Here is a 57,671-nt window from a genome sequence, read left to right as displayed (position 1 = left end):
CCGGCGCCCTGCACACCAGGCTCGCCGAAGCCGACCCCGAGGCCGCCCGCGCGATCCTGCCCAGCAACGGTCGCCGTATCGTCCGGGCGCTCGAGGTGATCGAGATCACCGGCAAGCCGTTCACCGCCAACCTGCCGGGTCCCGACTCCGTCTACGACACGGTGCAGATCGGCGTCGACGTGGCCCGGCCCGAGCTGGACGAGCGGATCGCCACGCGCGTGGACCGGATGTGGGAGGCCGGCCTCGTCGACGAGGTGCGCGGCCTGGAGGCCCAGGGCCTGCGCGAGGGGCGCACGGCGGCCCGCGCCCTCGGCTACCAGCAGGTCCTCGCCGCGCTGGCGGGGGAGTGCACCGAGGACGACGCGCGCGCGGAGACCGTGCGCGCGACGAAGCGCTTCGCCCGTCGCCAGGACTCGTGGTTCCGCCGCGACCCGCGCGTCCACTGGCTCAGCGGGGCCGCCGATCACCGTGGGGAACTCCCGCGAGAGGCGCTGTCGTTGGTCGAACGAGCGGTTACAGCCTGATCACGTGATGGCATCGGGACGCCCTGCCCGTCATTCCGGCGGTCAGGAGCGTGCCATCATCGAGCATCGATCGACCAAGTGGAGTCCGAGTGGGGAGGGCGCGTGGCGATGGAGGCCGGCCCTCGCGACAGAGAACAGCGCGAAGCGGCGCTCGGTGAGCCGACGGGCGACACCCCGGCGGACCGTCCGACGGACGGCGACCTTCCGGTCGGCACCCCCGGACTGACCCCGGACGGCCCCGACGACGTGGCGGGCACCGCCGTCGAGGTGGACGCCGACGAGGTCGAGGTCGAGCTCCGTCCCCAGCGCCGCCTGCGGATCTGGCAGCTCGCCCCGATCGTGGCTCTCGCCGCCGTCGGCTCGCTGATGTTCGCCTTCCCGCTCGCCTTCGGTTCGGGGGACGGCGGCGCCGTCCTCGCCATGCTCGGGCTGCTCATCAGTTCCTGCGCGGCGGGCTGGGGCATGATGGCCGCCCGCAAGGTCGGCTACACCTGGCCGGGGCTCCCGCAGCGGGGCTCGGGCGAGCGCCCGAACTGGCGGTACCTCGCCCTGTACGTCTCGACGGCCGCGGCCCTGGTCGCCCTCGCGGTCTGGCGCGTCGCCCGCCTCCGCTGACCGGAATCCCGGGCGAGCCCGGCACGGGTACCGAGGGACGACCCGGACACGCCGCCGATCTCCCCGCCCTCGTGCGACCGCCCTGTGGACGACCCGGCCGCCGGTCGGCACCACCCCGTACAGTTGGGCTCGTGACCAGCACGCTGACCTCGCCGCTCCCCTACCTCAAGGGCCACGGCACCGAGAACGACTTCGTGATCGTCCCCGACGCGGAGAACGCCGTCGACCTGTCGCCCGCGGCCGTCGCACGGCTCTGCGACCGGCGTGCCGGCATCGGCGGCGACGGGCTGCTGCACGTCGTGCGCAGCGCCGCCCACCCCGAGGCGCGGCACATGGCCGACGAGGCCGAATGGTTCATGGACTACCGGAACGCCGACGGCTCGGTCGCCGAGATGTGCGGGAACGGGGTGCGGGTCTTCGCCCGCTACCTGGAGCACGCCGGGCACGTCTCCGCGGGTGAGGTGGCCGTCGCCACCCGCGGCGGGGTCAAGCGCGTCCACCTCGACAAGGACGGCTCCGTCACCGTCGCCATGGGCCGCGCGGTCCTCCCCGACGCCGGAGTGACCGTCACCGTCGGCGACCGCAGCTGGCCCGCGCGGAACGTGAACATGGGCAATCCCCACGCCGTCGCCTTCGTCGAGGACCTCGCCCACGCGGGCAACCTGTTCACGGAGCCGCCGTACGAGCCCGCGACGGTCTACCCGGACGGCGTGAACATCGAGTTCGTCGCCGACCGCGGCCCCCGTCACGTGGCCATGCGCGTCCACGAGCGCGGCGCGGCCGAGACCCGCTCCTGCGGCACGGGCGCCTGCGCCGTGGCCGTCGCCACCGCCCGCCGGGACGGCGCCGACCCCGCCGTGAGCGGCACCCCGGTCACGTACACCGTGGACGTGCTCGGCGGGGCCCTGGTGATCACCGAGCACCCCGACGGACGGATCGACATGACGGGCCCCGCCGTGATCGTCGCCTCGGGCACCGTCGACCCCGCGTGGCTCGGCGGAATCGAAGGAAGCGAAGAAATCGAAACAGTCAACGACTGATTTGTCGCTCGAATGGGTGATCCCGTTCACGCTGAGCGAGAGGGCGACTGCGCCACGTGGTGGGGTCGGTAGCATCAAGCACCGGCCCCCCGGGCACGCCTGGCCCGCCCACCGCCGGTCGACGTTGCCGGAGGTGCCCCATGAGCGCAGAGGCCACCAACCCTGTGAGCGCGGCGGAAGCCGCCGTCACCGACACGACCGTCCGCAGACGCGGACGCGCCAGGATCGACCTGCGCCGGCTGGGCCGCGCCGCACTCCTCGGCGCCACCGCCGGACCGGCGCCCCGTGACCGCCTGCCCGACGCCATCAGCCATGTCGCCGAGGCGCACCGCGCCCACCACCCCGAGGCCGACCTCACGGTGCTGCGCCGGGCGTACGTGCTCGCCGAGTCCTCGCACCGCGGCCAGTTCCGCAAGAGCGGCGAGCCGTACATCACCCACCCGCTCGCGGTGACCCTCATCCTCGCCGAACTCGGCGCGGAGACCACGACCTTGACCGCCTCCCTCCTCCACGACACCGTCGAGGACACCGAGGTGACGCTCGATCAGGTGCGCCGGGAGTTCGGCGACGAGGTCGCCTACCTCGTCGACGGCGTCACCAAGGTCGAGAAGATCGACTACGGCGCCGCCGCCGAACCCGAGACCTTCCGCAAGATGCTCGTCGCCACCGGCGACGACGTCCGGGTGATGTCGATCAAGCTCGCCGACCGGCTCCACAACATGCGCACCCTCGGGGTGATGCGGCCCGAGAAACAGGCCAGGATCGCCAAGGTCACCCGCGACGTCCTCATCCCCCTCGCCGAGCGGCTCGGGGTCCAGGCCCTCAAGACCGAGCTGGAGGACCTCGTCTTCGCGATCCTCCACCCCGGGGAGTACGAGACCACCCGTGCGCTCATCGCCGGGAACCCGCACGCCGCCGACGCGCTCGGCGCCGTCGCGGAGCAGGTGTCGGCGGTCCTGCGCGAGGCGGACATCGGGGCCGAAGTCCTGGTCCGGCCACGGCACTTCGTCTCCGTCCACCGGGTCCGCCTCAAGCGCGGCGAACTGCGCGGCTGCGACTTCGGACGGCTTCTCGTCCTGGTCGCCGAGGACGCGGACTGTTACGCGGTCCTCGGCGAGCTCCACACCTGCTTCACCCCGGTGATCTCCGAGTTCAAGGACTTCATCGCGGCCCCCAAGTTCAACCTGTACCAGTCCCTGCACACCGCGATCGCCGCCCCCGACGGCGCCGTCGCCGAGGTCCTCATCCGGACCCACCGGATGCACAAGGTCGCGGAGGCGGGAGTCGTCGCCCTCGGCAATCCGCACGTCGGCCAGGAACCCGCGGGGCAGCCGGCGGGCACCGGTGCGACTGCGTCACCTCTCCCGGGCGACGGGCCCGGCGCGGCCGCACCGTGCGGAACGACCACGGGCGGGCGGCCGGACCCCGCTCCCGGGCCCGGTACGGCTCCTCAGTCCGACACCGCCGACGGGCCAGGGAGCACCGGCGTGTCCCGCACCCCCGAACGGTCCGGCACGACGGACCGCCCCGGACCAGACGGCCCCGGCGGCCGGCCCGGTCCCACCGCTCAGCTGCGCCCCACCACTCGCCGGCGCCCCGCCGCTCAGCCGCTCTCCACGGCACCACAGCGCTCCACCACTCAGCCGGAGCACTCCACCGCTGAACCGGACGCCCCCCCGTCCCCCGCCGAGGACGGTGAGCGTGCGGACCCCACACGCCCCGGCTGGCTCTCCCGGCTCCTCGACTGGCAGCAGTCCGCCCCCGACCCGGACACGTTCTGGACCTCGCTCCGCGCCGACCTCGCCGAGGACGACGAGATCACCGTCTTCCGCGCCGACGGCAGCGCCCCCGGCACGATCAGCCTGCCGGCGGGAGCCAGCTGCGTCGACGCCGCCTACGCACAGCACGGCGAGGCCGCCCACGCCTGCCTCGGCGCGCGCGTCAACGGACGCCTCGCACCGCTGAGCACCGTCCTGCGCGACGGCGACACCGTGCAGCTGCTGCTCGCCCAGGACGCTGTCTCGGGACCGTCCCCCGACTGGCTCGACCACGCCCGCACCCCCGCCGCCCGGATCGCGATCACCGGCTGGCTCCGGGCACACCCCGAGAGCGCCGCGGCCCCCGCCGCCACCACCGGCGCCCGGCCCCAGGTCCACGTCGCGGCCGACCACCGCTCGGGCGCGGAGCTCCACGCCGACCTGAAGGGGGAGCCCCGCGCGTCCGTCCGGCCGGCCGGCTGCTGCACCCCCGTACCGCCGGACGAGATCACCGGCTTCCGGGTACGCGGCGGGTCCGTCACCGTCCACCGGACGGGCTGCGCGGCCGTCGACACCATGCGCAGGCTGGGCCGTGATCCCGTCGCCGTCCGCTGGGGCGACACGGCGCAGGGGAGGGTCACCCTGGTCGCGGAGTCCTTCGGGCGGCCCGGCCTCCTCGCCGACCTCACCGAGGCCATCGCCGTCGCCGGTGCCGCCGTCGTCTCCGCGACAGTCGAGCCCCCCAGCGAACAGCGGGTCCGCCACACGTACACCCTCCACCTGCCCGACGTGGCCCGGCTCGCGGCCCTGATGAGGGCGATGCGGGACGTTCCCGGTGTCTATGACGTGTCACGCGCCCGCCACCGGACGTCACCCCAGCCGCGCAGGCCCTGAGACACCGACGTGCGCCGGCGCGCCTCGCCCACAGCCCCCGGCGCATGGGCGCAGTGCGCGCCCCCCATCCATGACCCCCTTCGGGTGGCGGGCGAGCGCGCCGCCCGGGGGAGCGGGCGACGCCCTGGTAGCCGTAGGGCCAGTCCTCCGGAAAGGCCTGGCCCATGCCGCTCGTCCGAACCCCCCTGCCCCGCGCGCGGTGGCTCCGCTCCGCCGTCCTGGTCGCCGCGTCGGCGGGGCTCGTCGCCGCCGCGCTGCCCGCCCCGGCGCCGCTCGGCATCGGGGACCCGCTCTTCCCGCACCTCGGCAATCCCGGCTACGACGTCCTCGCGTACGACCTCGACCTCACCTATCGCGGGGTCAACACCGAGCCGCTGGCCGCCGTGACCCGGATCGACGCGCTCGCCACCGACGACCTGGAACAGCTCAACCTCGACTTCACCCACGGCACGGTCTCCGCCGTCACCGTCGACGACCTGCCCGCCACGTACACCGGCAGCGGCGAGGACCTGGTCATCACCCCCGCCGTGCCCATCGACGCCGGCGAGCCGATCGAGATCACGGTCACCCACACCAGCGACCCCAGCGGCCCGGCCGCCACCGGCGGCTGGGTCCGTACCGGCGACGGCCTCGCCATGGCCAACCAGGCCGACGCCGCCCACCGCGTCTTCCCGTCCAACGACCACCCGGCGGACAAGGCGTACTTCACCTTCAGGATCACGGCACCCAGCGAGCTCACCGCCGTCGCCAACGGCCTGCCCGCCGGCCGCGTCACCCGGGGCGCCACCACCACCTGGACGTACCGCACCCACCACCCCATGGCCACCGAGCTCGCCCAGGTCTCCATCGGCCGCTCCACCGTCGTGCACCGGGCCGGGCCCCACGGCCTGCCCGTGCGCGACGTGGTGCGCACCGTGGACCGGGAGCTCATGGAGCCCTGGCTGCGCCGGACCCCCGGGCACCTGGAGTGGATGGAGCGCCAGGTCGGCCCGTACCCCTTCGAGACGTACGGGGTCCTCATCGCGGACGCCGCCACGGGGTTTGAACTGGAGACCCAGACCCTCTCCCTCTTCGAGCGCGGCCTCTTCACGGAACCGGGCTACCCGGAGTGGTACGTCGACTCGATCATGGTGCACGAGCTGGCCCACCAGTGGTTCGGCGACAGCGTCTCGCCCCGGACCTGGTCCGACCTCTGGCTCAACGAAGGGCACGCCAGCTGGTACGAGGCGCTGTACGCCGAGGAGACCGCCGGCAAGTCCCTGGAGCGGCGCATGAAGGCCGCCTACGCCGCCTCGGACGGCTGGCGGGCCGACGGCGGCCCCCCGGCGGCCCCCGAGCCCCCCTCGCCCACCCACAAGATCAGCCTCTTCCGGCCCGTGGTCTACGACGGCAGCGCCCTCGTCCTCTACGCGCTCCGCCAGGAGATCGGCGCCGAGGCCTTCCAGCGCCTGGAGCGCCGCTGGGTCGCCGACCACCGGGACAGCACCGCCACCACCGCCGACTTCACCGCCCTGGCCTCCGAGATCGCCGGACGCGACCTCACCGCCTTCCTCCACGCCTGGCTGTACGAGGCGAAGACCCCGCCGATGCCGGGGCACCCGGACTGGCGCAGCCGCCCCGCAGGGGCCGAAGGAACCGCCCCGAAACCCGGGTGACGGGCCCGGCGGGGCCGTGTCACCATCATCAGGTCGGCGACGCGGCCGAGGGCCCGGGAATCTTCCGGTGGTCGGACGCGTTGTGCCGACATCAGACTCATCGCTTCACCGAGGCAATCGACGTGAAGCAATCGACGTAAGGATCAAATGACCTCCTCTTCTTCCCCTTCCCAGGACGAGCAGAGCTTCGCGGAGACGAGCCGTACCGAGAGCCTTCGGGCCGATGCCCTGATGGAAGAGGACGTCGCCTGGAGCCACGAGATCGACGGAGAGCGGGACGGCGACCAGTTCGACCGCTCCGAGCGTGCGGCGCTGCGCCGTGTCGTCGGCCTCTCCACCGAGCTCCAGGACGTCACCGAGGTCGAGTACCGACAGCTGCGCCTGGAGCGCGTCGTGCTGGTCGGTGTGTGGACCTCGGGGACCGTCCAGGACGCGGAGAACTCCCTCGCGGAGCTCGCGGCCCTCGCCGAGACGGCGGGCGCCCTCGTACTCGACGGCGTGATCCAGCGCCGTGACAAGCCGGACCCGGCGACCTTCATCGGCTCCGGCAAGGCGCGCGAACTGCGCGACATCGTGGTCGAGACCGGCGCCGACACCGTCGTCTGCGACGGCGAGCTCAGCCCCGGCCAGCTCATCGCCCTCGAGGACGTCGTCAAGGTCAAGGTGGTCGACAGGACCGCCCTGATCCTCGACATCTTCGCCCAGCACGCCAAGTCCCGAGAGGGCAAGGCGCAGGTCGCGCTCGCGCAGATGCAGTACATGCTGCCGCGCCTGCGTGGCTGGGGTCAGTCGCTCTCCCGGCAGATGGGTGGCGGCGGCGGTGGCGGCATGGCCACCCGTGGTCCCGGTGAGACCAAGATCGAGACCGACCGGCGCCGTATCCGCGAGAAGATGGCGAAGATGCGCCGGGAGATCGCGGAGATGAAGACCGGCCGCGACATCAAGCGGCAGGAGCGCCGCCGCAACAAGGTGCCGTCGGTCGCCATCGCCGGTTACACCAACGCGGGCAAGTCCTCCCTGCTCAACCGGCTCACCGGCGCGGGCGTCCTCGTGGAGAACGCGCTGTTCGCCACGCTCGACCCGACCGTCCGCCGGGCCGAGACGCCCACCGGCCGGGTCTACACCCTGGCCGACACCGTCGGCTTCGTCCGGCACCTGCCGCACCACCTGGTCGAGGCGTTCCGATCCACCATGGAGGAGGTCGGCGAGTCCGACCTCATCCTGCACGTGGTGGACGGCTCGCACCCCGCCCCGGAGGAGCAGCTGGCCGCCGTGCGTGAGGTCTTCCGGGACGTCGGCGCGGTGAACGTGCCGGAGATCGTCATCATCAACAAGGCGGACGCGGCGGACCCGCTGGTGCTCCAGCGTCTGCGGCGGATGGAGAAGCACTCCATCGTGGTCTCGGCCCGTTCGGGCCAGGGCATCGAGGAGCTGCTCGCGCTCATCGACTCCGAGCTGCCCCGCCCGCAGGTCGAGCTCGAGGCCCTCGTGCCGTACACGCAGGGCGGCCTGGTCTCCCGGGTGCACGCCGAGGGTGAGGTCGAGTCCGAGGAGCACACCCCGGAGGGCACCCTGCTCAAGGCCCGGGTGCACGAGGAACTCGCGGCGATGCTCGCGCCGTACGTTCCGGCCGCGCACTGACCCACGGCTGAACGACCGAGGGCGCTGTCCCCTCCCGTCACGGGAGGAGGGCAGCGCCCTCAGTCATGAGGTCATGAGGTCATGAGCCGGCTGTGCGTCAGCGGGCGAACTTCTTGCTGACCATCTCGTGGGCCGCCTTGGCGCCCCGGCCCAACTGCGGGCCGGCGAGCCAGCCGTTACCGCCGGCCGGGCCGATCGAGGTGTTCGACACGAGCGCCGTCTTGCCGTTCGGCATGACGCGGAACCAGCCACCGCCCGAGGAGCCGGCGGTCATCGTGCAGCCGATCCGGTACATCACCGGCGTGGCCGGCGCCGTGGTGAGCCGCGTCGCCCGGTCCAGGCACTTGTGCATGATCATGCCGTTGTACGGCGGAGCCGACGGGTAGCCCCAGGCGCCCACCGTCCCCGCTCGCGCGGGTGCAGGCGCGGAGAAGTCGACCGGCAGCGCGGCGCCGACGGTCTCCTCAAGGGACTTGGCTCCCCGCTGCGGCTTCACGTGCAGCACGGCGTAGTCGTACGGCCAGGCCGCCTGACTGGACCCGCCGGACTTGATCCACTCGCCCGAGGTCACGGCCCAGTCGGCCCAGTACTGGCCGTAGGGGTACACCTCGTGCGGCTTGGCGTTGTTGAGCGCCGAGGGGGACTTGCCCAGGTCGTTGAAGGCGGGGACGAAGGTGATGTTGCGGTACCAGCCGCCGCGCTTGCCCGCGTGGACGCAGTGTCCCGCCGTCCAGACCAGGTTGGACTTCCCGGGCCGGCGCGGGTCCTTCACGATGGTGCCGGAGCAGACCATGTGGCCCTTGGGCGAGTCGAAGAAGATCTTCCCGACCGGGGCCGCGTTGCGGTGGTACGGCGTCTTCTCACGCTGTGCCCTGACCGGTCGGGGAGTCGGGTCGGTGCCGCCGCCCCCGGCCTGCGCGGTGATCGTCGGGTCCGGGCTCTTCGCCGACTGCATGCGCGCCGGGTCCCAGAGGTCCTCGATCACCGGGTTGACGAAGTCCTCGGCCTCACGGAGCCAGGTGTCCGTGTTCCAGTTCTTCCATTCGCCGTCCTTCCACTTGTCCAGGTCGACGCCGTGCTTCTCGAGCTTGTCGGCGAGGTCCTTGGCGAGGTCGGCGCCCTCGCCGTCGGTGGCAGGCGCGGAGCTGCTGGCGCCGGCGGCCGGCTTGTCCGCCGCCGGCGTCTCGGTGGGGCCGCAGGCCGTGGCGGTCAGCGCGAGCGCGGTGACCAGGCCCAGGGCGGCGGGCAGGAGTCGTACGGAACGCATGTGGTGAATTCCCCCTGAGATGATTCCGCGTCCGGGCGCGGGCCCCGTCTTCCGGCGAGATCTCGCCTTGACGTTGCCATGGACGCGTCACTTGCGGTGCACAGTATGCCGGTTGGAACGACATGGGTGAGACCCAGGTGAGTCGTGAGACGCGGGGCGACCCCGGCTCGAGCGCGGGTTCCCGGATCAGTCACGGGTTCCCGCCCGGGCATGGGGGAGGCGGGGCCCCACGGCCCCGCCTCCAGCCGTGCCTACTGCCCGGCGTACTTCTTGCTGACCTCGTCGAAGATGGCCTTGGCCTCGGGACCGAGACGGGGGCCGGCGAGCCAACCCGCCGACGACGGGCCGATCGAGGTGTTCGACACCAGCGCCGGCTTGCCGTCGCCGCCCTGGGCGACCCAGCCGCCACCGGACGAACCACCGGTCATCGTGCAGCCGATGCGGTACATCGTCGGCTGCTCCGCCTTCAGGGACAGCCGGCCCGGCTTGTCCGCGCACTGGAACATCTTCTGGCCGTCGAACGGCGGCGCCGCCGGGTAACCGGTCGCCTCCAGACTCGCGATCTTCGGCACCGCAGGCGCGTTGAAGTCCACGGGGAGCGCCGAACCCACGGTCTCCTCAAGGGACTTGCCGGAGCCACCCTTCTCCGGAGTCACCTGGATGACCGCGAAGTCGTAGGGAGCGCCCGCACCACCGGTGGACGCGCCCTGGGCGATCCACTGGTCGGAGGTCTTGACCCAGTCCGCCCACCACACGCCGTACGGGGCGATCTGCTCGCGCGTCGCCTTCTCGAGGTCGGCGGTCGACAGCGCGGCGTCGTTGTACGAGGGCACGAAGGCGATGTTGCGGTACCAGCCGCCCTGCTTGCCCTTGTGCACACAGTGGCCGGCCGTCCACACCATGTTCGACTTGCCCGGGTGCGCCGGGTCCTTCACGACCGTGGCCGAGCAGACCATCGAGCCCTCAGGGCCGTCGAAGAAGACCTTCCCGGACTCCGGGGCGCTGTCGTGGTACTTCGGAGCCACGGACTTCGCCCGCACGGGGTCCGGCGTCGGGTCGGTCACGCCCTTGTCGCCCGAGATGTCCTCCTCCTCGACCGGCTTGTCGGGGCGCTCGGCCTCCCGCATCCGGTCCGGGTCCCAGAGGTCCTCGATGATCGGGTTGACGAAGTCCTTGGCCTCACGCAGCCACTTGTCGCGGTCCCAGTTCTTCCACTCGCCGTCTCGCCACTTGTCGACGTCGATTCCGTGCTCCTTCAGGCGATCCTTCAGGTCCTCCGGAATCTTGATCTTGTCGGCCGGGTTCAGGCTCGCGGGTGCGCTGGGCTTGTCTCCCGCGTTCTCCTCGCTCGGCCCGCAGGCCGTAACGGTGAGCGTCAGCGCCGCGACGGCGGAAGCCGCCATCAGCAGCGGACGAATCGATCGCATCTCGTGATCCCCCTGGGACTACGTCAACTTGTGCATGGACGAACAGCGGCCGTGCCCGCACGGGCAGCGACCGACGGCCCCCACTATGCCGGTGCCGGAGGGGACGGTACGCGGCCGGTCGCCGGTTCCGGACATGGTTCGGTCGTTGCCGTGCCGTGATCCGGGACACGCCAAGTTCTTGCCTCCGGCCCGTGATCCCGGGCAGTTCACGTCGTTGGTACGGACGGGGGACACAACGGTGGCGTTCAGGGCGGCCCTTGCGGCGGCTCCGCGACGCCCCGATGTGCAACGCAACTGTTACAGCGGGAGGACACCGAGTCGTGGCCGTGACCGAATCAGCTCCGGCCGTCCCACCGGCCGCGCGGACGCAGACCCGGACGCCCGACGGCCCCGTCGGCGCGGCCGGCACCGGGACGCACCCCCCGACGGTCCGGGGCACCCCACCCCAGGGACCGCCGGCCCAGGGCGTCGGCGGGTACGAGGGGATCCTGCGCCGGCAGTCCCTGCGTGAGTCCGCCGCCCGCACCTACGCCCGCTCCCTGCCCATCGTCCCCGTGCGCGCCAGGGGGCTGACCATCGAGGGCGCCGACGGCCGCCGCTATCTCGACTGCCTGTCCGGTGCCGGGACGCTCGCCCTCGGGCACAACCACCCCGTCGTTCTGGAAGCCATCAAGAAGGTCCTCGACTCGGGCGCACCGCTCCACGTCCTCGACCTGGCCACCCCCGTGAAGGACGCCTTCACCTCCGAGCTGTTCGCCACTCTTCCGGGCGAACTCGCCGACAACGCGCGCGTCCAGTTCTGCGGACCGGCCGGCACGGACGCCGTTGAGGCGGCCCTCAAACTCGTCCGCACCGCCACCGGCCGCAGCGGCCTCCTCGCCTTCACCGGCGCCTACCACGGCATGACGGCCGACGCCCTCGCCGCCTCGGGCGGAGCGACCGACGTCCGCGTCACCCGGCTGCCCTACCCCCAGCAGTACCGCTGCCCCTTCGGCGTCGGCGGCGCCCAGGGCGCCCGACTGGCCGCCCACTGGACCGAGACTCTTCTCGACGACCCCAAGAGTGGCGTCACCGCCCCCGCCGCGATGATCGTCGAGGCCGTCCAGGGCGAAGGCGGGGTCATTCCCGCGCCCGACGACTGGATGCGCTGGATGCGTCGGATGACCGCCGACCGCTCCATCCCCCTCGTCGTCGACGAGGTCCAGACCGGTGTCGGGCGGACCGGCGCCTTCTGGGCGGTGGAGCACAGCGGCGTCGTGCCCGACGTGATGGTCCTCTCCAAAGCCATCGGCGGCTCCCTCCCTCTCGCCGTCATCGTCTACAGGTCCGAGCTCGACGCCTGGGAACCCGGCGCCCACGCGGGCACATTCCGCGGCAACCAGCTCGCCATGGCCGCGGGCACGGCCACCCTCGCGTACGTCCGGGAGAACAAGCTCTCGGAACGGGCCGGCATCCTCGGCGAACGCATTCTCGGAGAGCTCCGCGGCCTCGCCGCCGCCCACCCCTGCGTCGGCGACGTCCGCGGCCGGGGCCTCATGATCGGCGTCGAACTCGTCGACCCCGAAGCGGCGGCACCCGACGACGCCGTCCCGCCCGCGGCTCCCGCCCTGGCCCTGGCCGTCCAGCAGGAGTGCCTCGCCCGCGGACTCATCGTCGAACTCGGCGGGCGGCACTCCGCGGTGGTCCGGCTTCTGCCCCCGCTCACCCTCACCGACGAGCAGGCCACCGCCGTCCTGGACCGCTTCGCCGACGCCCTGGCCGCGGCGGAACGGGCCCACACCCCCCAGCCGTCCGTCGCCCCCCGGGCCACGGCCCCCCGGAACGCCCCCGGGCCGTCCCACTGACCCGGACCGCCCCGGCCCCACCCCAAGGAAGCCCCGTGAACGCCACGCCCCCCTCCCCGGCGCCCGAGACCGCCCCCCACGCCACCAAGGAACTCGCCCCCCAGACCCTCCTCCCCGAGGTCCGCGACTTCCCGCTGTCGACCCCCTCTTCACTCCGCACCCAGCTCCCCGGCACCGCCGAGACCATCCCCGGCGAACACGCCGCCCACGACCCCGGTACTGCGGCATACGGTTCCGCCGCGCCCGGAACCTTCTCGAGCGACATCTCCTCCTTCGGCACCTCCCCCTTCGATCCCTCCTCCGGTTCCGCGGCCGCCGGCGCCACCACGTCAGACGGCGCCGACCCCACCGTCCCGCGTCAGCACGCCGGTCCGTACGACCCTCGGCCGCACGGCCCGGCCGCCGTCGCCGACCCCCTGGACGACCCGGACCCGCAGCGCGCCGCCGACGCGGCCACCATCGAGAACCTCCTCCGCTGCTGGGTGCGGGAGAAGAACCTGCCCGCCCCCGGTTCCACCACCCTGCGCATCTCCCTCGACGCCAGCGGCACCGCCCTCCTCGTCCCCGTCCGCTACTGGTCGGCCACCGGCTGGCACCGCTTCGGCGCCCCCGCCCTGGAAGGGCTCCCGGCCACCGCGCCGACCGTCGACGCCGTCACCGTCGCCGCCCTGCTCAGCCGGGAGACCGGCCGTCCCGAGGGCACCGACCTCGTCGGCAGGGTCGCCGACTCCGCCCGCCGCACCGCCGACTTCCTCACCGAGCGCCGCCACCGGCCCCAGCCGCACCCGGACGCCGACCTCTTCCTCGCCGCCGAACAGTCCCTGCTGCTCGGCCACCCCCTCCATCCCACTCCCAAGAGCCGCGAAGGCCTCTCCGAGGCCGAGGCCCGGCTCTACTCACCCGAACTGCACGGCTCCTTCCCCCTCCACTGGCTCGCCGTCGACTCCTCCCTCCTGGCCTCCGACTCCGCCTGGACCGAACAGGGCCGCCCTGTCACCGCGGAGCAACTCGCCTCCGGCCTCGCCGAGGGGCTCGCGCTCCCCACCGGCACCGCACCCCTCCCCGTGCACCCGTGGCAGGCCCGTGAACTCCTGCACCGCCCCGACATCCGCGCCCTCCTCGACGCCGGGCTCCTCCACGACCTCGGCCTCCACGGCAGCCCCTGGCATCCCACCTCCTCCGTCCGCACGGTGCACCGCCCCGGCGCCCGGGCCATGCTCAAGCTCTCCCTCGGCCTGCGCATCACCAACTCCCGCCGGGAGAACCTCCGCAAGGAACTCCACCGTGGCGTCGAGGTCCACCGGCTGCTCCGCACCGGCCTCGTCGACGAGTGGCAGGCCGCCCACCCGGGCTTCGACATCGTCCGCGACCCCGCCTGGCTCGCCGTCGACACCGCGGACGGAACCCCCGTCCCCGGACTCGACGTCATGATCCGCCACAACCCCTTCGGACCCGGCGACGACGCCGTCTGCATCGCCTCCCTCACCACCCCGCGCCCCTGGCGCGGGTCCACCACCATGCGCTCCCGCCTCGCCGACGTCATCGGCCGGCTCGCCGCCCGCACCGGCCGCCCCACCACAGCGGTGTCCGCCGAGTGGTTCCTCCGCTACCTCGACCACGTCGTCCGCCCCGTCCTCTGGCTCGACGGCCATGCCGGCGTCGCCCTGGAAGCCCACCAGCAGAACACCCTGGTGCTCCTCGACCCCGACGGCTGGCCGGTCGGCGGCCGCTACCGCGACAATCAGGGCTACTACTTCCGCGAGTCCCACCGGAGCGAGCTGGAGAGCCGTCTCCCCGGCATCGGCGCCGAGAGCGACACCTTCGTCTCTGACCAGGTCACCGACGAGCGCTTCGCCTACTACCTCGGCATCAACAACGTCCTCGGTCTGATCGGCGCCTTCGGCGCCCAGCACCTCGCCGACGAACGGGTCCTCCTCGCCGCCTTCCGCAGCTTCCTCACCTCCGCCACCAGCCTCGGTTCACCCCTGCCGCACCGGCTCCTGGAGGCCGCGACGCTGCGCAGCAAGGCCAACCTCCTCACGCGCCTCCACGGCATGGACGAACTCGTCGGCCCCGTCGACACCCAGTCCGTCTACGTCACCGTCACCAACCCCCTCCGTCCCTGAGCCGCCCACCGAGGACCCACGCCCCGACCGCACCGCCGAGAGGAGAGCGACACCGTGTCACCCACCCGCCCACCGGCCGACCCGCCCGGCGATGACACCCTCGATCTGAGGCTCGACGACCTCGTCGCCCTCCTCGAAGGCGCTCACGACGCCGAAGTCCTCGACGGCGACCTGCTGGACGCCATCGCTTCCTGGGATCCAGCCTTCACCCCGGTCGGCACCTTCCGGCTCGTCCCCGTACGACTCGAAAGGGACCTGCCGCTCCTCGCCCGATGGATGAACGACCCCGCCGTCGCCGCCTTCTGGGAACTGGCCGGACCCGAGACCGTGACCGCCGAGCACCTCCGCGCCCAACTCGAAGGCGACGGCCGCAGCGTCCCCTGCCTCGGCCTGCTCGACGCCACACCCATGAGCTACTTCGAGATCTACCGAGCCGACCTCGACCCGCTCGCCCGGCACTACCCCGCCCGTCCCCATGACACCGGTATCCATCTGCTGATCGGAGGCATCACCGACCGTGGCCGCGGCGTGGGCACCACACTTCTACGCGCCGTCGCCGATCTCGTCCTCCACCACCGTCCCCGATGCACGCGCGTCGTCGCCGAACCCGACATCCGTAACACCCCCTCCGTCTCGGCCTTCCTCAGCGGTGGCTTCCGCTATGCGGCGGAAGTCGACCTCCCCGACAAGCGAGCGGCGCTCATGATGCGTGACCGCGCCCTCCGTCACGTTCTGTGAACAACCCTCTGTCTTCTATACACCGCTCGCCCCACAGCGGTTCCCACCCCGAGGAGTCCTCGTGTCGATGTCCCCTGCACCTCACGACTCCGCTCAGCCCGCGCCGTCCACCCCGTCTCCCACGACCGGACCGCCGCCCGCCCCCGAGCTGCTCGCTCCCCCCGAGCTGAACACGGCCGCCTGGACGCGGGCCTCGTCGCGCCTGCTCGCCAAGGCCCTCGCCGAGTTCGCGTACGAGGAGATCCTCGAACCCGTCCCCGCCGCCGGCGAACCCGACCACCACGCCCTGCGGCTCGACGACGGGACCACCCTGACCTTCCGTGCCCGCCGCGGCGCCTACGACAGCTGGTACGTGACGCCCGGCTCGATCACCCACCAGGGCCGGCCCATGACCGACCCCCTCGACTTCCTGGTCCGCGCCCGCCACCTGCTCCAGCTCGACGGCGCCACGCTCGGCCATCTCATCCGTGAGCTCTCCGCCACCCTCGCCGCCGACGCCCGCATCGACCACACGGCCCTCAACGCAGCCCGGCTCGCCGAACTCTCCTACGCGGAACTCGAAGGCCACCAGACCGGCCACCCCTGGCTGGTCCTCAACAAGGGACGCATCGGCTTCTCCGCCACCGACGCCGCCCGCTGGGCCCCCGAGGCCCGGCGCGCCACCAGGCTGCCGTGGATCGCCGTGAGCAACCGCATCGCCGCCTACCGGGGCGTGACCGGCCTCGACACCCCCGACCGCCTCTACTCCCAGGAGCTCGACCCCGAGGTCCACGCCGCCTTCCGCGCCCAGCTCGCCGCGCGCGGTCACGAGCCCGACGGCTACCTCCTGCTGCCCGTCCACCCCTGGCAGTGGGACGAGATCCTGCTGCCCCTCTACGCCCCGGCCATCGCCGCCGGGACCGTCGTCCCGCTCGCCGCCGACGGCGACCTCCGGCTTCCGCAGCAGTCGGTCCGCACCTTCCTCAACACCAGCCGGCCCGACCGGCACACCGTCAAACTTCCCCTGTCGGTGCTCAACACCCTCGTCTGGCGCGGGCTTCCCACCGAACGGACCCTCGCCGCACCCGCGGTGACCGCCTGGGTCCACGGCCTGCGCGACGCCGATCCGTTCCTGCGGGACGAGTGCGGGGTGGTCCTCCTCGGCGAGGTCGCCTCGGTCACCGTCGAGCATCCCCTGTACGACCGGCTGCCCGAAGTCCCGTACCAGTACAAGGAACTCCTCGGCGCGATCTGGCGCGAACCGCTCAGGCTCCCCCCGGGCGAGCGGGCCCGCACGCTCGCCTCCCTGCTCCATACGGACCCCCACGGGCGGGCGTTCGTCGCGGAACTGGTCGAACGCTCCGGACTCGCCCCCGCCGTCTGGCTCCAGCACCTCTTCGCGTCCCTGCTGCCTCCGCTGCTGCACTTCCTCTACCGGTACGGCACGGTCTTCTCCCCGCACGGCGAGAACGCCATCGTCGTCTACGACGGCGAGGACGTTCCCGTCCGTCTGGCGATCAAGGACTTCGTCGACGACGTGAACATCAGCGCCCAGCCGGTCCCCGAGCACGACACCCTGCCGGACGACGTCCGTGCCGTCCTCCTGACCGAGCAACCCGACTTCCTCGTCCAGTTCATCCATTCGGGGCTCTTCGTGGGCGTCTTCCGCTATCTCGCACCGCTCTGCGAGGAGCAACTCGGGGTGCCCGAGAAGGAATTCTGGGCCCTCGTCCGCGCCGAGGTCCTCCGCCACCAGGCGCGCTTCCCCGAGCTGAAGGAACGGTTCGAGCTCTTCGACCTCCTCACCCCCCGGATCGACAGGCTCTGTCTCAACCGCAACCGTCTGCACCTGGACGGCTACCGAGACCGCCCCGAGCGGCCGCACGCGGCCGTGCACGGGACCGTCCCCAACCCGCTCGCGTGAGGTGTGCGCGTGACCCGGCTGTCGGTGGCGCACCTTAGGGTGGAAGGGCTATGACGAAGCCATCCCTCCCCGACCTCCTCCACGCCGCCGTTTCCGCCGTCGGCGGCACGGAGCGGCCCGGCCAGGTCACCATGGCCGAGGCCGTGGCCGAGGCCATCGACGACAACTCCCACCTCCTCGTCCAGGCCGGCACCGGCACGGGCAAGTCGCTCGGCTACCTGGTGCCGGCGCTCGCCCAGGGCGAGCGGGTGGTGGTGGCCACGGCCACCCTGGCGCTGCAGCGCCAGCTCGTCGAGCGTGATCTTCCGCGGACGGTCGAGGCGCTGCATCCGCAGCTGCGCCGCCGCCCGCAGTTCGCCATGCTCAAGGGCAGGTCGAACTACCTGTGTCTGCACCGGCTCCACGAGGGTGTCCCGCAGGAGGAGGAGGACGGCCTCTTCGACCCCTTCGAGGCGGCCGCTCCCACCAGCAAGCTGGGCCAGGACCTCATGCGGCTCCGGGACTGGTCGGACGAGACGGAGACGGGCGACCGGGACGACCTGACGCCAGGTGTCTCCGACAAGGCCTGGGCCCAGGTCTCGGTCTCCTCACGCGAGTGCCTGGGCGCGAGCAAGTGCGCGTACGGGGCGGAGTGCTTCGCCGAGGCGGCGCGGGAGCGTGCCAAGCTCGCCGACGTCGTCGTCACCAACCACGCGCTCCTTGCCATCGACGCGATCGAGGGCGCCCCGGTGCTCCCGCAGCACGAGGTACTGATCGTCGACGAGGCCCACGAACTGGTCTCCCGAGTCACTGGGGTCGCCACAGGCGAGCTCACTCCCGGCCAGGTCAACCGCGCTGTGCGTCGGTCCGCGAAGCTGGTCGACGAGAAGGTCGCCGACCAGTTGCAGACCGCCGCCGAGGGCTTCGAGCGGGTCATGGAGCTGGCTCTGCCGGGGCGTCTGGAGGAGATCCCGGAGGATCTGGCGTACGCGCTGATGGCACTGCGGGACGCGGCCCGCGCGGTGATCACCGCCCTGGGTTCCACCAGGGACCGGTCCGTGCAGGACGAGGACGCCGTGCGCAAGCAGGCCATGGCCTCGGTGGAGACCGTCCATGGTGTCGCGGAGCGGATCACCCAGGGGTCGGAGTACGACGTCGTCTGGTACGAGCGTCACGATCGTTTCGGGGCCTCGCTGCGGGTCGCGCCGCTGACCGTCTCGGGGCTGCTGCGGGAGAAGCTGTTCACCGAGCGGTCCGTGGTCCTGGCCTCGGCCACGCTCAAGCTGGGCGGCGACTTCAACGGCGTCGGCGCGTCGCTCGGACTGGCTCCGGAGGGCACCACGGGTGACGATCTGCCCGTCTGGAAGGGCATCGACGTCGGTTCTCCGTTCGACTATCCCAAGCAGGGCATCCTCTACGTCGCCAAGCATCTCTCCAAGCCTGCCCGTGATGCGGACCGCGGCGACATGCTGGACGAGCTGACCGAGCTGATGCAGTCGGCCGGCGGGCGGACCCTCGGTCTGTTCTCGTCCATGCGTGCGGCGCAGCTGGCCGCCGAGGAGCTGCGGACGCGGGTCCCGGAGCTTCCGATCCTGCTCCAGGGCGAGGACACGCTGGGCGAGCTGATCAAGAACTTCGCCGCCGACCCGAAGACCTGTCTCTTCGGGACGCTCTCGCTCTGGCAGGGCGTGGACGTCCCGGGGGCCAGCTGTCAGCTGGTCGTCATGGACAAGATCCCGTTCCCCCGCCCGGACGACCCGCTGATGAGCGCTCGCCAGAAGGCGGTCGAGGAGGCCGGCGGCAACGGCTTCATGGCGGTCGCGGCGACCCACGCGGCGCTGCTGATGGCCCAGGGAGCCGGCCGACTGGTGCGGGCGACGGGCGACCGGGGTGTCGTGGCGGTTCTTGACCCCCGACTGGCCACGGCCCGGTACGGCAGCTATCTGAAGGCCTCGCTGCCCGACTTCTGGTACACGACCGACCGCAATCAGGTACGGAAGTCGCTCGCGGCCATCGACGCCGCGTCGAAGGCAGCGGGTGCCTGAGGTCTACGGACAGGGGGCGGGCAGCCGGGGCCCGTCCGGACACGGCAGGGCCCCGGAACCGGCGCAGTGGATTCCGGGGCCCGGTCAGAGCCGGCAAGGTGGGTCACACCCGCCGCAGTACCGCCACGACCTTGCCGAGGATGGTGGCCTCGTCACCGGGGATCGGCTGGTACGCAGCGTTGTGCGGGAGGAGCCAGACGTGGCCGTCCTCGCGCTTGAAGCGCTTGACCGTGGCCTCGCCGTCCAGCATGGCGGCGACGATGTCTCCGTTCTCCGCGACCGGCTGGCGGCGGACGGTGACCCAGTCGCCGTCACAGATGGCGGCCTCGATCATCGAGTCGCCGACGACCTTGAGGACGAACAGCTCGCCGTCACCGACCAGCTGCCGGGGGAGAGGGAAGACGTCCTCGACGGACTCCTCGGCCAGGATCGGGCCACCGGCGGCGATCCGGCCGACCAGAGGAACGTAGGAAGCGGCCGGCTTGCCCGTGGTGTCCGTCGGCTGTGTGCTCGGCTGGTCGGAGCCGCGCACCTCGTACGCCCGCGGCCGGTGGGGGTCGCGGCGGAGGAAGCCCTTGCGCTCGAGCGCCATGAGCTGGTGCGCCACGGAAGAGGTGCTGGAGAGGCCGACCGCCTGCCCGATCTCACGCATCGACGGCGGGTAGCCGCGCCGCTGGACCGAGTCGCGGATGACTTCGATGACCCTGCGCTGCCGGTCGGTGAGACCGGAGCTGTCGGCGCGGATGCCTGGAGGTCGTCCCGGGAGGGCGCGGGCGGGTCGCCCGGGGTCCTCGCCGTTCATGCTCACTTCATTCATGGCGTGCACCGGCTCGAGTCGGCCCTGGGAGCGGTCCTGGGCGGTGATGGTGGCACTGTCTGCGGTGGTGGTCACGTCGTCGGCCCCTCTCGAATGGTCTCCCTGGCTGGCACAACGGTAGTGGCTTTCGAAAGGTTGCGCCAAACACACGTTCGAGTGAAAATTCGCAGATCGCCTTACGCCTGTACGCATACGGGTGTATGAGCACTCTCACGCCGACGTCCAGAATCGGTCGTTACGGTAGCCTTCCCCGCTGGGTCGCGGGCGCTCGGTGCACCCTCTCAGTGTCGCACCCGGTGGGGCGGAATCCGGGGAGCGGGGGCGTCGCGACACGCGGAGGCTCCCTAAGTGCCCCCAACCCAAGATCTAGTGGTTGGATGGCACCGGCCACCCAGGGGTAGTGGTCCCCGGTCTGCCGGGGCTGCCCACATCGCCTATGCTGGTGGTCGCTTCGCAGGGCCTTGAAGGCCGGGCGAGGCTCACCAGTCGTGCCTTGAGGGAGGGTCGGAACCAATGCACTGCCCCTTCTGCAGGCACCCCGACAGCCGTGTCGTCGACAGTCGCACCACCGACGACGGGACGTCGATCCGGCGTCGTCGCCAGTGCCCCGACTGCTCCCGTCGTTTCACGACGGTGGAGACGTGCTCGCTCATGGTGGTGAAGCGCTCCGGTGTCACCGAGCCTTTCAGTCGTACCAAGGTCATCTCCGGCGTCCGCAAGGCGTGCCAGGGGCGACCGGTCACCGAGGACGCCCTCGCCAAGCTCGGCCAGCGGGTCGAGGAGGCGGTGCGCGCCACCGGCAGCGCCGAGCTGACCACCCATGACGTGGGTCTGGCCATTCTCGGCCCGTTGCAGGAGCTCGACCTCGTCGCGTACCTGCGCTTCGCTTCCGTTTACAAGGCTTTCGACAGCCTCGAAGACTTCGAGGCCGCCATCGCGGAACTCCGCGTGCGGCCTCCCGCTGAGAACCGCGGGACCGGTGTGACCCCTGAGGTCCCCGTTCCCGCCACCGCCGCCGACTGACCGGCGGTCCGGGCCGAGAGGGTCCGGCGGCCGGCCGCCGAGCGGCCTGGCAGACGTGCCCCGAGCGATCCCTCGTGACGCTCGTGGCAGCAGTACAGAACGACGTACAGAAGACGGTGCCCTGGGACTTTCTGGGCGCCAAAGTGTGTTTTGCCCGTATATGGGAGGCGGCATGACAGAGACGGCGAGCGGTCCGGCACGTGGTTCTCGTTCCAAGGGAACCAAGGCGGCGAGCAAGGGCCTGCGTATCGAGCGCATCCACACCACCCCCGGCGTGCATCCGTACGACGAGGTGGCCTGGGAGCGCCGTGACGTCGTCATGACCAATTGGCGCGACGGCTCGATCAACTTCGAGCAGCGTGGCGTCGAGTTCCCCGACTTCTGGTCGGTGAACGCGGTCAACATCGTCACCAGCAAGTACTTCCGCGGGGCCGTCGGCACCCCGCAGCGCGAGACCGGCCTCAAGCAGCTGATCGACCGCATCGTGAAGACGTACACGAAGGCCGGGGAGGAGCACGGCTACTTCTCCTCGCCCGCCGACGCCGAGATCTTCGAGCACGAGCTGGCCTATGCCCTCCTGCACCAGATCTTCAGCTTCAACTCGCCGGTCTGGTTCAACGTCGGCACGCCGCAGCCCCAGCAGGTCTCCGCCTGCTTCATCCTGTCCGTCGACGACTCCATGGAGTCCATCCTCGACTGGTACAAGGAAGAGGGCATGATCTTCAAGGGCGGCTCCGGCGCCGGCCTCAACCTCTCCCGCATCCGCTCCTCCAAGGAGCTTCTCTCCTCCGGCGGCAACGCCTCCGGCCCGGTCTCCTTCATGCGTGGTGCCGACGCCTCCGCAGGAACGATCAAGTCGGGCGGTGCGACCCGCCGCGCGGCCAAGATGGTCATCCTCGACGTCGACCACCCCGACATCGAGGACTTCATCGAGACGAAGGTCAAGGAGGAGGAGAAGATCCGCGCCCTTCGCGACGCGGGCTTCGACATGGACCTGGGCGGCGACGACATCACGTCCGTCCAGTACCAGAACGCCAACAACTCGGTCCGCGTGAACGACACGTTCATGAAGGCCGTCGAGGCCGGCGGGAAGTTCGGCCTCACCTCCCGCATGACCGGCGAGGTCATCGAGGAGGTCGACGCCAAGTCGCTCTTCCGCAAGATGGCCGAAGCCGCGTGGGCCTGCGCCGACCCGGGCATCCAGTACGACGACACGATCAACCACTGGCACACCTGCCCCGAGTCCGGCCGGATCAACGGCTCGAACCCGTGCAGCGAGTACATGCACCTGGACAACACGTCCTGCAACCTCGCCTCGCTGAACCTGATGAAGTTCCTCAAGGACGACGGCAAGGGCAACCAGTCCTTCGACGTCGAGCGCTTCGCCAAGGTCGTCGAGCTCGTCATCACGGCGATGGACATCTCCATCTGCTTCGCCGACTTCCCCACCCAGAAGATCGGCGAGAACACCCGCGCCTACCGCCAGCTCGGCATCGGCTACGCCAACCTCGGCGCCCTGCTGATGGCGACCGGCCACGCGTACGACTCCGACGGCGGCCGCGCCCTCGCCGGTGCCATCACCTCCCTGATGACCGGCACCTCGTACAAGCGCTCCGCCGAGCTCGCCGCCGTCGTCGGCGCGTACGACGGCTACGCCCGCAACGCCGAGCCGCACCAGCGCGTCATGCGCCAGCACGCCGACGAGAACACCAAGGCCGTCCGCGTGGACGACCTCGACTCGCCGATCTGGGCCGCCGCCACGGAGGCCTGGCAGGACGTGATCCACCTCGGCGCCAAGAACGGCTTCCGCAACGCCCAGGCCTCGGTCATCGCCCCGACCGGCACCATCGGTCTCGCGATGTCCTGCGACACCACCGGCCTCGAGCCCGACCTCGCCCTGGTCAAGTTCAAGAAGCTCGTCGGCGGCGGCTCGATGCAGATCGTCAACGGCACCGTCCCGCAGGCCCTGCGCCGCCTGGGCTACCAGGAGGAGCAGATCGAGGCGATCGTCGCCCACATCGCCGAGCACGGCAATGTGATCGACGCTCCCGGCCTGAAGACCGAGCACTACGAGGTCTTCGACTGCGCCATGGGTGAGCGCTCCATCTCCGCGATGGGCCACGTCCGCATGATGGCCGCCATCCAGCCGTGGATCTCGGGCGCCCTCTCCAAGACCGTGAACCTGCCGGAGACGGCCACGGTCGAGGACGTCGAGGAGGTCTACTTCGAGGCCTGGAAGATGGGCGTCAAGGCGCTCGCGATCTACCGCGACAACTGCAAGGTCGGCCAGCCGCTCTCCGCCAAGAAGAAGGAGGAGGAGAAGGCCGAGGTCACCGCGAAGTCCGAGGCGACGATCCGCGAGGCCGTCGAGAAGGTCGTCGAGTACCGCCCGGTCCGCAGGCGCCTTCCCAAGGGCCGCCCGGGGATCACCACCTCCTTCACCGTCGGTGGAGCCGAGGGCTACATGACCGCCAACTCCTACCCGGACGACGGTCTCGGCGAGGTCTTCCTCAAGATGTCCAAGCAGGGCTCGACGCTCGCCGGCATGATGGACGCCTTCTCCATCGCCGTCTCCGTGGGTCTGCAGTACGGCGTCCCGCTCGAGACGTACGTCTCGAAGTTCACCAACATGCGCTTCGAGCCGGCCGGCATGACGGACGACCCGGATGTGCGGATGGCGCAGTCGATCGTCGACTACATCTTCCGCCGTCTGGCGCTGGACTTCCTGCCCTTCGAGACCCGCTCCGCCCTCGGCATCCACTCGGCCGAGGAGCGCCAGCGTCACCTGGACACCGGCTCGTACGAGCAGTCCGAAGAGGACGAGGTCGACGTCGAGGGCCTGGCCCAGTCCGCCCCCCGCACCCCGGAGCTGAAGGCCGTCGCGCCTCCGGCCCCGAAGGTGGAGGTCCCGGCCCCCAAGCAGGCCCACACCTCGGCGGAGCTCGTCGAGATGCAGCTCGGCATCAGCGCCGACGCCCCGCTCTGCTTCTCCTGCGGTACGAAGATGCAGCGCGCCGGCTCCTGCTACATCTGCGAGGGCTGCGGCTCGACCAGCGGCTGCAGCTGACACCGGGCGGGACCACGCCTGACGTGACGTCCGGCGTGGTCCGCGCCGCAGGTCGCTGACGAGTGCCTCACGAAGGGGGCCGGCCTTGGGGCCGGTCCCCTTCGCTGTGGCCGGGGCCTCAAGGGCGGGCGGAGCCCAGCAGAGCGGCGAAGTCCTGCGGGCCGGCGTCGAACCCCTGGCTGAGCGGACGGTACGTCCAGCCCTCGGCGCCGTCACGCGTGAACTCCACGACCGTCGCCGACAGGGCGCCTTGCACATCCGCGAAGTCGGAGACCAACAGGTCCGTGTAGCCCTCGCGGACCCGTACGCCCGTGTTCGCTATGTCTCCGAAGGTCAACCGCCCACCGCCCTGCTGGATGGCGACGCCGACCACCACACGCCCGTACCGCGGTGCCAGCCGGTCCAGCTCCAGGGTCATCGCCTCGTCGTAGCCGAAGCCCTGGCCCGTACGGCTGTCGCGGTGGAGCGTGATCGTGCCGTCGGGGGAGCGACTGCCGAAGTGCACCAGATGGACCGGCGCTCCGTGCGGGTCGTCCGCCGCGAAGACGCCGGCGACGATGTCCAGGTCGTGGGCCGGCGTGCCGGTCGGGGCGGGGTCCCACCGGAGCGTGACCTCGACTTTTCCCACCCCTTTGTTGAGTCCGCTCATGGTGCTTCCCCTCTCCGCGTACGCCCCCGCGCACGCCTCGCGTCGTACCGTCGACCGGCTCAGAAACCCATGGTCGTGGGCCGATCACTCATGGTGTCATGGGGCTCGGACAGCGGGCCCGAGGGTTGAGGGGGAGATCGCTTTGTGGAGCGGTGACGAGCTGGATCTCGACGCATATCTGGCTCGAATCGGATACGAGGTCGAACGGGACGGGGAACTCGCGCCCGACGTACGGACCTTGACGGCCCTTCACCGGGCGCACGTCGGGGCGGTGCCCTTCGAGAACCTCGACGTCGCTCTCGGGAGGCCCGTACCCCTGGACCTGAAGAGCCTTCAGGACAAGCTCGTCGCGAGGCGCCGGGGAGGCTACTGCTACGAGCAGAACTCCCTGTTCGCTGCGGTTCTCGAACGGATCGGCTTCACGGTGGCCGGGCGCGGGGCCCGCAACCGGTCGCGGGGCGCAGACCTGCCGCCGGTCACCCACGCGCTTCTCGTCGTCACGATCGCGGGAGAACAGTGGCTCGCGGACGTCGGGTTCGGCTGGCAGGGGCCGCTGGAACCGGTGCCGCTGCGTGACGGGGTCCTGGTCGAGCAGAGCGGCTGGACGTTCGGGATCGGGGCCGAGGACGAGGGCATCCACGTGCTGCGTTCCCTTCGACCGCAGGGCTGGACCGATCTGTATGCCTTCTCCCCGCAGACCCTCTACCCCGGTGACTTCACCGTCATGAACCACTACAGCTCCAGCCATCCCGAGTCGCGATTCCTCGGCCAGGTCGTCGCCCAGCGGCCCGGCGTGGACGTGCGCAGGGCCTTGGTGCGCGAGGTGCTGTCAACGGTGCGTACGGACGGCGTCACCGAGGAAAGGACCGTGTCCGCCGCTGAGTTGATCGCAACGCTGGAGACCGAATTCGGAATCGAACTGGACGATGAGGAGCGCGCGGGCCTGGTGCGCGTGCACCCGGGGGGAATCTGACGGGGTCTGCCGGGGCGGTCGTCTGCCCCGTACGATGGCGCGGTGCTGGTCAAGTGGATTCGCTGCACCGTGGTGGACCGTCGAGGGTTCGAGCGGGGGCAGCGGAAATGGGCGGGGCTGCCCGGTGAGCCGGGATTCCAGGGGCAGGGCGGCGGGTGGAGCCGGGCTCGGCCGGACGTCGCCCATATCTTCGCGTTCTGGGAGAGCAGGGCCTTCTACGACTCGTTCATGGCGCGCTCCCATGATCGGCTCGCGACCGCGCAGATGGGCACGTTCAAGGACGCCCAGGTCAAGCTGTTCGACCACCGTTTCGACGTGAAGACGGGGTTCGAGCCGCGGTTCTCCGACGCCGACGTGGCGCGCGTGGCGCACTGCCGCGTCCACGAGGACCGCGCCGAGCACTTCGCGCTCATGCAGGAGAAGGTGTGGAACCCGGCGATGGCCGGGTCTCCCGGCATGCTGAGGGGGCTGTTCGGGGAGGCGCCCGGCAGTGAGTTCCTGGTGCTCTCGATGTGGCAGTCCGCCGCGGAGCACGGGAAGTACCGGGTGGAGCGCATCGAGCGGCTCGGTCTGCGCGCCAGGACCGCGGCCGACGTGGCGGCCCTGGCCGGGGACGTGGTGCAGCTCGAGCCGTCCTGGACGGTCTGAGAAGGGCGCCGGGAGGGCTCCTTTTCCGGCCAGCCCGTGAAGCTGCCTACACGGGGACGTACGCGCCCGCTTCGACGCCGGCGAGTACCGCTCGTGCCGTCTGGTCCGCGAGCGCGCCGTCGATCGGTTCCCGGGTGACGAAGAGCCGGAGGAACAGAGGCGCTGAGACCGCCCGTACGACCGCCGCCGCGTCGGTGCCCCGCGGCGCCTCGCCGCGGGCGACGGCCCGGGTGACGACGGCCTCGCAACGCCGGAAGCGTTCGGCGTAGAAGTCGTGGAGGGCCTCGGCGGCCCGCGACGACTGGAAGGCGGCGCCGACGAACGCGGTCGGGGCGGCCGCCGCGGCCCCGTCGCCGAAGGCGTCGACGACCTCGTGCCCGAGTGCGCGCAGGTCTCCGCAGAGGCTGCCGGTGTCCGGAGGGGTCCAGGCGTCCTCGCCGGCCAGGTCGAGCGCGTCGGCGAGGAGCCCTTCGACGCTGCCCCAGCGGCGGTACAGCGTCGTCTTGTGGACCCCCGAGTGCTCCGCCACGTACTCCACGGTGAGAGCCGGGTAGCCGTGCTCGGACAGGCCGGTCAGGACGGCGTCGCGCACCGCAGCCCGGGTGCGGGCGGTGCGGCCGCCGGGGCGCATGCTGCCAGGTGCGGGTGCGGGTGCGGGGTGGCCCTCGATCGACTCATTCAATTGCTACTCCCGTTGCGTTAGGGCTATGAGTGTGCCACACTCGGCTTAACGCAATAAGTGTTGCATTTGACCGTCACTCGTGGAGGCGCCCTTGCCGACTCAGATCTCTCTGCACGACGTCGTCGTGAGCCGTGGGGAACGACTGCTCCTCGACCAGGTCTCACTCTCCGTACGCCCCGGAGAGCGGATCGGGATCGTGGGAGAGAACGGCGCGGGGAAGTCGACCCTGTTACGCCTCCTCGGCGGGGTCGAGCAGCCCGACGAGGGCAAGGTCGTCACCGTCACCGACGGCGGCGTGCGGATGCTCGCGCAGCTTCCCGAGCTGCCTCCCGAGGCCACCGTCAGCGACGCGATCGACGCCGCGCTCGCCGAACTCCGCGCCATGGAGCGGCGGCTGCGCGCACTCGAAACCCGACTGGACACCGCGGGCGCGGCGGAACTCGACACGTACGGCGAGCTCCTCACCACCTACGAGCTCCGGGGCGGATACGAGGCGGACGCCCGGGTCGACAAGGCCCTGTACGGTCTCGGGCTCGCCCGGACGGGACGTGAGCGACGCCTCGGTAGTCTCTCGGGCGGCGAGCTGGCCCGGCTCGGCATCGCCTGCGCGGTCGCCGCCGTCCCCGAGGTGCTCCTGCTCGACGAACCGACCAACCACCTCGACGCGCAGGCACTCGACTGGCTGGAGGACGCCCTCCTCGCACACCGAGGCACCGTTGTGGCGGTCTCCCACGACCGGACCTTCCTGGAGCGGGTCACCACCGCGATCGTGGAGGTGGACGCCGACCGTCGTGCGCTCGTGCGCTACGGCGACGGGTACGCCGGCTACCGCGCGGCACGGGAGGCGGCCCGACGGCGTTGGGAGGAGGCGTACGAGGACTGGTGCGCGGAGACGGCACGGCTTGAGGCGTACGCGTCGACAACGGCACGGGGCGTCGCGCCCGGAAGGGAGATGAAGGACAACAACAAGATGGCGTTCGACCGGGCGGCGGGGCGCGTCCAGGCCTCCGTCTCGGGGCGCGTCCGCAACGCCCGGGAGCGACTGAGACGGCTCCGGGAGGAGCCCGTGCCCCAGCCGCCCCAGCCTCTGTCCTTCACCGCCAGACCGCTGGCCGGCGCCGTCGCGGGAGCCCTCGTCACCCTGGCCGGGGTGCGGGTCGCGGACCGCCTCGACGTCGACACGCTGACCGTCCAGGCCGGGGAGCGGCTGCTCGTCCACGGCGGCAACGGCGCGGGGAAGTCCACGCTGCTGCGGGTCATGGCGGGGGCCGTCCACCCCGACGCCGGGGAGGTGCGACGGGCCGGTCGGATCGGGTACCTGGCGCAGGACGTCGCCGTCCGGCGCCCGGAGGAGCGGCTGCTGACCTGCTTCGGGCGCGGGCTTGCCCTCCCTGAGGACGAGCGGGCCGAATTGCTCCTGTCGTACGGACTGTTCCGCTCGGCCGACCTGCATGTGCCCGTCGGAGGCCTCTCCGCGGGCCAGCTCCGTCGGCTTGCGCTCGCCCGGCTGCTGGCCCGGCCGGCCGACCTCCTCCTCTTGGACGAGCCGGGAAACCATCTGGCCCTCGGTCTTGTCGAGGAGCTGGAAGAGGCGCTGGAGCAGTGGCGAGGCGCCCTCGTCGTCGTCTCGCACGACCGTGCGCTGCGCCGCCGCTTCACCGGCCACATACGCCGGATGGACTCCGGGCGCCTCCTCGGCTGAGCCTGTCGGGGACCGGCGTTCTAGGGTCGGGGTATGGCACGACCGCGGCGCATCGTTCTCGTACGGCACGGAGAGTCCGAGGGCAATGTCGATGACACGGTGTACGAGCGGGAGCCCGACCACGCGCTCCGGCTCACCGCGTCCGGGCTGCGGCAGGCGGAGGAGACGGGGGAGCGGCTGCGGGAGCTCTTCGGTGAGGAGGCGGTCAGCGTCTACGTCTCTCCGTACCGCCGCACCCACGAGACCCTGCGCGCCTTCCGGCTCCCCCCGGAGCAGGTCAGGGTGCGGGAGGAGCCACGGCTGCGGGAGCAGGACTGGGGCAACTGGCAGGAGCGGGACGACGTACGCCTGCAGAAGGCCTACCGGGACGCGTACGGGCACTTCTTCTACCGCTTCGCCCAGGGGGAGTCGGGGGCTGATGTCTACGACCGCGTCGGGGCGTTCCTGGAGAGCCTCTACCGCAGCTTCGAGGCGCCCGATCACCCGCCCAACGTCCTGCTCGTCACGCATGGACTGACCATGCGGCTGTTCTGTATGCGCTGGTTCCACTGGACGGTCGCGGACTTCGAGTCGCTCTCCAATCCCGGCAACGCCGAGACGCGCGTACTCCTGCTCGGCGAGGACGGGAGATACCGGCTCGACCGGCCGTTCGAACGCTGGCGGACCCCAGAACCGTACGGGCCTACCGGATAGAGTGGCGGACCGATGACCGCTGACTCCTCATTCGACCGGCGCTTCGACCGCGCCCTGGCCAGCCTGCGCGGGCTGTCCGTGGGAGACGCCCTGGGCTCCCAGTTCTTCGTACCCGCCAACTATCCCCTGCTGAAGCGGCGCGAGCTGCCCGATGGCCCCTGGCAGTGGACCGATGACACCGAGATGGCCTGCTCCGTCCTGGCCGTCCTCGCCCGCCACGGGCGGATCGACCAGGACGCCCTGGCCATGTCCTTCGCTCAGCACCACGATTTCGACCGGGGCTACGGCCCGGCCGTCAACCGGATGCTTCGGCTCATCCGGGAAGGCGGCGACTGGCGTGAGCTGGCCGCCGCGCTCTTCCAGGGACAAGGGTCCTGGGGCAACGGCGCCGCGATGCGGATCGCCCCGCTGGGAGCCTGGTACGCGGACGACCCGGAGCAGGCGACCCACCAGGCCGAGATCTCCGCCTATACGACCCACCAGCATCGTGAGGCCGTGGTCGGCGCCATGGCCGTCGCCGCCGCTACCGCACTCGCCGCCGACCCCGCGGGACCGCCCACTCCCGAGAAGCTGCTCGACGGGGTCGTCGCCCTCGTGCCGCGCAGCGCGGTCGGGGCGGGGCTGCGCAGAGCCCGCGACATGCTGGACTACGACGACGCGGGCACGGTCGCCGCGGTGCTCGGCAGCGGCCGGCGGACGAGCGCGCACGACACCGTTCCGTTCGCCCTCTGGTCGGCCGCACGTGGCCTCGGTGATTTCGAGCGGGTCTTCTGGACGACCGCGCAGGTCGGCGGTGACGTCGACACGACCTGCGCCATCGCGGGCGGAGTGGTGGCCGCTACGGCGGCCGGATCTCCACCGGCGGAGTGGCTGCGGCAGACCGAGGCCCTTCCCGATTGGCTCCCGGCCACGGCTGCCTGATCGCCACGATGTCCCTGTGCCCCTGAACCGGCGTCCCAGGGGCATCGGCGTTCTCAGGCGACCGGCCCGGCGGCCTCCGCGCGGCCTCTGAGCGTTTCCAGGTCGCTCTTGCGGACCCCTGGTCCAGAACGGCCATGCGCATCGCGATCAGCGCCATCGCGACGGCCACGAGCGTGCGCGTCACGAAGTTGAGGCCCATGCCGAAGACCGGCAGCGGTCGTTGGGCGAGCCCCGCGCCGGTGACGATCGCGACCGTCACCGGAAGGAAGGCGGGTAAAGCCGCGGTGTACCGGCGCTGGCCGTCGAAGGAAGACCTCGTCGCCGACGGGCTCCGGGCCGGACTGTCGACGCTCGACGAGGCACCGGACCTCGTGGGTGTGCGTGAGGAGCTGTACGAGCTGTGCCGCCGGGTCCGTACGTCATTCCAAGCCAGGCTTAGCCATTCGCGCCGCGCTTCACGAATGCGACGCCGAGTCCGCCGAACGGTTCCACGGCTTGGTTGTCACGGAAGTGGTCGAGCCCTCGGCCCGACTCTTCAAGGCTGTGATGACCGGCGGAATCGTGCGGGGATAGGTGCGAGTCGACGCCGGCGACGATCTGGTGCTCGGCGTCATGCCCGTCAGGATGATGTACCGGTCAAAGGTGTGCGTGAGCGAATGTTCGGGCCGGGGGATCGCCGACCTCGTCGACCGGATCATGGTGCCGCCGCTCCGCCCATGACGCAGGCGGGGAAGCGTCCGAGGGGTGGCGTGCGGGGTCTCCGGCGACTCGGGGTGAGGGGTCTCCCGGACTCCGAGGGGAATCCGGGTATCGCGGGCGGCACCAGGCGGCGTAACCTGTCAGGCGCCATGCCGTACGAACCACCCACCCACACCGTCGAGCGATCGCTCCGAGCCACCACCGGCGCCAAGATCGTTGCCGGAGTCGACGAGGTCGGACGCGGGGCGTGGGCCGGCCCCGTCACGGTGTGCGCGGCCGTCACCGGGCTGCGCCGGGCCCCCGAAGGCCTCACCGACTCCAAACTCCTCACCCTCAAGCGCCGTACCGCGCTCGCCGCGGAGCTGGAGGGGTGGGTCACGGCGTACGCGCTCGGCGACGCCACCCCTCAGGAGATCGACGAGCTCGGAATGACCGCTGCGCTGCGGCTCGCCGCGGTCCGCGCCCTCGAAGGCCTCCCCGTCCGGCCCGACGCGGTGATCCTCGACGGCAAGCACGACTACCTCGGCAGCCCCTGGCAGGTCCGCACGGTGATCAAGGGCGACCAGTCCTGCGTCGCCGTGGCCGCCGCCTCCGTCATAGCCAAGGTCCGCCGGGACGCCGTCATGGCGGAGCTGCAGGCCGGGGCCGAGGAGTACGCGGCGTATGCCTTCGGGGCCAACGCGGGCTACCCTTCGCCGGTCCACAAAGCGGCGCTGGAGGAGTGGGGTCCCACCCCTCACCACCGTCTCTCCTGGTCGTACATGGACGCGATGCCCAGATGGCGCCATCTCAAGAAGGTCCGCCTCTCCGCCGAGGCGGCCGCGCTGGAGAGCGGGGGCCAACTCGGCTTCGACTTCTGACTTTCCGGTCGAGGGACCCTGCCCAAGGGCCTCCCGCACGGCCGGGGTGCATATGTGTGCCCACCCGCCGGTGCCTCGCGCAGCGGCGTTTGATAGACATCAACCCATGCCTCTCACCCCCGAGGAGCCTCAGATTCACGAGAGCGCCCAGGGTCCCCGCGCCACCGCGGCCGCCGGCCGCCCCGCGTCGACCCCCCGTCCCGTACCCGGCCCGCGTTCCGCGGCCTCTCCGCGGCCCGGACGCCCCGTTCCCGGTCCGGCCAGGCCCGCGCCGCCGGCGCCCCGCCCGCACCCCGGTGCCGGGCCGTCTCCGGCGCCCACTCCGGAGAATCGTTCCGTTCAGCGATCCGCGCCGCAGCTCCAGCTGATCCCGGCCCCCGTCGACGGCGCGCTCGACGCCGCCGAAGAGGCCCTGGACCTGCTCCTGGAGAGCGGACGGGCACCCGGCGAGGTCCTCGTGCTCACCACGGGCGATCCGCACCCGTGGACCACGCATGAACTGTCCTTCGGCGAGGCCGCCTACTGGGGCCAGCAGGACGCCGGTGACGACGTCTTCTTCGCGAACGCCGCCGCCGTGGAGCGAGCGAACTCACGGCCCGTCGTGATCGTCGCCGTCAACGGCGGAGACGACGAGTCGACCGCCAAGGCCCTGCCGTCGGCGATGGCCCGCGCGACCGGGCTGCTTGTCGTCTGCGGTGACCCGCAGCGCGTCACGGCGCTCCTCGGAGCGGGCGCCGGAGTCTGACCGACCACCCCTCCGCCGGGCCGGACCGGACCGGCGGGGGTGGGCGTCGCCCACGCGATCAGCGCGCGGCCGCCCTGCGCAGGGGCTCGGTCGCGCCGCTCGCGGTTCTCGGCGTGAGCCGGCCGAGTTCGGCCGGCCCGTCACCGAGTGGCAGCGGAAGCGAGTCGGAGCTCGGACGGCGACCGCCCCGGCCTTCGCCGAGCACCTGCCAACCCCCTCGGGTCAGCGTGATGTACGCGCCGCAGCGGAGCCCGTGCAGGGTGCAGGCGTCCCGGAGCCCCCACATCCAGGCTCCGTCCTCCTCCGTCCAACGCTCGTCGCCCTCACGGCAGTACAGCAGGACCGCGGTCCGCACGGGCGAGCGCCTGCGCAGGTCGTGCGGAATGACCCGCCGCAGATGCGCAAGCAGCGCGTTGCGGAACTCCCAGCCGTCGGCCGGTGAGGGCCGCCGGACGAACGAGGCGCTGGCGGCGAGTCGTTCCTCGTGGTCCAGAACCGCGAGAACGGCCATCGAGGGCGTGGGCGTGTGACGGGAGTGCAGTCCGCCGACGACCTCACGCGGATTGCGCAACAGCGGGATGCCCGCCGCTGACCACTCGGCCGGCTCGAGTATCCGGGCGAGGCGGTTGGCGGACTCGGACGACGATCTGAGCGAGGTGGCTGTGGGCGGAGCGAATCCGAGGGTCACGGTCCTCCCTTCGGATACGCGCCCGCGAGGCGGGCAAGGTCGGGTGAGGGCGCACCACGGCACAGTCCTTCAGGGCCGCTGACGGGCCGTGCGGGGCGGTTTCCCAATTCTTGCTGGCCCGTGCGCGAGCGGCAACGAGCAATTGAGGCAGCTGACGGGAATGGGTTGGTATGCCACTCATATCCCTGCCCAGTTGCCCATTGTTCACTCCCCGTTTCCTCTCCTGTTTCACCCCTGGACGGCAAGTACCAGCGGAAATACCCCTTCCGCTCCGGCCCGCCGCAGCAGGCGCGTCGCCACGGCCAACGTCCAGCCGCTGTCGGAGAGATCGTCCACGAGGAGAACCGGCCCGCCGGCGGCGGCCAACCGCTCACCCAGCTCGGCGGAGACCGTCAGGGTGCGCTGCAACCCGACCACGCGCTGGGCGCTGTTGGTCCGGGACAGTCGCATCTCTTCCGCCTCGGGCGCGTACTCCACCTCACCCAGCAGGGGCATCCTGCCGATCTCGGCGATGCGCTGCCCGAGCGAACCCACCAGTCGCGGTCTGCGGTGGGAGGCGACCGTGACCACCCCGGCGGGCCGGGCCGGCGCGTCCGGCGCACCGGAGGCCCAACCGCCGGGCCCCTTGGCCCAGTCGGCGAGCACATGCACCACCGCCCGCACGACGTCGTCGGGCACGGGCCCGTCCGGCGCGGTGTCGGCCAGCAGGGGACGCAGCCGGTTGCCCCAGCCGATATCCGAGAGCCGCCCCAGGGCCCGGCCGCCGAACGCCTGCTCGCCGGACGGGATACGGCCCTTCAGATCGACCCCGACCGCGGCGAGACCCGTCGGCCACATCTTGCGCGGCTCCACCTCCACTCCCGGACGCCCCAACTCGCCCTTGGCGGCGTCCAGAGCCGCGTCCGACACCTTCGGATCGAACCGGCTCCCCGCGCAGTTGTCGCAGCGACCGCACGGAGCGGCCTCCTCGTCGTCCAGTTGACGCCGCAGGAACTCCATCCGGCATCCTGTCGCCGCCGCGTAGTCGCGCATCGCCTGCTGCTCTGCCGCTCGCTGACGCGCCACCCACGCGTACCGCTCCGTGTCGTACACCCAGGGCCGGCCCGTGCTCTCCCAGCCGCCCTTCACCCGCCGTACGGCGCCGTCCACGTCGAGGACCTTGAGCATCGTCTCAAGCCGTGTCCTGCGCAGCTCCACCAAGGGCTCCAGGGCCGGCAGGGACAACGGCCGGCCCGCCTGTGCGAGCACGTCGAGCGTGCGCCGTACCTGCTCCTCGGGCGGGAAGGCCACCGAGGCGAAGTAGCGCCAGATCGCCTCGTCCTCCTGCCCGGGAAGCAGCAGCACCTCCGCGTGCTCCACGCCTCGCCCGGCCCGGCCGACCTGCTGGTAGTACGCGATCGGGGAGGAAGGCGACCCGAGATGCACCACGAAGCCCAGGTCCGGCTTGTCGAAGCCCATGCCGAGGGCCGACGTCGCCACCAGCGCCTTGACGCGGTTGGCCTGCAGGTCCTCCTCCGCCTGCTGCCGGTCGGCGTTCTCCGTCCGGCCCGTGTACGACGAGACCGTGTGCCCGCACTGGCGCAGATAGGCCGTGACCTCGTCGGCCGCGGCGACCGTCAGCGTGTAGATGATCCCGGAACCCGGCAGCTCGTCGAGGTGATCGGCCAGCCAGGCCAGCCGGTGGGCCGCGTCGGGCAGTCCGACCACCCCCAGGCTCAGACTCTCGCGGTCCAGCGGTCCGCGCAGCACGAGGGCGTCCGTGCCGGCGCCAGTGCCGAGCTGCTCGGCCACGTCCGCCGTCACCCGGGCGTTCGCCGTCGCCGTCGTGGCGAGCACCGGCACCCCCGACGGCAGGTCGGCCAGCATCGTGCGCAACCTGCGGTAGTCGGGCCGGAAGTCGTGCCCCCAGTCCGAGATGCAGTGTGCCTCGTCGACCACGAGCAGCCCGGTGGCGGCCGCGAGCCGGGGGAGGACCTGGTCGCGGAAGTCGGGATTGTTGAGCCGCTCGGGGCTCACCAGGAGCACGTCCACCTCGCCGGCGGACACCTCCTCCTGGACGGTCTCCCACTCCTCCGTGTTCGACGAGTTGATCGTCCGGGCGCGGATGCCCGCCCGAGCCGCCGCCTCCACCTGGTTGCGCATCAGCGCGAGCAGCGGGGAGACGATCACGGTCGGGCCGCTTCCGCGCTCCCGGAGCAGCGAGGTCGCCACGAAGTACACGGCCGACTTTCCCCAGCCGGTCCGCTGAACCACCAGGGCCCTGCGCCGGTCGGCGACGAGCGCCTCGATGGCGCGCCACTGGTCCTCGCGCAGTCTCGCCTTGCCGGTCGGGTCCGATACGAGACGGGCGAGCACGGCGTCGGCGGCGGTCCGGAGCGCTGCGCGGTCTTCCAGGGGATCTGCGTGGGTCATGCCTCCATGCAACCCGATGCCTCGGACATCGCGCGAATGAGCGGCCGAGCCTGTGGACAACTCGACGGTCGGCCGACACCCCCTTCCAGGAGTTATCCACAGGGGTTTCGGATTTCGGGAGATCACGAGACCGTCCTGACCATGAACGCGAATCACCACGAATCCAGCGGACCCTCCCGTACCCAGCAGATCACCCTGCGAGGCCCGGCGGAACTGGCCGACGCCCTGCCGTTCATGCTGGGCTTCCACCCCACCGACTCCGTCGTCCTGGTCGCCCTCCACGGCGAGCGCGGCCGCTTCGGCGGCCGAGTCAGGCTCGGCATTCCGAGCGCGCCCCACGAATGGGCGTCCACCGCGGGACACCTCGCCGAATGCCTCATCGACGGAGGAGGCAGGAGCGGCACGCGGCCGGACGGCATCGTCGTCTTCCTCTGCCAGGACCCCCGGGCCGGCGAGACGGGCCGCGGGGTCATGGAACGACTGCGCCCCTTCTCCCAGCACCTCCGTACCGCCTGTGGCGCTCTCGACATCCCTGTCTACGAGGCCCTCTGCATCTCCGACGGTCTCTACTTCTCCTACTGCTGCCCCGACACGCGCTGCTGCCCGCCGGACGGCACCCCGCTCGCCCTCAGCGGCACTTCGGTGATGGCGGCCGCCGCGGCCTACGCCGGACTCCAGGTACGCGGTTCCCTGCGGGACATGGAAGGGCGGCTCAAGCCCTCCGGCGGCCCGGCGGAGGAGGAACAGCGCGCGGCACTCGACGCGACGGCCGCCGCGATCGTCCCCCGGATCCTCGAAGGCGCAGAAGGCAAGGGGCGGGAAGAGGTGCGTGAGACGACGCTGCGGCTCGCCCGTGCCGTCCTCCGCAGGTTCGTCAACCCGAAGCGCCCGAGCCAGGTGGGCCCGAGCGGTCCGACGGACCGGACGGGGCAGCTGAACGTGGCAAGGGCCGGCGCCGGAACGGTCGAGGGCGACGCGGCCGATGACGCCCTGGTCGGGATCGACGAAGCGGCCGCGCTGATCATCGGACTCCAGGACCGGGTCACCCGCGACCGCGCCGCCGAATGGATGGAGGGCTGGGAGGGCACCGCGGCCCTGCGGCTCTGGCGCGTCCTGGCCAGGCGCTGTGTCAGCCCCTACCAGGAGCACGCGGCCGCGCCCCTCACCCTCGCGGGCTGGGTCGCCTGGTCCACCGGCGACGAGCCGACCGCCCGGGTCGCCCTCGGACTCGCACTCGACGCCGATCCCGAGTACGTGTTCGCCCGGCTGCTGCACCAGGCGTGCAACGAAGGGCTCGACCCCGAGTCGCTCCGCTCCTGCCTGCGGAGCGAGCGGGACACCCGAGCCGCTGTGGAACCGCCCGTTCCCGCCGTCTCCCGACGCGTCCGGATGCGCACGGCCCGCCCGCAGAGCACCCGGCAGACCCTCCGGAAACCCGGTCGCCAGACCGGTGGAGCGGAGCGCCGGACGACGGCCGGGGTCCGGCCCAGTGGACCCGCCACGGGGAAGCCGGGAAGCGGGTCCCCGCGGCACGGCGGACAGCGCGGCACGAGGAGTGGGCGATGACGACCGTGACCCGGCTGCCCGCAGGCGCGTTCAGCTCTCTGGCGGAGCCGTCCGAGCCGTCCGAGCCGTCCCGCCGACACTCCGCCGGCCGCCCGGTTCGCACAGAGAGCACCCCATATCCGCCATGGCCCTCAGCCCCGCCCCGGCCCCCGGCCGCCCCACCGGACCCTCGATCGCTCACTCGCCCGGACGCCCGTCCGGCACCGCAGCCGTGGCTCCACGCGCGGCGCGCCCCATGGAGCTTCCCCCGGTGCACGGCGCGCTTCTCTGTGTGGCCCTTCCCGCTCTGGCCGTCTGCGCCGAGCACGGTCAGCTCACCGGCGAAGGGCCCGAGGGCGTCTACGCGGCGGGGCGGCGGCTCCTCTCCCGGTGCGTCCTCCGGGTGGCGGGACGCGAGCCGGTCCCCCTCCAGGGCCGCATGGCGGCACCCGACCGGGCGGTCTTCCTCGGCGTCCTCCGTGTGCCGGGAGACACGGGTCCCGACCCCGGTCTCACCGTCGAACGCACTCGGAGCGCCGACGGCACCGAACGGATCACCCTGCGCAGTGCCGCCGCCCGCCCGCTCCGGCTCCCTGTGGAAATCGCTCTGGGCACGGATCTCGCGGACCTGGGCGCGGTGGCGTCCGGCCGGTCCCTACCCGAGCTCACCGCGAGCGTCCACGGCACCGGTCTCCGCTGGACAGGTGAAGGCCGGGCCGTCGCCGTCACGGCGGACCCGCCGCCCATGGACTCCCTGGCGGCGGCCGGGGTGCTTCGCTGGGAGGCCGACGTGGCGCCCGGTGGCGCCTTCACCGTCCGGCTACGCGTACGCGACGACTCGACCTCCCGCTCCCCCGGCCCCTCGGGAGCGGCCGCCGGACGGCCCGGCGGCCACCTCCTCGCCGACGCCCGGGCCGAGGGCGACGATCCGCGCGCGGGGGAACTGCTGCGCGTGTCCGTCGAGGACCTGCGGGCCCTGCTCCAGCGTGACCCTTCGCATCCCGCGGACGTCCATCTCGCGGCCGGCGTCCCCTGGCGGTGCGGACCGGTCACCGCCGAGGCACTCTGGGCGGCCCGGATGGCCCTTCCCCTCGGCACCCGGCTCGCCGTCACCACCCTGCGCGCCCTCGGCCGCGCCCAACTCGGCGGCTCGGGGCCCGGGTCCGGTCGTATCCCGGGGCCCCTCAGGGACGCGGGACCGCATCTGCCGCCCCGCTGCACAGGCACCGAGGCCACTCTCGCCTTTCCGGTCGTTCTCGCCGAGGCCCGCCGCTGGGGGCTGCCGGCGGCGGACCTGGAGGAGCTGCTTCCCGTCGCGGAACGCTGCCTCGACTGGCTCCGCCGGGCGACCGGAGGGGACGGACTCGTGCCGGACCCGGGGCCGGCCGGGCCCTGGCGGACCGAGACACAGGCACACGCGCACCGCGCGGCCCTGCTCGGAGCGGACCTGCTCGACGGCTGCGGGAGACCCGGGGGAGACGCGCTGCGCGAACGGGCATGGACGCTCCGCGAGCGCTTCCGCCGGGAGTTCTGGCTCGACGACCGGGCGGGGGGCCGCCCTGCCGTCAGCCGGGAGAGGGACGGCCGGAGCGGGCGCCACCTGGGCGGCTGGGCCGCGCACCTGCTCGACACGGGACTGCTGGGTGGCGGCCGCTACGCGCAGGGTCTGCTGGACAGGGTGCAGACCGAACAGGTGGCGAGGCTGCTCGGCGCCCCGGCCCTGGACTCCGGCTGGGGGCTGCGCGGCCTCGGCGCCAAGGAGCCGGGCTACAACCCCTTCGGCCACCGGGCGGGCGCGGTACGGGTCCACGAGACGGCGGTCGCGGTGGCCGGGCTCGCCGCAGCCGGCCATGAGAAGGAAGCCGCCTCCCTGCTGCGCGGGCTGCTCGACGCGTCGGAGGCCTTCAGCTACCGGCTGCCCGAGATGTTCGCGGGGGAGCAGCGCACGGCGGGTGGGCGCCCGGTGCCGCACCCGGCAGCATGCCGGCCGGCGGCCGTCGCGGCGGCCGGAGCCGTCCACGCCCTGCTCGCCCTCGCCGGGATCCGGCCCGACGCACCGGGCCGCTCCGTGTCGACGCACCCCCTGCGGTCGGCCCCCCTCGGCGCCATCCGGTTCTCGGGGCTCGTGGTCGCGGGCGAGCCGTTCGCGGTGCGGGTCGGCAGGCTCGGTCTCGGTATGGTCGAGGAGGCCGCTGAGGGCCTTCAGCTGGGGGTGTGACGGGATGCCGGGCACAGACACGAGAGAAGCCGTGCGGCAGGGCGAGGAAGTCGTCGCCGATGCTTCCGAGGGGCGTGTTTATCGTCAGGAAGACGACTATGATCGCGGCATGCCTCCCTACGACCCGTCGGCCTTTCCGCCCTTCGCCGTCACCGTCGATCTGGTCGTGCTCACGGTGCGCCGCCACGCGCTCTGCACCTTGGTCGTACGACGGGGAGAAGCGCCGTTCCAGGGGCGCTGGGCGCTGCCCGGCGGCTTCGTGCGCGCGGAGGAGGACCTCGGCGCGGCGGCCGCCCGTGAGCTGGTCGAGGAGACCGGCCTCTGCGCCCACGACCCCGCCGCCCCACCGCCCGTCCCCAGCAACGGCGCCCACCTCGAGCAGCTGGCGACCTACGGGGCCCCCGACCGTGACCCGCGCATGCGCGTGGTCAGTGTCGCCCACCTGGCGCTGGCCCCGGACCTTCCCGCGCCGAGAGCCGGCGGCGACGCGAACAGCGCCCGCTGGGCCCCGGTGGAGGAACTGCTCGGCGAGGACATGATCGCCGGGGCGCTCGGCAGCGCGGACCCGGCCGGAGCGGCCGACGACGCCGGCGCCGCCGACGAGAAGGACGGGAGTCCCGAGGCGCTCGCCTTCGATCACGCCCGGATCCTCGCCGACGGCGTGGAGCGCGCCCGCTCCAAGATCGAGTACTCCTCCCTCGCCACGGCCTTCTGCCCGCCGGAGTTCACGGTCGGAGAGCTGCGACGCGTCTACGAAGCCGTCTGGGGCGTGTCCCTGGACCCGCGCAACTTCCACCGGAAGGTGACCGGCACGCCCGGCTTCCTGGTCCCGGCCGGGGGTACCACGACCCGTCAGGGCGGGCGTCCCGCCCAGCTCTTCAGGGCAGGTGGGGCCACTCTCCTCAACCCGCCGATGCTGCGTCCCGAGGTCTGACGGGCCGGTACATCCGGCACCCCAGGGCCCCAACCCTGCGTTGAAAGTCCGAAATGTAGCGTTATCTTGCTGCGGTAGCGCCGCCCTGCCGCGGAGCGGTGTCATCTACCGCGAGAGAAGCGATGCTCCAGGCAATCGGACTGACCAGCACTCCCCGCCGCGATCGCCCGCCCGCCGTGGACGATCTGACCTTCGAGGCCCGGCCGGGTGCCGTGACCGCCCTTCTCGGACCCTCCGGCTCAGGCAAGACCACCGCACTCCGGCTCATGCTCGAACTCGAGCCCGGTCGGGGGATCACCTACTTCCGGGGCCGGCCGCTGCACCGCATCGCCCATCCTCCGAGAGAGGTCGGCGTGCTCCTCGGTGACATCCCCGGACATCCTTCCCGCACGCTCAGAGGCCAGTTGCGGATGCTCTCCGCCGCCGCGGGGGTCCCCGCCTCACGGGCCGACGCGCTCACGCGGGCCGTGGGCCTCACCGGACTGGAACGCCGACGGATCGGCACCCTCCCGATCGGAGCGGACCGGCGACTCGGCCTCGCGTGCGCCCTGTTGGGCTCCCCCCACACCCTGTTGCTCGACGAGCCGGGCGCCGGACTCTCCGTACCCGAGAGCGCGTGGCTGTTCGAGCTGCTGCGTGCGCACGCGGCCGATGGGGGAACCGTGCTCTACGCCACGGAGGACCCGAAGGACGCGGCCCGCAACGCCGACCGGGTCGTCACGCTCGACGGTGGTCGGCTCGTCGCCGACCAGGACGTCGCCGAGTTCGCCCGTACCCGGCTCCGGCCGCGGGTCGCCGTCCGTACCCCCCAGGCCGCGAGGCTCGCCGCTGTGGTGACCCAGGAGGCCAGAGCGGCGCGCCGCCCGGTCGAGGTGGTCACCGAGGACGGCAATCGCCTGTTCGTCTACGGGAGTGACTGCGCGGCCGTCGGGGACACGGCGTTCCGGCACGGTGTGCCGATCCACCGACTCGCCGCCGAGACCGGTGACACCGGGCCCGTTTCCCGGATCCCGGCGGGAGGCACATCGGGGGAGCGGGCAACCGGTGAGGCGTCCGCCGACGCGAAGCCGCAGCCCGTGGGTGCGGCGCGGGACACCTCGGACGGGGGGTCGGGCGGTGTCCGCAGGCCGGCCCGCGCGCCCTTGCGTCCGCTCCGGTACGAGATCCATCGGCTCCTGGGTGTGCCGTCCACGCCGCTCGTCGCGGCGGCCGTCCTGCTCGGTTCCGTGACGCTCGCCCTGCTTCTCGGGCGGGGCGGTGGCGCCGCGCTGCCCGCCGTCCTGGCCGGCTGGCCGGCGCTCTCCCCGCTGCCGCCCGCGGCTCTCGGGGCCGGACTCCTCGGCGCCTTCTCCTTCGGTGAGGAGTACCGCTACCCCGCGCTCACGACGGGCCGGGGATTCGTGCCCCGCAGACCGGGACTGTTGCTGGCGAAGCTCGCCGTGGCGGCGGGCGTGGCCCTCGGGCTCGGGGTGGCCGTCGTGGTGGCCGATCTGGAGGCCCTGAGGTTCGTCTACGGTGCCGACTCGATCACCGTCCCGAAGAACTGGCCGACACTCTGTGCCAGTTGGCTGGGGCTGTTGGTCGGCTGCGCCTGGGCGGGGGTGCTCGGTGCGGGGGTGTTCCGGGCGGCGGCGGCCGGAGTGGCCGCGGTCCTCGCTGTGCCGGTCGCCTTCGTCCCGCTGTTGCAGAAGGTGCTGACGGGGCCGTCGGTGCGATCGGCCGCGGGACTGCCCGCGCGATTGCGCGAGTTCGCCGGCCCGCAGTGGTCACCGGCGGTCGATCGCTGGCTGACCGGGGGGCTGCGGGTGCTCGGGCAGCCCGCGGGGGTGGCGCTCTCGCTGACGTTGACCGGGTTGCTGTGTGCCTATGTGCTCACCGGCCTGCGTCGTAAGGCCCGTTGGTGATCACTCGCTGGCTGAAACGTTCCGGTTCGCTGTCAACTCCCTTGACCCCCGCCCCGTATGTCCGATAAATCGTCAATTGCGCAGGGGGTGCCGATCACCCTTTCGTGTGCTTTTCACCAAAGACCTCAAGGGTCACGGAGGCAACGCCGACAAAGGATGCGTGAGTACCCTTGCGCACACCATGATGACCGCCGCCCGCTCCGTCGACTCCGGCCTCGGCACCCCGGGCGATCTCGACCGCTACCCCTACGCGGAGGCGCCCGCCGCCGGCCGCGTGGGCCCGCCCTCCTGGGAGGGTGTGGACACCGACCTGGGCCGCGTCGGCCGCAGGAGCACCGGCAACCGGGGCCGAGGGCTGCACGGGCAGCTCGTCCAGCAGCTCGGACAGATGATCGTCTCCGGCGACCTCGGGGCCGACCGTCCGCTCGTCCCCGAGGAGATCGGCCAGCGGTTCGAGGTCTCGCGCACCGTCGTGCGCGAGTCACTGCGCGTGCTGGAGGCCAAGGGGCTCGTGAGTGCCCGCCCGAACGTCGGCACGCGCGTCAGGCCCGTCAGCGACTGGAACCTCCTCGACCCCGACATCATCGAGTGGCGTGCCTTCGGCCCGCAGCGCGACGACCAGCGCCGCGAGCTGAACGAGCTCCGCTGGACGATCGAGCCCCTGGCCGCTCGTCTCGCCGCCGGACACGGCCGGGAGGACGTCCAGCAGCGTCTCGCCGACATGGTCGAGATCATGGGGCACGCGTTCGCGCAGGGGGACGGCATCACCTTCTCCCGTGCCGACACCGAGTTCCACTCGCTCCTCATCCAGCTCGCCGGGAACCGGATGCTGGAGCACCTCTCCGGCATCGTCGGCGCCGCGCTCCAGGTGTCGGGCGGCCCCGTCACGGGCTGCGACCGCCCGAGCGAGGCCTGCCTCTCGCACCACGCCCGGATCGTGGACGCGCTCGCGGCGGGGGACGCCCTGGCTGCCGAGACGGCCATGCGGCAGCTGCTCACGGTCCACCCCGAGGTGGAGCGCGTCGTCCCCGCCCCCCGCGAACACTGACCCGCGGGTCGTGGCCGTGAGTGCGGAGGGCCGGGCGTCGGGTGCCCCCGGGTCCGAGCGGCACCCGGGGGGTCCGGCGGGGATTCCCCGGGTGGCGACAGGGTTCCGGCGGCACGGATGTACCCTTACCTACCGCTCTGTGCCGTTCTGTCGCGCATGAGGTGTGACTGGGGCCACGAAGTTTGGGCGTAACACTCCTCCGAGCCGTGCGATGACCTAAGAGGTGACAGCCGAGGAAGGAATACAGCCGCCGGAAGAGGCGCTGTGCAGTTCCCCGGTCCAGCCCGCGCCGTCGGCACATTCCCCGTCGACGGTCGTCGGCTCCAGCCCCATCCAGGGCGGGGCCGGAAGCCGTTTCCATCGTTCCGAGAGGTTGTTCGTGTCGGCCAGCACATCCCGTACGCTCCCGCCGGAGATCGCCGAGTCCGAGTCTGTGATGGCGCTCATCGAGCGGGGAAAGGCTGATGGGCAGATCGCCGGCGATGACGTGCGTCGGGCCTTCGAGGCTGACCAGATTCCGCCAACCCAGTGGAAGAATGTTCTGCGCAGCCTCAATCAGATCCTCGAGGAAGAGGGTGTGACGCTGATGGTCAGTGCAGCGGAGTCGCCGAAGCGCGCCCGCAAGAGCGTCGCAGCGAAGAGCCCGGCCAAGCGCACCGCCACCAAGACCGTCACCGCCAGGACGACCGTGACGAAGACCAGCGTCACGGCCGCCTCGGCCGCCGCGGCAGAGGGCGCCGACCCGGCCGACGAGGCCGGAGTCGCCGCCAAGAAGGCGGCCGCGAAGAAGACCGTCGCCAAGAAGGCGGTGGCCAAGAAGACCGTCGCCAAGAAGACGGCGGCCAAGAAGACCACGTCCAAGAAGGACGCCGACGAAATCGTCGAGGGCGAAGAGCTGCTCGAGGACGTCGCGCCCGGTAAGGGCGAGGAAGAGGAGACCGAGGGCGAGACCAAGGGCTTCGTCCTGTCCGACGAGGACGAGGATGACGCTCCGGCGCAGCAGGTCGCCGTCGCCGGTGCCACCGCCGACCCGGTCAAGGACTACCTGAAGCAGATCGGCAAGGTCCCGCTGCTCAACGCCGAGCAGGAGGTCGAGCTCGCCAAGCGCATCGAGGCCGGCCTGTTCGCCGAGGACAAGCTCGCGAACTCGGACAAGCTCGCTCCGAAGCTCAAGCGCGAGCTGGAGATCATCGCCGAGGACGGCCGCCGGGCCAAGAACCACCTCCTGGAGGCCAACCTCCGTCTGGTGGTCTCCCTGGCCAAGCGCTACACCGGCCGCGGCATGCTCTTCCTGGACCTCATCCAGGAAGGCAACCTGGGTCTGATCCGCGCCGTCGAGAAGTTCGACTACACCAAGGGCTACAAGTTCTCCACGTACGCCACCTGGTGGATCCGTCAGGCGATCACCCGCGCCATGGCCGACCAGGCCCGCACCATCCGTATCCCGGTGCACATGGTCGAGGTCATCAACAAGCTCGCGCGCGTGCAGCGCCAGATGCTCCAGGACCTGGGCCGTGAGCCCACCCCGGAGGAGCTGGCCAAGGAGCTCGACATGACCCCTGAGAAGGTCATCGAGGTCCAGAAGTACGGCCGTGAGCCGATCTCCCTCCACACCCCGCTGGGTGAGGACGGCGACAGCGAGTTCGGCGACCTGATCGAGGACTCCGAGGCGGTCGTCCCGGCCGACGCGGTGAGCTTCACGCTCCTCCAGGAGCAGCTGCACTCCGTCCTCGACACGCTCTCCGAGCGTGAGGCGGGCGTCGTCTCGATGCGTTTCGGCCTCACCGACGGTCAGCCGAAGACGCTGGACGAGATCGGCAAGGTCTACGGCGTGACCCGCGAGCGGATCCGCCAGATCGAGTCGAAGACGATGTCGAAGCTGCGTCACCCGTCGCGTTCGCAGGTGCTTCGCGACTACCTCGACTGATCCGTACATGCCGCGGACACGTGGCGCGGAGCGGTAGACGGAAGGGCCCGGTTCCCCGAGAGGGAGCCGGGCCCTCCGGCGTGCTGGGGTGCACGGCGCGTGTCGGTGCTGGACGCTGGGTGAACCGACATCACCGGAGAGTCAGGAGGCTCCATGCGTGGTTCTCTCACCCGAGCATTGACGGGTGCTCTGGGCCTGATCGCCGTAGCGGCGGGGCAGGCCACCACCGCCGCCCCCGTGGCTGCCGACAGCGTCGTGGTGGGCGGGCGCCCGGCCCAGATCGCGGACGCGCCCTGGGTCGTGGCGCTGTCCAGCCGTGACCGGTTCGGGGGTACGCGCGGGGGGCAGTTCTGCGGAGGTGTGGTCGTCGCGCCCACCAAGGTGCTCACGGCGGCCCACTGCCTGGGGCGGGAGGTGCTCGGCGGCGAGCCGTGGGAAGTGCGGGACTTCGTTGTCATCGCCGGCCGAGCCGCGCTGCGCGGGCAGGGCGGGCAGGAGGTGCGCATCTCGGACACCTGGGTGAACCCCGACTACGACCCGACGACCAACTCCGGCGATCTCGCGGTGCTGACGCTGGTGAGCGCGCTGCCGCAGTCGTACGTGATCGGCGTCGCCCGTGCGGGCGACGCCGTGCAGGCGCCCGGGACGGAGGCGAACGTCTACGGCTGGGGCGATACGACCGGCAACGGGACCTATGCCTCGACACTGCGGACAGCGCCCGTGCGGGTGCTGCCGGACGACGCGTGCCAACAGGCGTATCCGGGAGGATCCGGCGGTGTGGCGTACCGGGGCGACACGATGCTGTGCGCGGGCGACCCGGAGGGCGGCAGGGACGCGTGCCAGGGCGACAGTGGAGGCCCGCTGGTGGCCAAGGGGCTGCTCATCGGGCTGGTGTCCTGGGGCAGCGGCTGCGGGCAGGCGGAGAACCCGGGGGTCTACACGCGGGTCTCCGCGGTACTTCCGGCGCGCCTCTGACGGGCCCCTGAACCGCGTCTGACGCCGGATGCGATACGAGAACGGACGGCCACCCCCCTGGAACGCGGGGTGGCCGCCCGTTGTCCGGTCAAAATGGCCGGATCTGAGCTCGTCGTGGTTGCGAAGCGTCAGTGCTCGTCGCCCACAGTGCGGGCCGGCACGTCCGTGAGCCGGTCCGTCTCATCCTGTATCTCAACGGCGATCTTCTTGAGTTCCGGCTCGAACTTACGTCCGTGGTGGGCGCAGAAGAGCAAGTCACCTCCGCTGGTCAGGACGACACGCAGGTATGCCTGGGCGCCGCAGCGGTCGCAGCGGTCAGCGGCCGTCAGGGGGCTCGCGGGGGTCAGAACAGTAGTCACGTCGCCTCTTCTCTAGCTCGACGAGCTGTCGTACCAGGGTCAACATCCAACCAGGCCGAAAACGTTCCCGCTCGTGGCTTTTCCTTGAAACTTCTTCCCAAGGTGGCTGTCTGCTGCCGGTTGGCGGCGAATGAGCCGTATTGCTTCGCTCTACGGATTTCGCGTTGCTTGTGTCGGTCGGCCCTCCCGGCGGTTGCCGGTTGTTGATGAGGACGTGCCCGGAGCCTAAATGGTTCATGCCTGGAAGGGAACGTGATGTGCGCGTCACCCCATCGAGGGATCGAACATCCATGCGACCCTGGACTAGCATGAGGAATCGGGGAGGGTGGCGTGACAACGGCTCTACCAGGCATCGGTACCCTCTGACCGGTGACCGACGCCGGGCCTTACCCCATCGGGCCAGATTTCAAATTCAGCGAGGAGCGAACCGCGTGACCGCCGAAACGTCCGTGCCGTCCAGTGCGCTGCTGACCGCAGACCGTGACGGTTCCAACTACACCGCGCGGCACCTGCTCGTACTCGAAGGGCTCGAAGCGGTCCGCAAGCGCCCCGGTATGTACATCGGGTCCACCGACAGCCGCGGCCTGATGCACTGCATCTGGGAGATCATCGACAACTCGGTCGACGAGGCTCTCGGTGGCTACTGCGACCACATCGAGGTGATCCTCCACGACGACGGGTCGGTGGAGGTCCGGGACAACGGCCGTGGCATCCCCGTCGACGTCGAGCCGAAGACCGGACTCTCCGGGGTCGAGGTCGTCATGACGAAGCTGCACGCCGGCGGAAAGTTCGGCGGCGGATCGTACGCCGCGTCCGGCGGTCTGCACGGCGTCGGCGCCTCCGTGGTCAACGCCCTGTCGGCACGCCTCGACGTCGAGGTCGACCGGAACGGCGCCACGCACTCGATCAGCTTCCGCCGAGGTGTCCCGGGCATCTTCACCGAGCAGGGCCCCGACAGCCCCTTCGACCCGGCCAACGGCCTCCTCAAGGGCAAGCGCGTCCCCAAGACCCGCACCGGTACCCGCGTCCGCTACTGGGCGGACCGCCAGATCTTCCTCAAGGACGCCAAGCTCTCCCTGGAGACGCTGCACCAGCGCGCCCGGCAGACCGCCTTCCTCGTGCCCGGCCTCACCATCGTCGTCCGCGACGAGCGTGACCTCGCCGGGATCGGCAAGAGCGAGGAGACGTTCCGCTTCGACGGCGGCATCAGCGAGTTCTGCGAGTACCTCGCGCAGGACAAGGCCGTCTGTGACATCCAGCGCCTCACCGGCCAGGGCACCTTCAAGGAGACCGTCCCCGTCCTCGACGAGCGCGGCCACATGACCCCGACCGAGGTCACCCGCGAGCTCTCCGTCGACGTCGCCCTGCGCTGGGGCACCGGATACGACGCCACGGTCAAGTCCTTCGTCAACATCATCGCCACGCCGAAGGGCGGCACCCACGTCTCGGGCTTCGAGCAGGCCGTGACCAAGACGGTGAACGAGGTGCTGCGCTCGGCGAAGATGCTGCGCGTCGCCGAGGACGACATCGTGAAGGACGACGCCCTGGAAGGGCTCACGGCCGTCGTGACGGTGCGCCTCGCCGAGCCGCAGTTCGAGGGGCAGACCAAGGAGGTCCTCGGTACGTCCGCCGCCCGCCGGATCGTGGCGAACGTGGTGGCCAAGGAGCTCAAGGCCTTCCTCACCTCCACCAAGCGGGACGCCAAGGCGCAGGCGCGCGCCGTCCTGGAGAAGGCCGTCGCCGCGGCCCGCACCCGGATCGCGGCCCGGCAGCACAAGGACGCGCAGCGCCGGAAGACCGCGCTGGAGTCCTCGTCGCTGCCCGCCAAGCTGGCCGACTGCCGCAGCGACGACGTGGAGCGCAGCGAGCTCTTCATCGTCGAGGGAGACTCGGCCCTCGGTACGGCCAAGCTCGCGCGCAACAGCGAGTTCCAGGCCCTGCTGCCCATCCGCGGCAAGATCCTCAACGTCCAGAAGTCGTCCGTGTCGGACATGCTGAAGAACGCCGAGTGCGGGGCGATCATCCAGGTCATAGGAGCGGGCTCGGGCCGCACCTTCGACATCGACGCGGCCCGCTACGGGAAGATCGTGCTCCTGGTCGACGCCGATGTCGACGGCGCCCACATCCGCTGTCTGCTGCTGACGCTCTTCCAGCGCTACATGCGGCCCATGGTGGAGGCCGGGCGGGTCTTCGCGGCCGTGCCCCCGCTGCACCGCATCGAGCTCGTCCAGCCCAAGAAGGGCCAGGACAAGTACGTCTACACGTACTCGGACAACGAGCTCCGGCAGACCCTGCTGGAGTACCAGCGCAAGGGCGTCCGCTACAAGGACTCCATCCAGCGCTACAAGGGTCTGGGCGAGATGGACGCCGACCAGCTGGCGGAGACCACGATGGACCCGCGTCACCGCACCCTGCGCCGCATCAACATCGGCGACCTGGACGCGGCGGAGCAGGTCTTCGACCTTCTGATGGGCAACGACGTGGCTCCCCGCAAGGAGTTCATCACCGGCTCGGCGGCGACGCTCGACCGCTCGCGCATCGACGCCTGAGCACTCGGCCGTGGGTGGGGCCGAGCGCTCCGCCCACGGGCCGATCACGGGCCCTGCGGTACGCATATCAGCACGGTCTGGTCAGGTCACCTCGGAGAAGAGTCACCTGATGGGGTGAACACAGAGAGGAGAAGAGTCCGGGATCTTCCCGCTCTGTCCATCCTTGGGCACGCGGCCGAAACGGTTCGCTTGACAAGGAGAGTTGGCCGGTGGAGCAGGTGGACAAGCAGGAGGGGCTCGACGCTTCGGCGATGCCGGTCGACGACCCCTGGTACGACGCGACGGCCTCCGGCCGCGGTGGTGCGGGCCCCGGGGCACCCGGTGACGGTCGCCCCGGCGCGGTGCCGCGACAGCGGGTCCACAGCACGGCGGAGATCTATCTGGAAGTGCAGCGGAGCCCCGCCTTCCAGGAAGTGCGCAGCCGCTATCGCAGGTTCGTCTTCCCGGCCGCCCTCGTGTTCCTGCTCTGGTACCTCGCCTATGTCGTGGCGGCGACCGCCGCACCCGGGCTGATGGCCCGGCCGGTCGCCGGAGCGGTGAACGTGGCGATGGTCGCGGGGCTCGGGCAGTTCCTCACCACCTTCCTGCTGACCTGGGCGTACGCGCGACACGCGCGGCTCCGCAGGGACCGGACCGCGCTGGAACTGCGCTGGGACACCCAGGAGATGACCCGAGGGGTGGCGCAGCCGTGACCGGGGACCACCAGACTCTCGCGCTCCTGCTGTTCAGCGTCTTCATCGCCGTCACCCTGGGCATCACCACCTGGGTGAGCCGCGACCGGCACGGCTCGGCGGAGGAGTTCTACGCCGGAGGCAGGCTGTTCTCTCCCCTGGAGAACGGTTTCGCCATCGCCGGTGACTACATGTCCGCGGCCTCCTTCCTCGGCATCTCCGGGCTGATCGCGCTCTACGGCTACGACGGCATGCTGTACTCCGTCGGATTCCTCGTCGCCTGGCTGGTCGTGCTGCTGCTCGTGGCCGAACTGGTCCGCAACTGCGGCCGGTTCACGCTGGCCGACGTCGTCGCCGCGCGGATGGCCGAGCGTCCCGTACGGATCGCGGCGGGAACGTCCTCGGTGGCCGTCTCCGTGCTGTACCTCGTGGCCCAGATGGTGGGCGCCGGGAGCCTGGTCGCCCTGCTGCTCGGCGGCACCAGCGAGGCGGCCCGCTCATGGACGGTGATCGGCGTGGGCGCGCTGATGGTGATCTATGTGTCGCTCGGCGGCATGCGGGCCACCACCTGGATCCAGATCGTCAAGGCGGTCCTGCTCATGGCGGGCACGATCGCGCTCACCGTTCTCGTCCTGCTCCGGTTCCACGGCGATGTGAACAACCTGCTGTCCACCGCCGCCGAGCGCAGCGGCCACGGCCTGGACTTCCTCGCCCCCGGGCTCCGCTACGGCGGAGACTGGACGGCCCGCCTCGACTTCATCAGCCTCGGCCTCGCCCTGGTCCTGGGCACGGCGGGCCTGCCGCACATCCTGTCGCGCTTCTACACCGTGCCGACCGCCCGGGCCGCCCGTCGCTCCGTCGTCTGGTCCATCGGACTCATCGGCAGCTTCTATCTGATGACCATCGTGCTCGGCTTCGGCGCGGCGGCGCTCATCGGTCCGGACGCGGTCCGTGCCTCCAACGCCTCCGGGAACACCGCCGTGCCCCTGCTCGCCCTCGACCTCGGCGGCGGCGCGGGCTCCACCGGCGGCACGGTGCTCTTCGCGATCGTCGCCGCCGTCGCGTTCGCGACCATCCTCGCCGTCGTCGCGGGCATCACCCTCGCCTCCTCAGCCTCCGTCGCCCACGACCTGTACGCCTCGCTGCGCCGCCGGCACACGAAGCAGTACAGCGAGGTGACCGTGGCCCGGGTCGCCGCGGCGGTGATCGGCGCGGCCGCCATCGGCCTCGGGCTGCTCGCCCGCGACCTCAATGTGGCGTTCCTCGTCGGCCTGGCCTTCGCGGTCGCGGCCTCCGCCAATCTGCCGGTGCTGCTCTACTCGCTGTTCTGGCGGAAGTTCACCACTCGGGGCGCGGTCTGGTCGGTGTACGGCGGGCTGATCCCCGCCGTCCTGCTGGTGCTGCTCTCGCCGGTCGTCTCCGGCAGTCCCGAAGCGCTGTTCCCCGGCGTCGACTTCCAGCTCTTCCCGCTGCAGAACCCGGGGGTGGTCTCCATCCCGCTCGGGTTCCTCGCGGGCTGGATCGGGACGGTCACCTCGACAGAACCGGCCGACGAGGCGCGGCACGCCGAGACCGAGGTCCGGTCGCTGACCGGCGCGGGAGCCGTCTGACGGGGCTGCGGGAGCCGTATGACGGGTGTGGGCGCCGTCTCAGGGCCCCAGTGCTGTCCGGCGGTGTCCGGAGCGGTGCCCGGTCGCGGCAGGGCGTCTCAGCCGCCGGACGGCGAGGCCGCCCAGGCGTACCGGTGCTCGGGGCGGCCCGTCTCGCCGTACCGGAGCGAGAGGGTCACGCGGCCGGTGCGTTCGAGGAGCTTGAGATAGCGCTGGGCCGTCTGGCGGCTCACTCCGGCCCGCTCGGCGATCTCCTGCGTGGAGAGCGGCCCGCCGGCGGCGAGAAGGACCTGCCGGACCAGCTCGGCCGTGGTGGGGGAGTGCCCCTTGGGCAGGTCCGGGGCGACGGAGCCCGCCGACAGGGCCCCGAAGATGCGGTCCACCTCGGCCTGCTCCGCCTCGCCGCCGCTTTCCAGGGTGTGGCGGAGCGTCGCGTACGCCTCCAGTTTCTGGCGGAGGCCGGCGAAGTTGAACGGCTTGACCAGGTACTGGAGGGCCCCATGCCGCATCGCCGCCTGCACGGTGGCCACGTCGCGGGCCGCCGTCACCATGATGACGTCGCACTGGTGGCCGCGCGCCCGGAGCTCCCGTACGGCCGCGAGCCCGTTCCGGTCCGGCAGGTAGTGGTCGAGGAGGACCAGGTCCACCGGGTGCTCGTCCAGGGCGGCGAGCGCCTCGGCGGTCGAGTGGGCGACGGCAGCGACCCGGAAGCCGGGCACCTTGGCGACATAGGCGGCGTTGATCCGGGCCACCCGCACGTCGTCGTCCACGACGAGGACGTCGATCATCGCGCCCCCTCCACCGGCTCCGGCGACGGCTCCCCGAAGAGCGCCCCGGGCCCGGTTTCCGGCTCGGTCAGGGCGTCCGGGAGGACGACGGTGAACTCGGCGCCTCCCTCCGGACCCCCGGCCACGCGGGCGGTGCCGCCGCGGCGCTCGGCGAGCCGGCGTACGAGAGCGAGACCGAGCCCGCGCTTGCCGTGGGACGGCAGCGCCTTCGTCGACCAGCCCTCGGTGAAGATCAGCTCGCGGCTCCCCTCCGGAACCCCCGGGCCGCTGTCCGTGACCCGCAGCACGACCGTACGGCCCTCGGCGTGGAAGGAGACGTCGATCCGGGCGCCGGGGGTGCCCGCGACGGCGTCCAGGGCGTTGTCGACCAGGTTCCCGACGACGGTGACCAGTTCCCTGGGGTCGACGAGCCGGTCCGGCAGCAGCGAGCCGGGGGCGATCCGCAGCGAGACGCCCCGCTCGGCGGCCACGCTGGTCTTGCCGACGAGGAGCGCCGCGAGCAGCGGGTCGTGGACCTTCTCCGTGACCTGCTCGGCGGTCGCCCGGTGCACGCCGACCACCTCGGTGACGAACTCGGCCGCCTCCTCGTGCAACTCCAGCTCCAGAAGGCCGAGGAGGGTGTGCATCCGGTTGGCGTGCTCATGGTCCTGGGCACGGAGGGCGTCGATCAGCCCCCGTGTCGAGTCCAGCTCTCGCCCGAGCCGCTCCAGCTCGGTGCGGTCGCGGAGCGTCGCCACGGCGCCGCCGTCGTCGGTCGGCATCCGGTTGGCGATCAGCACCCGGTGCCCCCGTACGGTGACCAGGTCGTCGCCGGTCACCCGGCCCGCCAGGACATCGGCCGTACGGCCCTGTCCGAGGACCTCGTCGAGCGGCCGGCCCGTCGCCTCGGGGCCGAGACCGAGAAGCCGCTGCGCCTCGTCGTTCATCAGCCGCACACAGCCGTCGCGGTCAAGCGCCACGACCCCCTCACGGATGCCGTGCAGCATGGCCTCGCGCTCAGCGAGCAGCGCGGAGATGTCGGAGAAGGCCAGGTCGTGGGTCTGCCGCTGGAGGCGCCGGGAGATCAGGTACGCGGCCAGCGCGCCGGCCGCGAGCGCCCCGCCCGCGTAGGCGAGGAGCCCCGGGATCGCGGCGAGGAGCCGGTCGCGGACGCTGTCGTACTCGATGCCGACCGAGACCGCGCCGACGATCCGCCCGTCCGCGTCCCGCAGCGGCGTCTTGCCGCGCGCCGAGCGGCCCAGGGTGCCGCTGTCGATCTCCATCACGTCCCGCCCGGCGAGGGCGGTGCTCGGGTCCGTGGAGACGCGCCTGCCGATCTCGGCCGGGTCGGGGTGCGACCAGCGCACCCCGCGGGTGTCCATGACCACGACGTACTCGGCGCCCGTGGAGGTCCGGATCCGCTCGGCCTCCGTCTGCACCGGACCCCGCGCGGACGGGGGCGTACGGACGAGGTCCGCGGCCAGCCGGGGCGACGCGGTGGTCCCGGCGATGGCCAGGGCCCGCCGCATCGCCTGGTCGTCGAGCTGGGCGCTGAGCGGGGCGAGGAAGAGCCCCGTGGCGAGGACGGTCACACCGGTGGCGATGGCCAGCTGCATCAGCAGGACCTGCGAGAACACCCGCTGGGGCCACCCGAACCGTCGTCGGCGCGCAGAGGGGCGCGGGGGGCTGGTCTGTGCGGGGCTCATGCCGGAAACGGTAAGCGGCCACGCCCCGGGACCGGAAATGGCAGCCGGAACCGGCGGGCGGAACGGGTGCCTATTCTGGGGTTCCCATTCTGTGGCTCCCACGACCGTGGGCCTGAAGGAACCGGAGGCACGTCCCGTGACCACGCAGCAGATCCCCGTCGTCGTCCTGGCCGGGTTTCTCGGGGCAGGGAAGACCACGCTCCTCAACCATCTGCTGCGCAGCGCCCGGGGCACCCGTATCGGGGTCATGGTCAACGACTTCGGCGACATCGGCATCGACGCCATGACCGTCGCGGGACAGGTCGGCTCCACCGTCTCCCTCGGCAACGGCTGTCTGTGCTGTGCCGTCGACGCGAGCGATCTCGACGAGTACCTGGAGGTCCTCACCCGCCCCGAGTCGCGCCTCGACGTGATCGTGATCGAGGCGAGCGGTCTCGCCGAGCCGCAGGAGCTCGTGCGCATGGTGCTCGCCAGCGAGAACGAGCGGATCGTGTACGGAGGGCTCGTCCAGGTCGTCGACGCGGCCGAGTTCTCCGCCACCCGGCAGCGGCACCCCGAGACCGACCGGCACCTGCCGATCGCCGACCTCGTGGTGGTGAACAAGGCGGACCGGGTCTCGGGGGACGAGCTGCTCGTCGTCCGCGAGACGGTGAGTGAGCTGGCCGGGAAGGCCGTGGTGGTCGATGCCGTCCACGGGCGGATCGACCCCGAGCTGCTCTTCGACCGGGTGGTGCCCGAGGGGGAGATCGAGGGGCAGATGTCCATCGAGGACATCCTGTACGGCGAGGACGAGGCGCATGCCCACCCCCACTCGGGGTACGAGAGCGTGTCCCTGACAGCGGCGAACCCCCTCCACCCGCGCCGTCTGATGGCCTTCCTCGACGCGCGGCCCGAAGGCCTCTACCGGATCAAGGGCTTCGTCGACTTCGGCACCGCCGACCCGGACAACCGCTACGCCGTGCACGCCGTCGGCCGCTTCCTGCGCTTCTACCCCGAGCGGTGGCCCGAGGGCGAGGAGCGGCTCACCCAGCTCGTCCTGATCGGCTCCGGCGTCGACGCGGCCGGCCTGCGCAAGGAGCTGGCGGAGTGCGAGCGGAACGGCCCGCAGGACACCCCCGACGAGCACAGCATGTGGGGCGTCCTGCGGTATGTGCAGCGGACCGAGGAGGAGGAGCCGGTCTGACCCCGGCCGGACCCCGGTCTGACCCCGGCACGGACTCCGGTCTGTCCCCGGCCGGACTCCAGTCTGTCCCCCGCCGGGCTCCGGTCTGACCCCGGCCGGACCGCGGTCCGGCCGGCTCACCAGGTCCGCCCGGATCAGAAGACCTCCGCGAGTTCCGCCGCCTCCTCTGCCTCGACGTCGGCCTCGTCGAGTACGGGGCCGGCGTCCGCACCGTCATCCACGATGACCTTGCCCATCTCGGAGGAGACCCGCGCGAGCAGGGCGGCCTTCCGGGCGGCGAAGAACGACGTGAAGTCGTCGAGGGCCATCAGCTCCGGCGTCACGAGGTGGGACCGGATGTGCCCCTGGACCACCTCGGGCGTCGACTCCGCGCTCTTCGCCAGTCTCACCAGGTAGTCGGAGGGGGCGCTGCCCCCGATGATCCGGTTGGTACGGGCGGTCAGCGGGGTCTTGTTGATGATCGAGTTGTAGCGCCCCGGGTCCTTCCCCGTCCCCTGGCACCACGCCTTCGGGAAGATGTGGTGGATGTCGATCGACTCGTCGAAGTACGCGGTGATCTCCGCCTTCTCGCCGGTACGCCAGTCCATGGCCCCGGCCTTGAGCAGCAGCGCGTAGATGCCCTTGTACGCGGCGCTGTTACGGGTCCGCAGCGTCAGGAGACGGCTGGGCGCGAATTCCGCCGCCTCGACCGTGCGCGGTTCGCCCGAGGTGCCACGGATCCAGCCGACGACGTCCGGCAGGTCGTGGCTGAAGCGCGTCTCGGTCGAGCCGCCGTACAGCTCGCCGAAGACTCCGCACCAGTACCAGCGGGCGAGCTTGTGCTGGGCCCCGGCGCTCTGCGCGTCCTCACCGGCGAGGGTCAGGATCGCGGCGAGCGGGATGAGCTGGGTGCCGTACGGCAGGAACTTGGTGTCGAAGACGAACTGCTGGTGCAGGAACTTCGCCGCCTGCTTGAAGCCCTGGACGACCAAGGGCGCGAACCGCTGGTACTCGTCGAGCCGGAGCTCCAGCATGTCCTTGCGCTTGCAGCCGATGCGCGGCAGGCGATCCTCCGCCACCCCGCGCGCGACGGCGTCCTCACGCCGGGCGGCCGTGGCGAGCAGGGTCACCGACTGGAGGAAGTCCGTGTTCGACACGTCCTTGAGGATGCGGTACTCCGGCGCCCGCCAGGCGGCCTTGACCTCCTTCTCCCAGTGCCGCCTGAGGTCGAACTCGTCCGCCGCGAAGGTGGCGGTGAGGAGTTCGAAGACGGTGAGGGAGACGCCTCCCGTGTTGACGTTCTCGAAGACCTGGCAGACGGCCTGACGGGCCGTGTTCCTGCCGAGGGAGATGACGGGGACCTGGTAGTGGGCGAAAGGCTTGAGGAACGCGTTCTCGAACGCCTTCCAGAGGAGCCGCTTCTCCTTGCCGAGCTCCCAGTACTCCTCGAAGTCCGACTCCCACTGGTCGGGGTCCAGGGCGCAGCTCAGCGGGAAGAAGTGGGCCTCGCACTCCTTGTCCCGGGTGGAGAGGTCCCGGGTGATCTCGCCCCGGAAGGTGCGGACGATCCTGTCCTCGGGCAGGAAGTGGATCGCGTCCTCTCGATCGGTCTGCTCGTCCAGGACCGCACGCATGTCGACGTAGAACCAGCCCGACACCCGGTGCTTGCGCAGATCCTGGGTGACCACCGGCTCGCCCAGCTTGATCGACTGGTAGAGCGACGTGAGCCGCTGCTGGCCGTCGAGCACCAGCGTCTCCGGCTCGGTGCCCGGCGGCGGCGTCGCCCCCTCGATCGGCCGGTGCTTGAACCGGACGTCCCCGCCGGACTGCAGCGTCATGACCGTGCCGACCGGGAAACCCTGCGATACGGACGCGAGCAGCGCGGTGATGTTCGGGTGGGGCCACACCCAGCCCCGCTGGAACTCGGGGAGCTGCGCCCTTCCCTCCGCGACCTGCCGGAGCAGGTCACGAAGCGGGCGCTTGTCGATGCTGAATGCTTCGTCCGTCAACGCGGCCATCCTTCACTCGGGCGTCAGACGTGCCGGAGCAGCCCCCCGGCCGGTCACCGGGCCGAGGCTACCCGGCAGCCGCAGAGCCCGTCCGGCGGTCCCGCGAGACGAGACCCCGCTCGTCGGCGGTTCCGAGCGACGAGATCCCGCCCGTGCGGCAGCCCGCCCGAAGAGACCCCGCCCGTCAGGCGGTTCGCCTGGCGGACGGGGTCTCATCGCGTCGTCGGTCCGGTCAGGAAGCCGGGCCCGCCAC

At 71.6% G+C, this 57,671-nt stretch carries 43 protein-coding genes (2 of these 43 only partly in view); 31 read left to right on the top strand and 12 right to left on the bottom strand.

Going from position 1 to position 57,671, the window contains the following annotated elements; genetic code table 11:
• The 6 genes from miaA to hflX form a co-directional block, all read left to right on the top strand.
• On the top strand, nt 1-524 hold the 3' portion of the coding sequence (gene miaA, locus ACFVYX_RS13565) for a tRNA (adenosine(37)-N6)-dimethylallyltransferase MiaA (RefSeq protein WP_389681491.1). Its footprint begins 415 nt before the window's first position; 524 of the gene's 939 nt are visible here — the last part of the coding sequence; the start codon falls outside the window, past its left edge; its stop codon occupies nt 522-524.
• Nucleotides 525-632: 108 nt separating this feature from the next.
• Nucleotides 633-1,139 carry a hypothetical protein gene (locus tag ACFVYX_RS13560; protein ID WP_389681550.1) on the top strand — a complete coding sequence of 169 codons (507 nt, stop codon included), beginning with the start codon at nt 633-635 and terminating at the stop codon, nt 1,137-1,139.
• Between the two features lie 131 nt (nt 1,140-1,270).
• A complete protein-coding gene (gene dapF, locus ACFVYX_RS13555) occupies nt 1,271-2,179 on the top strand; it encodes a diaminopimelate epimerase (RefSeq protein ID WP_389681490.1) in 909 nt (302 codons plus the stop codon).
• A 140-nt stretch (nt 2,180-2,319) separates the two neighbouring features.
• Entirely contained in the window at nt 2,320-4,830 is a 2,511-nt protein-coding gene (locus ACFVYX_RS13550; RefSeq protein WP_389681489.1) for an HD domain-containing protein, read from the top strand.
• A gap of 164 nt (nt 4,831-4,994) precedes the next feature.
• Nucleotides 4,995-6,485 carry a M1 family metallopeptidase gene (locus ACFVYX_RS13545; RefSeq protein ID WP_389681488.1) on the top strand — a complete coding sequence of 497 codons (1,491 nt, stop codon included), beginning with the start codon at nt 4,995-4,997 and terminating at the stop codon, nt 6,483-6,485.
• Between the two features lie 147 nt (nt 6,486-6,632).
• The gene (gene hflX, locus ACFVYX_RS13540; protein ID WP_389681487.1) at nt 6,633-8,126 is read left to right on the top strand and encodes a GTPase HflX; all 1,494 of its coding nucleotides are present in this window, start codon (nt 6,633-6,635) and stop codon (nt 8,124-8,126) included.
• A gap of 97 nt (nt 8,127-8,223) precedes the next feature.
• Here hflX and ACFVYX_RS13535 read toward each other — a convergent pair whose 3' ends face one another.
• Together ACFVYX_RS13535 and ACFVYX_RS13530 are read right to left on the bottom strand one after the other, a co-directional pair.
• The gene (locus tag ACFVYX_RS13535; RefSeq protein WP_389681486.1) at nt 8,224-9,393 is read right to left on the bottom strand and encodes a trypsin-like serine peptidase; all 1,170 of its coding nucleotides are present in this window, start codon (nt 9,391-9,393) and stop codon (nt 8,224-8,226) included.
• A gap of 251 nt (nt 9,394-9,644) precedes the next feature.
• Nucleotides 9,645-10,820 carry a trypsin-like serine peptidase gene (locus tag ACFVYX_RS13530; RefSeq protein ID WP_389681484.1) on the bottom strand — a complete coding sequence of 392 codons (1,176 nt, stop codon included), beginning with the start codon at nt 10,818-10,820 and terminating at the stop codon, nt 9,645-9,647.
• 320 nt (nt 10,821-11,140) lie between these two features.
• Between ACFVYX_RS13530 and ACFVYX_RS13525 the strand changes: the two genes are divergently transcribed.
• The 5 genes from ACFVYX_RS13525 (at nt 11,141) to ACFVYX_RS13505 (ending at nt 19,455) form a co-directional block, all read left to right on the top strand.
• The gene (locus tag ACFVYX_RS13525) at nt 11,141-12,664 is read left to right on the top strand and encodes a diaminobutyrate--2-oxoglutarate transaminase family protein (protein ID WP_389681483.1); all 1,524 of its coding nucleotides are present in this window, start codon (nt 11,141-11,143) and stop codon (nt 12,662-12,664) included.
• Between the two features lie 263 nt (nt 12,665-12,927).
• The gene (locus tag ACFVYX_RS13520; RefSeq protein ID WP_389681549.1) at nt 12,928-14,790 is read left to right on the top strand and encodes an IucA/IucC family protein; all 1,863 of its coding nucleotides are present in this window, start codon (nt 12,928-12,930) and stop codon (nt 14,788-14,790) included.
• Nucleotides 14,791-14,844: 54 nt separating this feature from the next.
• On the top strand, nt 14,845-15,528 hold the full coding sequence (locus ACFVYX_RS13515) for a GNAT family N-acetyltransferase (RefSeq protein ID WP_389681482.1): 684 nt from the start codon (nt 14,845-14,847) through the stop codon (nt 15,526-15,528).
• Between the two features lie 67 nt (nt 15,529-15,595).
• Nucleotides 15,596-17,431, top strand: a complete 1,836-nt coding sequence (locus tag ACFVYX_RS13510) for an IucA/IucC family protein (RefSeq protein ID WP_389681481.1) — start codon at nt 15,596-15,598, stop codon at nt 17,429-17,431.
• Nucleotides 17,432-17,481: 50 nt separating this feature from the next.
• Nucleotides 17,482-19,455: an ATP-dependent DNA helicase gene (locus ACFVYX_RS13505; protein ID WP_389681480.1), complete on the top strand. Its 1,974-nt coding sequence runs from the start codon at nt 17,482-17,484 to the stop codon at nt 19,453-19,455.
• A gap of 103 nt (nt 19,456-19,558) precedes the next feature.
• Here the strand turns inward: ACFVYX_RS13505 and lexA are convergent, their stop codons facing one another.
• A complete protein-coding gene (lexA, locus tag ACFVYX_RS13500) occupies nt 19,559-20,347 on the bottom strand; it encodes a transcriptional repressor LexA (protein WP_384112108.1) in 789 nt (262 codons plus the stop codon).
• Between the two features lie 438 nt (nt 20,348-20,785).
• Here lexA and nrdR point away from each other — a divergent pair, with 438 nt between their 5' ends.
• Nucleotides 20,786-21,295 (top strand): transcriptional regulator NrdR, encoded by a 510-nt coding sequence (gene nrdR, locus ACFVYX_RS13495; protein WP_389681479.1) that lies wholly within the window; start codon nt 20,786-20,788, stop codon nt 21,293-21,295.
• A 172-nt stretch (nt 21,296-21,467) separates the two neighbouring features.
• Entirely contained in the window at nt 21,468-24,362 is a 2,895-nt protein-coding gene (locus tag ACFVYX_RS13490; RefSeq protein ID WP_389681478.1) for a vitamin B12-dependent ribonucleotide reductase, read from the top strand.
• 118 nt (nt 24,363-24,480) lie between these two features.
• On the opposite strand, the gene ACFVYX_RS13485 is transcribed toward ACFVYX_RS13490, so the two are convergent.
• The gene (locus ACFVYX_RS13485) at nt 24,481-25,011 is read right to left on the bottom strand and encodes a TerD family protein (RefSeq protein WP_389681477.1); all 531 of its coding nucleotides are present in this window, start codon (nt 25,009-25,011) and stop codon (nt 24,481-24,483) included.
• On the opposite strand from ACFVYX_RS13485, the gene ACFVYX_RS13480 reads away from it, so the two are divergent.
• Nucleotides 25,010-25,984: an arylamine N-acetyltransferase gene (locus ACFVYX_RS13480; protein ID WP_389681476.1), complete on the top strand. Its 975-nt coding sequence runs from the start codon at nt 25,010-25,012 to the stop codon at nt 25,982-25,984. The two genes, ACFVYX_RS13485 and ACFVYX_RS13480, sit on opposite strands and share 2 nt — an antisense overlap.
• A 42-nt stretch (nt 25,985-26,026) precedes the next feature.
• Nucleotides 26,027-26,632 carry a YdbC family protein gene (locus tag ACFVYX_RS13475; RefSeq protein WP_389681475.1) on the top strand — a complete coding sequence of 202 codons (606 nt, stop codon included), beginning with the start codon at nt 26,027-26,029 and terminating at the stop codon, nt 26,630-26,632.
• Nucleotides 26,633-26,678: 46 nt separating this feature from the next.
• On the opposite strand, the gene ACFVYX_RS13470 is transcribed toward ACFVYX_RS13475, so the two are convergent.
• Nucleotides 26,679-27,263: a TetR/AcrR family transcriptional regulator gene (locus ACFVYX_RS13470; protein ID WP_389681548.1), complete on the bottom strand. Its 585-nt coding sequence runs from the start codon at nt 27,261-27,263 to the stop codon at nt 26,679-26,681.
• Nucleotides 27,264-27,405: 142 nt separating this feature from the next.
• On the opposite strand from ACFVYX_RS13470, the gene ACFVYX_RS13465 reads away from it, so the two are divergent.
• From ACFVYX_RS13465 to ACFVYX_RS13445, 5 genes are all read left to right on the top strand, one after another.
• Nucleotides 27,406-29,016, top strand: coding sequence for an ABC-F family ATP-binding cassette domain-containing protein (locus tag ACFVYX_RS13465; RefSeq protein WP_389681474.1), 1,611 nt, complete (start codon nt 27,406-27,408; stop codon nt 29,014-29,016).
• Between the two features lie 33 nt (nt 29,017-29,049).
• Nucleotides 29,050-29,709, top strand: coding sequence for a histidine phosphatase family protein (locus tag ACFVYX_RS13460; RefSeq protein WP_389681473.1), 660 nt, complete (start codon nt 29,050-29,052; stop codon nt 29,707-29,709).
• A 12-nt stretch (nt 29,710-29,721) separates the two neighbouring features.
• Complete coding sequence (locus ACFVYX_RS13455; RefSeq protein ID WP_389681472.1) at nt 29,722-30,630, top strand: ADP-ribosylglycohydrolase family protein; 909 nt, start codon at nt 29,722-29,724, stop codon at nt 30,628-30,630.
• An 848-nt stretch (nt 30,631-31,478) separates the two neighbouring features.
• On the top strand, nt 31,479-32,189 hold the full coding sequence (locus ACFVYX_RS13450) for a ribonuclease HII (RefSeq protein WP_389681471.1): 711 nt from the start codon (nt 31,479-31,481) through the stop codon (nt 32,187-32,189).
• A 106-nt stretch (nt 32,190-32,295) separates the two neighbouring features.
• Nucleotides 32,296-32,934: a hypothetical protein gene (locus ACFVYX_RS13445; protein ID WP_389681470.1), complete on the top strand. Its 639-nt coding sequence runs from the start codon at nt 32,296-32,298 to the stop codon at nt 32,932-32,934.
• Between the two features lie 58 nt (nt 32,935-32,992).
• Here ACFVYX_RS13445 and ACFVYX_RS13440 read toward each other — a convergent pair whose 3' ends face one another.
• Together ACFVYX_RS13440 and ACFVYX_RS13435 are read right to left on the bottom strand one after the other, a co-directional pair.
• Entirely contained in the window at nt 32,993-33,622 is a 630-nt protein-coding gene (locus ACFVYX_RS13440) for a hypothetical protein (RefSeq protein ID WP_389681469.1), read from the bottom strand.
• Between the two features lie 228 nt (nt 33,623-33,850).
• Complete coding sequence (locus ACFVYX_RS13435; protein ID WP_389681468.1) at nt 33,851-36,034, bottom strand: RecQ family ATP-dependent DNA helicase; 2,184 nt, start codon at nt 36,032-36,034, stop codon at nt 33,851-33,853.
• Between the two features lie 141 nt (nt 36,035-36,175).
• Between ACFVYX_RS13435 and ACFVYX_RS13430 the strand changes: the two genes are divergently transcribed.
• The 7 genes from ACFVYX_RS13430 to ACFVYX_RS13400 all read left to right on the top strand — a co-directional run bounded on the left by ACFVYX_RS13430 (nt 36,176) and on the right by ACFVYX_RS13400 (nt 46,585).
• Nucleotides 36,176-37,600 (top strand): DUF4192 domain-containing protein, encoded by a 1,425-nt coding sequence (locus tag ACFVYX_RS13430; protein WP_389681467.1) that lies wholly within the window; start codon nt 36,176-36,178, stop codon nt 37,598-37,600.
• Nucleotides 37,601-37,724: 124 nt separating this feature from the next.
• Nucleotides 37,725-39,797 (top strand): glycogen debranching N-terminal domain-containing protein, encoded by a 2,073-nt coding sequence (locus ACFVYX_RS13425; protein ID WP_389681466.1) that lies wholly within the window; start codon nt 37,725-37,727, stop codon nt 39,795-39,797.
• A 109-nt stretch (nt 39,798-39,906) separates the two neighbouring features.
• Entirely contained in the window at nt 39,907-40,731 is an 825-nt protein-coding gene (locus ACFVYX_RS13420; protein WP_389681465.1) for an NUDIX domain-containing protein, read from the top strand.
• A gap of 122 nt (nt 40,732-40,853) precedes the next feature.
• Entirely contained in the window at nt 40,854-42,635 is a 1,782-nt protein-coding gene (locus ACFVYX_RS13415; protein ID WP_389681464.1) for an ATP-binding cassette domain-containing protein, read from the top strand.
• Between the two features lie 160 nt (nt 42,636-42,795).
• A complete protein-coding gene (locus ACFVYX_RS13410) occupies nt 42,796-43,683 on the top strand; it encodes a FadR/GntR family transcriptional regulator (protein WP_389681463.1) in 888 nt (295 codons plus the stop codon).
• Between the two features lie 379 nt (nt 43,684-44,062).
• Nucleotides 44,063-45,610, top strand: coding sequence for an RNA polymerase sigma factor (locus ACFVYX_RS13405; RefSeq protein WP_389681462.1), 1,548 nt, complete (start codon nt 44,063-44,065; stop codon nt 45,608-45,610).
• Between the two features lie 153 nt (nt 45,611-45,763).
• Nucleotides 45,764-46,585 (top strand): serine protease, encoded by an 822-nt coding sequence (locus ACFVYX_RS13400; protein ID WP_389681461.1) that lies wholly within the window; start codon nt 45,764-45,766, stop codon nt 46,583-46,585.
• 128 nt (nt 46,586-46,713) lie between these two features.
• Here the strand turns inward: ACFVYX_RS13400 and ACFVYX_RS13395 are convergent, their stop codons facing one another.
• Nucleotides 46,714-46,944 (bottom strand): hypothetical protein, encoded by a 231-nt coding sequence (locus ACFVYX_RS13395; protein ID WP_030211728.1) that lies wholly within the window; start codon nt 46,942-46,944, stop codon nt 46,714-46,716.
• 431 nt (nt 46,945-47,375) lie between these two features.
• Here ACFVYX_RS13395 and ACFVYX_RS13390 point away from each other — a divergent pair, with 431 nt between their 5' ends.
• From ACFVYX_RS13390 to ACFVYX_RS13380, 3 genes are all read left to right on the top strand, one after another.
• Nucleotides 47,376-49,493, top strand: coding sequence for a type IIA DNA topoisomerase subunit B (locus ACFVYX_RS13390; RefSeq protein WP_389681460.1), 2,118 nt, complete (start codon nt 47,376-47,378; stop codon nt 49,491-49,493).
• Nucleotides 49,494-49,744: 251 nt separating this feature from the next.
• Complete coding sequence (locus ACFVYX_RS13385) at nt 49,745-50,185, top strand: DUF485 domain-containing protein (protein WP_389681547.1); 441 nt, start codon at nt 49,745-49,747, stop codon at nt 50,183-50,185.
• Entirely contained in the window at nt 50,182-51,774 is a 1,593-nt protein-coding gene (locus tag ACFVYX_RS13380; RefSeq protein WP_389681459.1) for a cation acetate symporter, read from the top strand. The genes ACFVYX_RS13385 and ACFVYX_RS13380 overlap by 4 nt, the downstream gene beginning before the upstream one ends.
• Before the next feature lie 98 nt (nt 51,775-51,872).
• On the opposite strand, the gene ACFVYX_RS13375 is transcribed toward ACFVYX_RS13380, so the two are convergent.
• Both ACFVYX_RS13375 and ACFVYX_RS13370 read right to left on the bottom strand, forming a co-directional pair.
• Entirely contained in the window at nt 51,873-52,562 is a 690-nt protein-coding gene (locus ACFVYX_RS13375) for a response regulator (protein ID WP_389681458.1), read from the bottom strand.
• Nucleotides 52,559-54,247: an ATP-binding protein gene (locus ACFVYX_RS13370; RefSeq protein ID WP_389681457.1), complete on the bottom strand. Its 1,689-nt coding sequence runs from the start codon at nt 54,245-54,247 to the stop codon at nt 52,559-52,561. The genes ACFVYX_RS13375 and ACFVYX_RS13370 overlap by 4 nt, the downstream gene beginning before the upstream one ends.
• 136 nt (nt 54,248-54,383) lie before the next feature.
• Here ACFVYX_RS13370 and ACFVYX_RS13365 point away from each other — a divergent pair, with 136 nt between their 5' ends.
• Nucleotides 54,384-55,430 carry a CobW family GTP-binding protein gene (locus ACFVYX_RS13365; protein ID WP_389681456.1) on the top strand — a complete coding sequence of 349 codons (1,047 nt, stop codon included), beginning with the start codon at nt 54,384-54,386 and terminating at the stop codon, nt 55,428-55,430.
• Nucleotides 55,431-55,564: 134 nt separating this feature from the next.
• Here the strand turns inward: ACFVYX_RS13365 and ACFVYX_RS13360 are convergent, their stop codons facing one another.
• Together ACFVYX_RS13360 and ACFVYX_RS13355 are read right to left on the bottom strand one after the other, a co-directional pair.
• Complete coding sequence (locus ACFVYX_RS13360; protein ID WP_389681455.1) at nt 55,565-57,418, bottom strand: DUF262 domain-containing protein; 1,854 nt, start codon at nt 57,416-57,418, stop codon at nt 55,565-55,567.
• 232 nt (nt 57,419-57,650) lie between these two features.
• Nucleotides 57,651-57,671 carry the final stretch of a DNA topoisomerase (ATP-hydrolyzing) subunit A gene (locus ACFVYX_RS13355; RefSeq protein ID WP_389681454.1) on the bottom strand. The gene runs 2,439 nt beyond the window's last position, so the window shows 21 of its 2,460 coding nt (coding positions 2,440-2,460); the start codon falls outside the window, past its right edge; the stop codon is at nt 57,651-57,653.

The sequence above is a fragment of the Streptomyces sp. NPDC058326 genome (assembly GCF_042879855.1).
GTDB lineage: Bacteria > Actinomycetota > Actinomycetes > Streptomycetales > Streptomycetaceae > Streptomyces.
Note: the sequence above shows the minus strand (reverse complement) of the source record. Positions and strands in the feature narration are given on the sequence as shown.

Bases quoted from the DNA above. Each gene is read 5' to 3' on its own strand.
- ACFVYX_RS13455 (WP_389681472.1), top strand. From the start codon at position 29,722: ATGACCGCTGACTCCTCATTCGACCGGCGCTTCGACCGCGCCCTGGCC.
- ACFVYX_RS13450 (WP_389681471.1), top strand. From the start codon at position 31,479: ATGCCGTACGAACCACCCACCCACACCGTCGAGCGATCGCTCCGAGCC.
- ACFVYX_RS13485 (WP_389681477.1), bottom strand. From the start codon at position 25,011: ATGAGCGGACTCAACAAAGGGGTGGGAAAAGTCGAGGTCACGCTCCGG.
- nrdR (WP_389681479.1), top strand. From the start codon at position 20,786: ATGCACTGCCCCTTCTGCAGGCACCCCGACAGCCGTGTCGTCGACAGT.
- ACFVYX_RS13545 (WP_389681488.1), top strand. From the start codon at position 4,995: ATGCCGCTCGTCCGAACCCCCCTGCCCCGCGCGCGGTGGCTCCGCTCC.
- ACFVYX_RS13535 (WP_389681486.1), bottom strand. From the start codon at position 9,393: ATGCGTTCCGTACGACTCCTGCCCGCCGCCCTGGGCCTGGTCACCGCG.
- ACFVYX_RS13370 (WP_389681457.1), bottom strand. From the start codon at position 54,247: ATGAGCCCCGCACAGACCAGCCCCCCGCGCCCCTCTGCGCGCCGACGA.
- hflX (WP_389681487.1), top strand. From the start codon at position 6,633: ATGACCTCCTCTTCTTCCCCTTCCCAGGACGAGCAGAGCTTCGCGGAG.
- ACFVYX_RS13385 (WP_389681547.1), top strand. From the start codon at position 49,745: ATGCCGGTCGACGACCCCTGGTACGACGCGACGGCCTCCGGCCGCGGT.
- ACFVYX_RS13530 (WP_389681484.1), bottom strand. From the start codon at position 10,820: ATGCGATCGATTCGTCCGCTGCTGATGGCGGCTTCCGCCGTCGCGGCG.
- ACFVYX_RS13510 (WP_389681481.1), top strand. From the start codon at position 15,596: ATGTCCCCTGCACCTCACGACTCCGCTCAGCCCGCGCCGTCCACCCCG.
- ACFVYX_RS13470 (WP_389681548.1), bottom strand. From the start codon at position 27,263: ATGCGCCCCGGCGGCCGCACCGCCCGCACCCGGGCTGCGGTGCGCGAC.
- ACFVYX_RS13460 (WP_389681473.1), top strand. From the start codon at position 29,050: ATGGCACGACCGCGGCGCATCGTTCTCGTACGGCACGGAGAGTCCGAG.
- ACFVYX_RS13550 (WP_389681489.1), top strand. From the start codon at position 2,320: ATGAGCGCAGAGGCCACCAACCCTGTGAGCGCGGCGGAAGCCGCCGTC.
- ACFVYX_RS13435 (WP_389681468.1), bottom strand. From the start codon at position 36,034: ATGACCCACGCAGATCCCCTGGAAGACCGCGCAGCGCTCCGGACCGCC.
- ACFVYX_RS13430 (WP_389681467.1), top strand. From the start codon at position 36,176: ATGAACGCGAATCACCACGAATCCAGCGGACCCTCCCGTACCCAGCAG.
- ACFVYX_RS13560 (WP_389681550.1), top strand. From the start codon at position 633: ATGGAGGCCGGCCCTCGCGACAGAGAACAGCGCGAAGCGGCGCTCGGT.
- ACFVYX_RS13480 (WP_389681476.1), top strand. From the start codon at position 25,010: ATGGTGCTTCCCCTCTCCGCGTACGCCCCCGCGCACGCCTCGCGTCGT.
- ACFVYX_RS13425 (WP_389681466.1), top strand. From the start codon at position 37,725: ATGGCCCTCAGCCCCGCCCCGGCCCCCGGCCGCCCCACCGGACCCTCG.
- ACFVYX_RS13445 (WP_389681470.1), top strand. From the start codon at position 32,296: ATGCCTCTCACCCCCGAGGAGCCTCAGATTCACGAGAGCGCCCAGGGT.
- ACFVYX_RS13375 (WP_389681458.1), bottom strand. From the start codon at position 52,562: ATGATCGACGTCCTCGTCGTGGACGACGACGTGCGGGTGGCCCGGATC.
- ACFVYX_RS13490 (WP_389681478.1), top strand. From the start codon at position 21,468: ATGACAGAGACGGCGAGCGGTCCGGCACGTGGTTCTCGTTCCAAGGGA.
- ACFVYX_RS13505 (WP_389681480.1), top strand. From the start codon at position 17,482: ATGACGAAGCCATCCCTCCCCGACCTCCTCCACGCCGCCGTTTCCGCC.
- ACFVYX_RS13400 (WP_389681461.1), top strand. From the start codon at position 45,764: ATGCGTGGTTCTCTCACCCGAGCATTGACGGGTGCTCTGGGCCTGATC.
- ACFVYX_RS13420 (WP_389681465.1), top strand. From the start codon at position 39,907: ATGCCTCCCTACGACCCGTCGGCCTTTCCGCCCTTCGCCGTCACCGTC.
- ACFVYX_RS13415 (WP_389681464.1), top strand. From the start codon at position 40,854: ATGCTCCAGGCAATCGGACTGACCAGCACTCCCCGCCGCGATCGCCCG.